Origin of the sequence: Faecalibacterium sp. I3-3-89 (assembly GCF_023347275.1) — a bacterium.
Lineage (GTDB): Bacteria > Bacillota > Clostridia > Oscillospirales > Ruminococcaceae > Faecalibacterium > Faecalibacterium butyricigenerans.
In genome coordinates this window covers 1316957-1372466 of the sequence record NZ_CP094468.1, presented here as the reverse complement: position 1 = coordinate 1372466, position 55510 = coordinate 1316957, and the positions used below count along the sequence as shown (strand labels likewise).

Genomic DNA, 55510 nt, shown 5'->3' with positions numbered 1-55510 from the left:
TCGGGACACAGCCGTTGGATACGCCGCAGTCATAGGTCGGATGTTCTGAGCAGCCCGAATTACCGTGCCTATTCAAAAGGGGAATCATTTCCAGAAAAGTAAATCAGAGAAAAGGCTCAGAGGCCTCCGAAACCTGCGTCATCAGAAGAAGGCAGGAGAAGGAGGCCTCTGTTTTTGAAATTTATATAATTTCGTATAATGCAGGTTATACGAAACATAGGGGAGCGAAAAAGCCCTCTTTTCCGGATTTCGGGCCTTTCCAGCGGCTTCTGAGCCTTCTGGGCTGGCTGGAGCGTTTTTTCGCATTTGGCACAGTTATGTTATTTAACGCAACCGCAATGCAGTATTTTATATGTTTCTTGCAGTCTTTATAATCGTCCGGTCTCTCGCAGAATCTTTTCCAGCTCTAATGTCCAGCACTTCGCCGCTCGATTTGGATGCGGCATACTCACAACGAGCGTTTCTTTTTCCGAACGGACTGAACAGCTCGTATAATACCATAACGCTGTCTGTCCATTGGGCTTGACCCACTCGGCGTCATCCGCAAGTATCTCATCGTGCAGAATGTTCGATACCAGCCCCCAGCCGCCGGTCAGAATAATATCCGGTTCATACAGTTGTATCTGACGTTTCAGCCTGTTTGCATCCTGCCGGGCGGCCTGCCGTACCACCTTTGCGCTTGCATGGGCGCTGCCGGAACACTTTTTGAGGTTTATCACAGCGATATTCCTCACCATATCATCCAGAGCTGATTTTGGCACAAATTCCCAATATGAGCTATTCAAAATCATATTTGCCCAGCGTGCGACGTTATTCCACGTCCGGTAGTAAGTTTCGCTTCCACCATGAGAAAGGAACTCCACAAGGCTTCCTCTCAAAGCATTCGTTTCCTTCAATAGCACGACGATATGCTTTCCGTCCGGGAGTGCCGCCCAGCGCTCATAGTCTACGATGCCGTCGGTGTTAAAGCAGCACGGCTGCACAAAGGACGCCGACCATTCTGCCATCATCATAGCCTCGTCGCGCCGAAGCTGCTGTATCTGCTCAGATGTCATCATTTGTCGGTACTCTCCGTATTCGCAAGGCTCGACACATCTACCCGGAAGCCCTCCTGCGCGGCACCCTCAAAGGCCTCCATCGGGCCGCCCGGTTCATCATTTTCAGACTCATCCGATGAAGGATCGGCAAATTCCCCTCTGCTCTCCCCTGTCTCCTTTGATGTTGTATCCAAGTGCGCCTTTTTGACCTCGCCCAGCGGGTTCTGCTCAATGGCCGCACGCACCTGAAATTCTTGCAGGTGCGTATAGATCTGGGTCGTACCGACACTGCTGTGGCCCAGAAGCTGCTTGAGGGTCAGAATGTCCACATTGCCGGTCTGATACATCAAGGTCGCAGCCGTGTGACGGAGCTTATGCGTCGAAAAACCGCGCAGACCCGCCGCTTTCATTGCTCCTGTCACCAGCTGCTCTACCCTGCGGTTGGAAATGCGCTCTTTGCGCCGCCGGGTGATAAAGACCGCTCTTTCCTTGGGGTTCAGGCCTTCCATCGTGTTGCGTTTGTTCAGATAGATCTGCAAGGCCTCAATGCAGGCATCGTTCAGATAGACCATCCGCTCCTTGTGGCCCTTACCGAACAGACGAATCTGCCGCTGTTCCATGTCGATGTCACTGAGATCCATCCCCACAAGTTCCGAAAGACGCATTCCACAGTTCAAAAAGAGCACCACCATACAGTAATCCCTCTCGGGAAAATCGCTCTGGGTCTGGGTGCTTTCCAGTAAGTCCATCGACTGTTCTGCGGTCAGATATTTGGGCAGGACTTTATCCTGCTTGGGCGGCTTGATGGAGGCTGTGGGATTCTCTTTGAGCAGATCGACCTGATTGACCAGATAATCATAAAAGCCATGGAGACTGGCCAGCCGCCGGGCCGTCGAAGATTTTTTGTTGCCGCATTCCCGGTTCAGAAAATACAGGTATTCGTAGACGTCTTCCTTGGTCACGCTGCCCCAGAATGCCGTATCAAGGCCCTTGGGGTCAATGTCCTTGATCTCGGCGTTCTCTGCTGCAAGGCCGCGCCGACGCTTCATAAAGCGGCTGAAATTGCGCAGGTCGCAATAGTAGCTGAAGGCTGTATTCGGGCTTTTTCCTGCGATGACTTCCAGATAGCGTACATACGCGACGATGTCCGGCGAGGCATCATCAAAGGGTTTGTGTTTTTCGGGGTTTTTCTCATCCAGATAGATCGACATAGCTTCCTCTTCTTATCATTACAGACGATCGGATTTCAGGGCACGGATGGCGTCCGAGATATAGGCGGCTCCCACCAGCTTCATGCCGGGATAGTCGGCGGCATTGAGGTGCGACAGGCTGTGTTTGGGTACAACGGCGCGCTCAAAGCCGATGCGCTCAGCCTCCCGCAGACGCTGCTCCAGATTCGGCACACTGCGTACCTCACCGCCAAGGCCAACTTCGCCGATGGCGATGAGCTTATCACTCACCGGGCAGTCCAGAAGCGACGATACCATACTCAGGCAGACCGCAAGGTCGCAGGCAGTGTCCCGCAGCGTGATGCCGCTGACGATGTTGATATATACATCCAGATTGCCGAAGAAGTAGCCTGCACGTTTTTCCAGCACAGCGATGAGCAGGTTCATGCGGTTATAATCATAGCCGCTGCAGGCCCGCCGGGGAGCCGGGAAATTCGTTTTGGTCGCAAGGGCCTGTATCTCGCTGAGGATGGGGCGGCTGCCCTCCATCGTACAGGCCACACAGTTGCCGGAAACCCCCAGCGGACGGCCTTCCAGAAGCATCTGAGACGGATTCTCGATCTCCTCAAGGCCCTGCCCCGTCATATCGAACATTCCCAGCTCATTCGTCGAGCCATAGCGGTTCTTCGCGGCCCGCAGGATGCGGTATGGGAGCATCTTGTCTCCCTCAAAGTAAAGCACCGTATCCACAATGTGCTCCATGACCTTCGGGCCGGCAATGGCACCGTCCTTGTTGACATGGCCCACGATGAACATCGGGATCTCCTGCTTTTTGGCGACCGCTAGCAGACGGGCTGCACTCTCCTTTACCTGACTGACCGTGCCGGCAGAGGAGGAGATGTCCATGCACCGCATGGTCTGGATGGAGTCGATGACCACAAGCTCGGGCTTTTCCTTCTCGATAAGACCACAGATCTCGTCTACATCGTTTTCGGCGGCCAGATAGATATTGTCCTGCGGGACCTTCAACCGGGCCGCACGCAGCTTGACTTGGCGGACAGACTCTTCGCCCGTGATATACAGCACGGTGTGTTGGTTGGAGATGGCACCGCAGAGCTGCAGCAGCATGGTGGATTTGCCCACGCCCGGCTCACCACTCAGCAGCACGACGCCGCCCAGCACGATGCCGCCGCCCAGCACGCGGTCAAGCTCGGAGATGCCAGTCAGAATGCGGCTCTTCTCCTCGGTGGTGCTGATGTCAGCCAGTCGCTTTGCGGTCAGCGAAGTGACGCCCTCCTGACGGACAGGGGCAGCCGCCTTGCCGCTGGTAAGACCGGCTTTGGGTGCCTCAGCGACCACATCCTCGTTCATGGTATTCCAGCTGCCGCAGCTCGGACAGCGGCCCATCCAGCGGGGGCTTGTCTCTCCGCAATTGGAGCAGACATATACGGTTTTCAGTTTCGGTTCTTTCATTCTGGACTCTCCAATGTCGTGCTGTTTGCATTACTTTTATATACTTGTATTATCATACCACATCCGGCCCGGAGCCGCAAGAAAACCAGCCGCTTATCCGGCCTGCATCAAACGATTTGCGAGGCACACAAGCCCGGTGGCTGCGCCGCAGAGCGGGCAGAGGCAGACGGTCAGCAAGGCAAACTGTCCTACCAGAAGCTGTGCCCCTGCGGTATGGGGAATGCCGCCCCCCTTCCCGCCTCTCCCGAAGGAAAAGGCGTGGATGCGGCTGCTGACCTGTAGGGCGGATGCACCGAAGAGGCAGAGTGCCCCAGCCGCCAGAGCCGTCGGCAGGCTGGCAGTAAGCAGGAATAAAACGAGCTGCTTTCCGCCAAGGCCTGTCAGAAGCTGTGCCGAGAGCAGACCTGAGCCTGTCCCATATAGCATCGCAAATAAAAAGATGGGCAGAGGCCCTACGGCAGAAAGCCCCAGCAGAAGGAACACCGCCGCTGCGCCAAGGACGACAGCCAGTTCTGTCCCAAACAACCCCACGGCCTGCGGCGTGCTGGACGCCGCAAATGCACTGCGCCAGCAGCTCAGGTAATAGGCCAGCGTCTCCATCTCTTCGGCATCACACAGCGCCTGCAGGATGCCTGCCATCAGCGTGCCGAAGAGATAAGCCGCCGCCAGCAGGATGCAGTCCCGGCTGGCTCGAAAGCGCTTCCGCCGGGGTATCTCCTTTTGCGGCGGCTCCGGCGTATGGCTGGTCTGCTCTGCTTCTTTCATAGGGAGCGGCTCCCTCTCCGGCAATCGCGGCACAAGTGCATCCGCTTCCGTTTTCGTTTCCTGATAGACCCACATCGTGTCTTTACCCTCCTGATCTCGTCGTGTATGACCGCTGTAGCGTTTAGCCAGCATTCAGCGCCGCCTGTGCTCTGCACGCAGCATTCCGAAAATACCGCCCAGAACGCCCATCAACAGGACAAGCCCTGCCCGGACGAACTGCATCGTCCCCCACTCACTCTGGTACAGTGTGCCCAGAAGAAATAGCAGCCCCACAAAAAGTGCACCCTCTGCCGCTCCCCAGACAAGCCCTTTTCCTTTCTGCAAGAGCGCCATCAGCAGACCGCTGAGAAAACTGCCGAGGCAGACTGCCGCAGTGGCAAGCGGTGCCGCCGCGTCCTGCGTCAGACCTTGTTGGACCATCAGCCAGCCGGATCCCGCCAGACCTCCGGCTGCTGCCGCACTGCCCAGCCCGAAAACCGCCAGCAGCCCCACCGCCGGGAAATTCTTTGCATCAGACATAAAAACGCGCCTCCCTGCACCTACTGTATGCAGGAAAGCGCGTTTAAAGCACGGATCCGGGAAATTATTATTTCTTGGGGGCGTTGTCCATGTTCAGCTTCTCGACGGAGCTGATAGCGTTCTTCGTGAAGCGGATCTTCACGCGGTCAGCACCGGTCTCCAGCACGAAGGTGTCGTCCTTGATGGCGACCACACGGCCGATGATGCCGCCGATGGTGGTGACCTGATCGCCGATCTCCAGAGAAGAGCGCATTGCTGCATCCTTCTTCTCCTGCTTCTTCTGGGGACGATAGATCATGAAGTAGAGCATCACCAGCATCAGAGCCAGAGTAAAGAAGAGGCTGATGTAGCTTTCGGTCGTAGTCAGAAATTGCATGGGGCAAAATCTCCTCTCAAATTCATATGATCTTATTATACGCGCTTATCCGGCACGTTTCAAGGCCAAATCTCAAATTCGTGTGTCGAGCAGCTTGACATAGCGGTCGTGGAAGGCTGTAAAGGTGCCTGCATCCAGCTCATCGCGGATCCGCTCCATCAGATGATTGTAGAACCAGAGGTTGTGCATAACAGCCAGACGCATCCCCAGAAGCTCCTCTGCCTTGAACAGGTGGCGGATATAGGCACGGGAGTAGTTGCGGCAGGCCGGACATCCACAGGCGGGGTCGATGGGGCGCTCATCCCGCTCGTACTTGGCGTTCTTGATGTTGATGATGCCATCCCATGTGTTCAGGTGGCCGTGGCGGGCGTTGCGGCTGGGCATGACGCAGTCAAAGAGGTCCACGCCCCGGGAGACAGCCTCGATGATGTTGCCGGGGGTGCCCACGCCCATCAGATAACGGATCTTGTCCTTGGGCATATACGGCTCGACTTCGCTGATCATTTCGTACATCACATCGGTAGGCTCACCCACTGCGAGGCCGCCAATGGCGTAGCCATCGAGGTCAAGGTCAGCGATCTGCTTCATGTGCTCCACGCGCAGGTCGGCGAAGGTGCAGCCCTGATTGATGCCGAAGAGCAGCTGGTCGGGGTTGACCGAGATGCCCTCATGCTTCAGGCGGGCCATCTCGGCCTTGCAGCGCTTGAGCCAGCGGGTGGTGCGCTCACAGCTGGCCTTGGAGTAGTCGTGCTGGGCAGGGTTCTCCACACACTCATCAAAAGCCATTGCGATGGTAGAGCCGAGGTTTGCTTGAATCTGCATGCTCTCCTCTGGCCCCATGAAGATGCGGTGGCCATCAAGGTGGGATGCGAAGGTCACACCCTCCTCGGTGATCTTGCGCAGCTTGGCGAGGCTGAACACCTGAAATCCACCGCTGTCGGTGAGGATGGGTCCGTTCCAGCGGGTGAACTTGTGGAGGCCGCCCATCTCAGCCACCAGCTTGTCGCCGGGACGCAGATGCAGATGGTAGGTGTTGCAAAGCATGACCTGTGCACCGATGTCCTTCAGGTCGTGAGCGGACAGACCGCCCTTGATCGCGCCAGCAGTCGCAACATTCTGGAATGCGGGCGTCTGCACCGTGCCGTGCACAGTCTTGAACTCACCCCGCCGGGCGTTGTGCTCCTGCTTGAGCAGCTTGTAGGTCGTCAAAGAAGGCATAATGTTTTTCCTTTCTGCGCACGGAAAACAGCCGTGCATCCTGTGCCGCGTGGTCAGGCGGCAGTGTTCAGAAATTGTCAGAGTGTTTATATACAGCAAAAAAGCCCCATGTGGGGGCTTTTTATTCGGTGTAGCGCCGCGTATCTATTTTAACAGATGCTTACCGATAATGCAACTGCTTTTTGGCTGGAATCAGTGCCCGTGCGTAAAGATCACCCCGGCAAAGTCATCTGCGGTCAAGACGTAGGTTTTGTTGTCCTGCGCTCCATTGACAAGCAGCTTGGCCTCTTCCCAATTTTGGGTCCTTTTTGATTTGCATTTCAAAAAACTTCTCGGGAAATGGGGGTAATCAGCGCCCACATTCCCCTCGAAAGGCATTTTCGCAGACAAACAAAAATCCCCGAAAAGCTAGGCGCGAAGCCACTTTTCGGGGATTTTACTTTGGAGCTACTGATCCGATTCGAACGGACGACCTGCTCATTACGAGAGCGTCAATATTTCCGATTTTATAACATATCTACGCTAAAATAGAAACTACTTGCGCCACCTCTTGCGCCACCGCCCTTGCGCGGAAGGTGGCGCAGTTTCTGCATATTTACCGGTCGCTTGCCGCCCGTCCACCTCACTTCACGCTCTTCTTCAGCCGCTCAAACTCGGCGTCGGCCTGAATGGCCTCCTTGGTGAAGGAATTGTTGAACCACCAGGTGACCAGCGCAGACACGGTGGTGAAGCCGGTGGAGATGAGCTGCTCGAGCTGGGCGCTCTCGATGGGCAGCACGGGCTTGCCCAGAGCGCTCAGGATCTGGTTGATGAGGGCCAGAGCCAGCACAGCGGTGCGGGCGATGGTGGCAGCGGAGACGGTGCGGGGAGTGGTGATATGTGCGTTCATGGTGTCAAATCCTTTCTCTTTCGTGTTCGTTTGCTTCTAAATCCTTGATGCGGTGGTTTGCCACCTTCATCTGCTCTTCCAGCACAGGCACGCGCTGGGCAAAGTTGTTGTGTGCCCGCACTTCCCGGGTCAGCTCTTCGAGCTTTGTATCCGTGACTGCCTGACTGCGGCTGTTGGCGATAAGCACACCGATCAGAGTCACAGCCCCGGTGATAAGGGCGGCCAGAACGGTCTCCATCGGAATCACCCCCTCACATACTCCACCGGCTCTTATTCGCCCGGGTGTCGATGTGCACCCAGCCGGTCTTGCGGGTGGAGTGCTTTGCGTCCTTCGGGTAGCGCCCGATGCCGCCCCGCCCGGGCAGCAGGGTCTCGGCGTAGGCGGCCACAGTGGCCACGTCCACACCTTCGACGTAGAAGTCTGCTGCCCGACCCAGCAGGTGCTGGCTGGACTTGCTGCCGCCGACGGCGGCATTGTGGGCAGCGGTACGGTAGCCACTGGTGATATGTACCGGCTTGCCGAAGTGCTCCCGGATGCACTGGAGCAGCACCACAAGCTCCTCGTCGAGGAGCACGACGTCGCTGCCCTTGCAGCCGAACTCCCGCACCTTGAAGCTGGGCGAGAGCCGCCGGGTGGAGTCCCGGGACATGGAATATTCTTTGATAGCGATAGAGAACACGACCTTTCTTTTGAGCAGCCCCGGGGTGGGGCTGCTTTTCGTTTTGTCAGTAGTAGTGGTAGCCCTCGACGATGTAAGAGGCTCCATAAGGTTTATAGACGGAGTTGTAGCCCACAAATCTCAAAAGACCCTCGCTGCTGAAGCTTATCTCCGCGCTGCCAGGTCGGATGCTGGAGCCTCTTGCAAGCTTGGTTCCATTTGGCACTGCGTAACCAGGGGTGTTCGAGTCGCATGATTGGCAGGTCAATTTTACATAATCGACTTCATCTGGGAGCGTCAGTAAGCCGTCGCTTTTATAGGTGAAGGATGTCGCGCCGGTGTACACCAGCTTCCCATCCGGGTACGACTTCTGGTTTATCAGGCGCACGAGCTCTGCCCGGGTGAAGGGAGGGATACTTACAGAACCGAGTGCCATGGTCACACCTCCCATGCTGCCGGACAGGCAGCGCTGAAGGGGTGCGGCTTGTCAGGCCGACTCAAACAAATCGGGGGGGTAAGAATCAGAAAAACAGACGAATCAAAGTTGTATTTGCTCATTTTGTGCCTCCGCTCAGATATACTGATAGCCCTCGACGGTGAAGCTGCTGAAAGCATAGTAGCTAGGATAGCTATAGCTGATCTTTCCGTTCGAGGCAAAAGTCACCGTTGCGTAGGCATCCACAGCGCCAGAACCGTTAGAGGAGTCAGCTTGTCTGATAGTCGTGGTGCCCGTGCAGCCTCGTGCGATCCGGACGTCCTTGTAGGCCGTCTCCCTCTGCTTGACGATGATATAGTCCACCCCATCCGGCGCAGTAACGCTCGAACTTCCGGACTCGCCCATCGCCGCGCTCCAAATCAGCTTGCCATCCATTCTTCCGGTAAAAATATTGTCTCGCAGCTCGACGCCGCTCTGAAATCCTTTACCGGCACAATCAAGAAGGAACTGATTGTTGATGCATCTGCCCAGATGATAGGCGATGCGGTTGTTTTCGCCGCCCTTCAGTGTGATGCGGGAGTTCTGGATGCAGCATTTTTCGAAGGGGTCTGCGGAGGCCGTCCACTGGAGCAGAGGATGACCATGGGACGCCTTGCTGCTGTCGTTGTAGATGTCGCAGTTGTCCACAACCACACCCCCTTCGCCTTTCAGGCGGAATGTCGAACCGGCGCGACAGGTGCGGATAGAGCAGTTTTCAAATCGGATATTGTCGCCTTCGCTGGCATTCAGGCCGATAAGCCATGCGGGGTCTTTGCCACGCTCTGCATACTTTTTGTCATCCACCTCAATAAAGTTGCAGTTCGAGATGGTGACATCCCTCAGATGACCGGCCCAACCCCAGACAGCCAAAACTTCGTCGCCGCCTGCTTTATAGATGTCACAGTTTTCGATCCGGATATTCTGTCCGATGAATCCGGCCTTACCCTCGCGGATCCAGATGCCGCCTGCACGGGTGCCGGTCAGCTGCTTTAAAGTGCAGCCCCGGATGAGTACATCCCGGTTGCCGCGATATACGTCGAGGATGTTGTGCTCGGAATCGATGTTGTCGTGCAAGTCCCATTCCAGCGTGCAGTCCAGAAGCTTGAATCCGGTACACTCGAAGATTTTGATAAGCTCCATCGCGGCACTGGACGGGCTGGCGATAAAATGCAGCCCCTCGACCGTGGTGTTTGTCATCTGACGGAAGAGGAGCACGCGGTCTTTTGCAAATACTTTTGCGCCGTTGCCCTCGATATACAGACCGTTCAGCGCTGCAAAATCAGCCCCATTGCTCCACAGGTAGGTCTTACCAGCGGAGAAGCTCAGGTGCTTTCCCTGCTCGCAGGCAGCTTGTGCCGCCGCAAGGATAGCCTCCGTATCATTCGCCACGCCATCGCCCACCGCGCCGAACTGCTCGGGGGTGAGGGCCGAGGCGGCAGTGCCGCTGTCTCCCTTCTCGCCCCGTGGCAGGGTCAGGTTCAGCTTCCCGTCCTCGATGGATGCCGCCGCACGGTCGCCGGTGGTCACGGTGCCGATGGTCAGGTCCGTCCCCGCCTTCCCCGCCAGCTCCTCCGCCGCTGCAATGCCCTCTTCCATGTGGTTGAGCTGCGCGGCGGTCAGGACGGTGTTGTCCGTAAAATCCTGTTTTTCGTAACTCATAGTCTTAGCCTCCTGTGCCAAGTATCATCCTGCCAAGAACGCCACGTCCCAGCAGTGCAGTGTTGGATGCCTGCTGTTCGGTCGTGGGGCCCACCAGCATGACCTGCATCTGTATTTCTCCCTCGGGCACGTCCTCGACCCAGAAGGTGATCGTGCCGTCCTTCGTCTCGCATACGGTGGCCATGCCTGCCGCGATTGCCGTGCTGAGGCTGTCGAGGGCGGGCACGGCAGACGGTACAGTCACCTCCCGGGCAGCACGCAGTGCAGCAGTGTATTTGTGGGGGTAGTGCGGCAGGTCGGTGCAGTCCTTCCAGCCCTCCGGGGCCAGAGTGATCGTCCACAGTCCCAGATAGCCGCCGGCATAGCCTTCTAGCAGGATCATGCGGTCGCCCACAGCCTTGCTGTCTGCTGCTGCGCCGGAGACGGCCAGAGTCTTGTCCACCCGCACGCCGCTTCCCGCCACCGGACCGGCCACCACAGCGCCGCCCGCGTTGCCCAGCAGCGTTACCTGTACCCGGATGTCATCGGGCGGCTTTACTCTGGCGTAAAAGCGGACAAAGCTGTCCCGCGCTTCGCAGTAGGGCGGGCATCCCGCTTCCTGCGCCGCAGTGCCGTAACCGTCCGGGTAGGAGCCCAGCGCTACATAGCCGGTCTTTGCGTCCGGCAGCGGTACGTCCTGCATCAGGGGCCAGCGGCTCGTGCTACTCGCTTTCTCCCATCTCTCCGGCCACAGCGTCAGTAGCCAGCTGCCCCGGTATCCGCTGGCCCCGCCGCTCTCGCCGGGGTACAGCACCGCGCCGCTGCTGTTATAGATAGGCTCACTCATCTGCCGTCACCTCCGCTCGGGCCGTTATCACCACATTGCCGGTCACCTTCTCAATGCGCACCACGCCCGTTCCGGCGTCCCACGCAGTCCCGGTAATGTCCTCTCCGTCCATTTTTATCACGACCTCGGCCAGAGTGTATCCGCTTTCCGTGTGCAGGGTGGCTTTGTAGGCCCGGCCCTTCGCTACCACGACGGCGGTCTGGTCGGTGGTCACGTGGCTCAGTCGGTTCACGATGCTGCACCAGACGAGTGCCCGGCTCACCGTCACGATGCAGACAGCCGTTACGCCTCCGGCTGTCGCCGTGATCTCGGCGCGTCCCTCGGCCATGCCCCGCACGATGCCGCCCTCCACGGTGGCGGTCTCTTCGCTGCTGCTCTGCCATACCACGGTGCGTTCGTCGGCGTTCTCGGGCCGGACGGTGGCCGTCAGGCGGGCCGTGCTGTCCACGCTCAGCTCGAGCGTGCTGCGGTCGAGCGTCACGCTGCTCACCGGTACTCTTGCAGCGCTCACCGTCACGGTACAGCTGGCCGTCTTGCCGCCCACGCTGGCCCGGATGATGGCCACGCCTGCCGCCCGGGTCGTCACCACACCGCTGTCCACCACGGCAGCTTCTTCGTTGGAGCTGGTCCATACGATGCTGCTCTGGGGGATGCTGGTGGGCAGCACCGTGGCCGTCAGGGTGGCGGTTCTGCCCTCCGTCAGCTCCAGCGTCCCGGCGCTCAGCAGGATGCTGGCCGCTTTCAGGCCATCCTCCGACACTTCTACGTTGCAGGCCGCTTTCACACCGCCCGCAATGGCTGCTATTTCCGTCGTTCCGGTGCAGATGGCCGTCACCTCGCCGCCGGTCACACAGGCCGTCTCCGGCGCGGCGCTGTACCACACCACAGTCTGGTCGGCGTTCTCCGGGCTGACCGTAGCCGTCAGGGCCGCTTTTTCCCCGGGTCTCAGTTTTAAGGTGGTCCGGCTCAGGGTCACAGCCTCTACCTGTACCTCAGCGTCCTGCACCCGTACCATGCAAAATGCATATTTCCCGCCGCTGGCTGCGAGGATGGCCGCAGCGCCCGGCCCTCGGGCTGTCACGACGCCGTCTTTTACCTCAGCTACGTTCTCGTCGCTGCTGGCCCATTCCACCGGCCCTTCCGGGTCGGCGGCCGCGTCCAGAGCGGCGGTGCCGCCCACGGTCAGGGTCACGACGTCGTCACTCAGGCTCACGCTCTTCACGGCGGGCCGCACCAGTACGGCGCAGTCTGCGCTGCATCCGTCTGCCCGGGCTGTGATCCGCGTCCCGCCGGGTACCCTTGCCGTGATCACGCCGTCCGCCACTGTGGCCACTTCTTCGTTGCTGCTCTCCCACAGCACGGTCTGCTCCGTTGCATTCTCGGGGCTGATCCGGACTCCCAGCGCCGTCCGTTCTCCCGCATACAGGGTCAGGCTGTCCCGGGTCAGCGTCACCGCTCTCACTGGCACCTTCGACCATACCCTGCTCAGGGTGTCCAGCAGGGTGTCGGCGGTCTTGGTCTGATAGGCGGCTTCCCGCAGCAGACGCATCAGCAGGCGGCGCTCCTCCTTTTTGGGGGCAAGGTTCGCCGCCCGGTTCGCTGCCTGAGTGGCAGCGGTGCAGGCGTCCAGTGTCTCATTTGCCGCGCCCCGGGCGCTGGCAGCGCTCGCTGCCGCAGCCGTGATGTCCGCCTGCGTCCTTGCCGCCGCAAGGGCAGCGGCGTTTTCGGCGTCCTCGGCATCCATCCGCTCTTTCTGTGTGGCAGCTGCACCCTTCTGGGCGGCATCTGCCGCAGCCTTGGCCGTCTTGGCCGCTGCCTTGGCGTCCGCGCCTTCGTTCATGGCCGTGTTCACGGCCTGCTGTACCAGCGCCACGAACTGGGCGTATACGCTGGGGTCTACGTCCTCCACCGTGCCCGAAAGCTCAATGGTCTCGTAGCAGTCGTATTTCGCCGGGCAGCTCATGGCGGTGTAACCGTCTGCGCTCTGGGCCAGCAGCATCCATAACCCCTGCCGGGCAGCAGTGAACCGTCGGTCGATGGTCACTTCCCGGCTCTCGTTCAGCAGCACCGGCTGGGGCAGTGTGCCGCCCTCCTGCTCGATGTGCAGGGTCACAGCCATCCCGTCCCACTCCTCCGGCAGCGCGAAGCTCAGGCTCTCCACGCCCGCCGTTCCTACGCCGCCTAAGTGCAGCACGCCCGGCTCGGCCCGCCAGCCCATCCCGCCGAATCGGTCCTTGATGATCCTTACTTTCACTCTGAGGCTCCTTCCTTTGAGAAAGGCTCCCCTCGCTAGGGGAGCTGCTTTGCAGCGCCGCCGTCAGGCGGACTGCAAAGCTGAGAGGTTCCCTTCCGGTCTACTGCCGCTCTCAGTAGGGCAGGCACTCTACCAAAAGCCTATCACGTCTCTCACTTCAAAACTACTGCGGACTTATTCAAGCCCGCAGTAGTTTTGTAAGGTCTCGCCGCAGGCGAGCACGGGTTGCGGACATACAAAAAGAACGAGCACCCCGGCTCACAGCCAGAGTGCTCGTTCTTTTCTTAAAACTGATTCAGAATATCGTGGTGTCCGATGTCCAGCAGCAGTATGATGGTGTCTCCGTCGTATTGCCATATGACCCGAACATCCATATTGACACTGAACTCAAACAAATCTGTTGTTCCCTGTATCCGTTTTGTTCGCAGTGACGGGTATAGCGGATCTTGCATCAGCAGTTCCAGCTTCTTTTTCAGCTGTGTCCGTTCTGCTGCCGACAGCCGTTTCACGTTCTTGACGAACCGCTTGGTAAATGTGATCTTGTACGCCATCAGCTCACTCCATCCAACATCTCAAACAGCTCGTCAACGGTATCAAAGACCGGCTGTTCACCGGCTGCGATCTTCGCCTTTGTTTCATTGATCTCGCTGCGCAGCTCGTCCAGATACTTCTTGGGGTACACGGCCACCGGCATGATCTGGATGGTTCCGTCTTTTTCCACGATTTCCAGCTTGTCGCCCTCGTGCAGGCCCAGCCGTGCCACGATGTCCTTCGGGATAGTGATCTGAGACTTGGTCCTCAGCTCTGTCAGCATATCTGTCAGCTCCTTTGCATCGTTGGATTTTCCAACTTTCTTACCATCAGTATACGCCAACCGCGCCGGAATATCAAGTCATTTTTACTTCACCCCCTCCCACCAGTTCTTCTCGTCCTTCGCCTTCTCCGCCTTCTTGTCCGCATCCTTCACCCACTGCGCAAAGTTCTTTTCCTCGTACAGCGGGTTCCCGTCTGCGTCCTCGAGGGCCAGTAGCTTCTTTTCCAGCCTCTCCCGGTCGCTGTCGTTTCCGGCCAGATACTCCTCCTTTACGGCCTCGGTGATCTTGCTCTTGATGCTGCCCTTGTCCTTGCCTGCGGTCATCAGCCGGTTGATCTCGGCCTGCACGTCCTTCACCCGGCCATTTTCCACTTCGTCCAGCAGGTCAGCGTACACGCTGGCGTCCTTGTCCCGGCCCTTTTCGGCCAGCAGCAGCTCGTTGGCCTTCTCGTTCACAGCGCCGGTCACTACGTTGACCAGCTCCGTCCGCCGGGCAGAGTCTTTGTTCCTCACGTCCAGTCCGTCCAGCAGCTTCTTGAAGGCCGCTTGCCGCGCCGTCTCCGCCGCTTTCTCCTTGCCCGCGTTCTGGGCCTTGGCCGCCGCCAGCACGTCGGCGTCGTACTGCTTCAGCCGCCTTGCCAGCTCGCTGTCCACCTTGTCCGTCTTGTTCATCTGTTCCAGCTTCTTCATCGCCGCAGCAGCCTCCTCGCTGTCCCCGCTCTGGATGGCGTTGTACAGCCGGTTGTACTGCCCGGTGGCCGAAGAGGGCGTCGAGCTAAAGCTAAATCCTTCGCCTCGGCCGATGGCCTGTGCGTCCTCCCAGTATCCCTCGAAAGCCTGCATCACCTTCCGGATGTTGGCCGCCGGTACGCCGTAGAGTTCAAGGCCGCACTGAATGTCCTTCAGCACCGCCTTGTTCAGCTTCTGGTGGTGCGCTGCAAGCTCTTCCTCGCTCATCTCGCCAGTGTCCGTCCGCAGCAGCTTGACGGTCTTGGTAAAGGCAGCAAACAGGTCGTTCACCGCACTGATGTTGGTGGCGCTCACCACGTCATAGTCCTTGCCGTCCCGGGCGTTGGTCAGGGCGCTATAGATCTCCGAGCCGTACAAAAAGTTTCCGGCTGCACTCTCGGTGTACAGGTCGAAAAACCGCTTGCCCACGCTGGCCGCCGTGATGTCGCCGTTCTCGTCCTGCTCCTTGTCCCACCGGTGGAGCAAAAAGTCCGCGCCGATCTTCATCAGGGCAAATACCGCCGTCTGCACCACCTGGCTTGCCGCCGCCCGGCGCAGGCTCTGCCCGGCCCGCTGTACCTCGGCCTTGTTCTCGGCGCTCTGGTCGGCAGCGTACCGCGCCTTCTGGGCCTTGTAGTCGCCTACTGCGTCGGCCAGGATGCCGTAGTTCTGGAAGCGCTGGGTGGTAAACATGGTCAGCGTCTTCACAAACTCGTTGTCGCTGCGCTGGATGCCCGCCCGCTGCATGGTGGTGTAGTTGGGCTGGGTCTCCTCGATGACCCGCTGGTACATCTTGTTCACGGCTTCCCAGTAGGCTTCGCTGCCCTTCTCCGCGGCACCCTCGCTGAATTCTGCTGTATGGTGCTCCACATACCGCTTCGCGCCCTCCCACAGCGCGGCCACCGTGATCTCGTCCATGCCGGTGATCCAGCCGGTCACAGCAGGCATGGCTTCCGACGCTTTGGCCACAAGGTTTTTGTGCGCGCCGATGGAGCTCATCTCTCCCCGCTTGGTGCCGCGCAGGCGGTATTGCAGCAGGGCGTCGCCGTGCTGGCGTATCTCTGCTTCCAGCGCGGCCCGCTGTTTGCCCGAGAAATTCTTTGCGAAGGGCAGCACCGCCGCCATGGTGTCTGCTCCCAGCACAGCGCCCGCCGTGGGCAGACTGGCCGCCTGCGCGATGGCCACGCCCGGGTTCACGGTCAGGATGGCCCCGGCGTAGTTGCCCCGCATCCGGTCCAGCGCCCGGCTCATGGTGCTGCTGCGGTGCCGCTGCCTGGTCTGCAGGTCGGTCAGCAGGTCATTGATCCGTAATTGATTTCTCTTTACTTGATCTATCTTTATTTAATTGCGTTGGTTTTTCCTGCGTAGGCTTTTCCTGCGTTGGATTATCCAATGTTGGATTTTCCAATGTAGGTGAATCCGGCACAGGCTGGGGCTGTTCATAAATGATGTAATCCGCCCCGCGCAGGCGGCCTTGGCTGTCACGCTCACGGGAACGCACGATATAGCCCGCCTGTTCCAGCTCCCGGACAGCCGCCCGGATCGCGTCGATCTGCTCCCGGTTGATAAGGGATAAGCCTTTCAGCGTAAAGTCCCAGCTCTCCGGCAAGGACAGCATTTGCGACAGCAGCCCCTTGGCTTTCAGGGACAAGTCCTTGTTCCGCAGGTGGTGGTTGGACATCACCGTATAGCCCCGGTTTTTCTCCACTCGAAAAACTGCCATCTCGTCGTCCACTCCTTTCACTTGAAATTTCACCGCGCCGTCAAGGGCGGTGAGCTTGCCCGGCTGGTAGGGACATTCCTCATACACACAAAACTGGTACTTCCAGTGCGGGCGGTAGAAACGGCAGGTGCCGCAGTCCTCCGGCGCTCCGGCCTCGCCGTTGTCAAAATGATCTGCGCCCGGCCTCGTCTGCATGAGCTGTTCAAAGGCCCGGTCGCTGCCGGAAGTAAAGTACATAGGCGGTCGCCTCCTTTCTGTTTTTGGGCGCAAAAAAGCGGCGTCCTGATCTCCCCAAAGGGGAAAAGAGAACGCCGCTGTCTGCGGTGTCGTATTCAATTTTCGATGTGTCACTATTTGGGCGCTGGGCTTCACGGGAAGCAGAAGCGTGTCAAAGCTCAATCCGAAAGTAGTAAATCGGTAGTAAATTCAGTTCTTATATCCCGTGAAATGCCCGTATTTCCGGGCTTTTTGGAGATAATCAGAGTTGTTATGGCCAAAAATAAAAAAGGTTCTGACGGCCGCTACCGCTACCGTATCTATCTGGGCAAAGCGGACGATGGCAGCAAAAAGTTCAAGTCCTTCTATGGCTCCACGGAGCGCGAGGCCCGCGCTGCTGCCGAAGCTTACCGCACTGCCATCGGCAAGGGCATGGATCCTCAGCAGGCCGAAGCCACCTTAGGCACCCTGTACGATAATCTCATCGCGTCCAAAAAGGCCAAAGGCATCAGCCAGAAAAGCCTCGACCGGCTGGCCACCAATAAGGCCCACTGGGGCGAGCTGGTGGACGTTCCCGCCTCTGAGCTGCGCGCGTCCGACTTCCAGCAGGTGCTCAATACGCTGGCCGACTGGCACGACGGCAAGCCGCCCCTCTCCCACTTTACCCTCACCAACCTTCGCGGCAGCGCCAAGGCGGCGTATAACCTCGCCATCCCGGAGATCGTGATGTACAACCCTCTGATCAAGACCATCGCCCCCGCTGGGGCTGCGTCGGAGCCGCGCGACCCCATCACCGAGGCGCAGCAGCGCTGGATCCGTGAGACGCCCCACACTGCCCAGCGGGCCGCGATGCTCCTGCTCTACTCCGGCCTCCGCCGCAGCGAGGCCACCGCCCTCACCTGGGCCGACATCGACCTCGACGACGCCACCATCACGGTCAGCAAGGGCTACGACTTCCGCGCCAAAAAGGTCAAGATCCCCAAGACGCCTGCCGGCGTCCGCGTCGTCAGTATCCCCAAGGTCCTTGTCGATTATCTCCGCACCCAGCAGGACGGCTGCCTCTACGTGCTCCACAATCCCAAAGGCCGGCAGATGACTGAGCAGGGCTGGAAGCGCCTGTGGGAGAGCTACATGCGCGACCTTAACGTCAAGTACGGCTACGACGGCCAGCAAAACAAAAACCGCCCGGGCGGCCTGCCCATGCTCATCGACACCTTCACCCCGCACCAGCTCCGCCATACCTTCTGCACCCTGATGTACTTCGCCGGTGTGGACGTCATGACCGCCCGCGATCAGATGGGCCACAAGGACATCTCGGTCACGCTGGGCATCTACACCGCCCTCGATAAAAAATTCAAAAAGAAAAAGATCAATCGTCTGGATACCTACCTCAAAAAATCCTGTGCCAACTCGGGCTGACCGCCTTGTTTCTCCTCCTTTTTGACTTGCATTTTGACTTGCATTTCAAAAAAACTTTCCCGGAAATTAGGGTAATTAGCGCCCACATCCCCCTCGAAAGGCATTTTCGCAGACAAACAAAAATCCCCGAAAAGCTAGGCGTGAAGCCACTTTTCGGGGATTTTACTTTGGAGCTACTGATCCGATTCGAACGGACGACCTGCTCATTACGAGTGAGCTGCTCTACCGGCTGAGCCACAGTAGCACATTGCACTCATTGCAACGTGTAGTATTTTACCACAAAAGCCGGGAGCTGTCAATATTGATTCGCAACTTTATCGGACGATTTTTTCATATCTTCTCTGTCGCCTCCAACGGTACGGCTCAGCTCACAGACTGCAAAGCAGCATCCGGCAAAGATCAGCAGCGCACAGTCTGGCGGGAGGCGGCGCATCGTTATGACCTGCCCGCACAGGGTGCTGAAGGTCTCCTGCGCCCGTTGAGGAAGCAGAAGGTAAAACAGCAGCAGAGAAAGCGGCAGATGGAGCAGCCGGGCACGGTACAGTGGGCGGAGCGTCATTTCCGACGGGCAGATGGTACGCACCTGCATCAGAACAGAAAGTCCCTGTACGCTCAATGCCGCACAGCACAGCATACTTGCAAACCGACCGCTTTGGGCCGCCAGATCACAGCCGGAGCAGACTTCCAGCAGCATCGCACAGAAGACTCCCGCGCCGGAGGGCAGCACTTCCCCTGCTCCTGCGGCCAGCATCCGGAAGAACAGGACAAAGGCGCAGAGCTTTACATAAGTCTGTGCGGCCTGTGCAATGATGCTGTCCAGCCGGAGAACACGAGCCTCGGAAAGCTTGACCTCCGACCGCTTTGATGCGAGTGGAGGCTCCAGCCGTGCCAGAAGAGCGGCACACAGATAACCCGCCATCACCTGCGCAAGGAACAGCAGAACGCCCAGCTCTGCGCTGCCCAGCATCGATCGTCCTACCGTCAGTATCACAAAGGAAGGGCCGGAGCAGACACAGGCCGGAAGGATGGCGTCTGCCTCTTGGGCTGTGAGCTGCCCAGAATGGACGGCCTCAGCCGCTGCGCTGGCCGCCGGGGCAAAGCCTCCCAGAAACCCAACGAGGAGCACCCTCCCTGCTGCCGGAGCACGCACCCCGATAAGCCGTTCCACAGGATAAAACGGCAAGCCCAGTACACCCGCTGCCGGGCACTGGATCAGCAGCGTGGATACGATGAGGAACGGAAACAGCGAGAGCAGCAGAGAACCGCCGCAGAGCGTCAGCCCCTCCCGTAAAGCCTGCGCACAACGCTCTGGTGCGGCAAAGGGCAGAAGCCCCGCTGTCAATGCCGCCAGAAAATATCCTGCGTTCCGGATTTTCTCTTTCTGAATCATATGCGCACCCTCCATTTCCATATATATGTGGTAATTGGCAGCATTTTGCACGGCGGGAGGGAGCAGCGTGGGAAGAAAACGAAAGCAAAAATGCTCCCCGCGCGGCTGGTTCCGGCGGTTGTTCCGTCAGCCGCCCCAGAACTTCTACGGACGGGCCTCGTTTTACCTGTGCGGAGGACGGATGGAGATCGAACAGTTCCGGCGCATCCTCTCCTATGAGGAAGGAAAGCTCTGCCTCGAGCTGGGCAGGGGCATCCTGACCGTTTACGGCGACGATTTGAAGATCGAAACGCTCTCTGCCCGGCGGCTCACCCTTTGTGGGCAGATCCTTCGGACGGACTTCTCGAAAGAATAGGAGCTTTTATCATGGAACTGATCCAGCACTGGGCAGGCATCTCCTTTTCCGCACAGAATGGTGATCCCGAAGGGCTGCTGACGGCCGCCGCAGCCGGAAGTCTTCCCCTTTCAGATGTCGTCCCCCGGCCCGGCGGATTTTCGGCCCGGTGCGCTGCATGGCATTACCGAAAGCTGGCTGCTCTGGCCCGCAAGCGGCGGGTGCGGCTGCGCATCCAGAAGCGCTGCGGTCTTTTTTTCCGTCTCCGCCCTCTGTTCCAGCGCCGAGGGCTTTGGGCAGGATGTCTTGTCTTTCTCCCGCTCCTGCTTTGGCTCCAAGGGTTTGTCTGGTTCATCGAGCCGGTGGGGCTGACGCCCGGCCAGCAGGCGCGCGCCGCCGTCGTCCTATGGGAGACCGGGCTTTTCCCGGGAAATGTCGTCACGCAGGACAAACTCGCAGCCGGAGAATACGCTCTGCTCCAGAGCGGCGAGTTTTCTTGGGCAAGCCTCAACTTTACAAAAGGAAAGCTGGTGGCAGAAGCAGCGGTCGCAAAGCCTGTGCCCGACATTGCTGCCGGAACACTCCACGGTCTCCGTGCCAAAGTGTCTGGCACTGTGGTAAGCACGAACCTTGTCAGCGGCACGATGCTGGTCGTCCCCGGGCAGGCAGTAGAAGCCGGTCAGGGACTCATCGGGACTGCCCGCGCCGAACGGGACGGAACGCTCATTTTTCAGCCTGCCGCAGGCATCGTCCGGGCGCAGTTCGAGTGGGAAGACGAGCAGGAAGCGGCTCTTACACTGCCCACCGAGCAACTCACCGGCAGGCAGACCGTGCGCCGGACGCTGTTCTGGAATGGGCAGTCGATCGCTCTGTCCTCCCTTCATCCTGTTCCCACCACATCTGTGGCCAAGGCCGTCATCCGGCACGACCAGCCGGAAGCTTTTGGCATCCCTTTTCCATGTTTTATCGAAGAGACGAGCTATTATTATAAAGAAGTTGTCGATCTGGAGCGGACAGAGGAGCAGGCTCTGGCCATCGCAAGACTGCAAAGCAAACAAGCTTTACAGGCAAATTGGCCCGATTTTGAGCTTCTGGCCCGCAAAGAAGACGTTTCTGTCGAAGAAAGCACGCTCCACTACCGAGTCGTTTATACCATCGTGGCAAACATCTGCAAATAAAAATACCGCACTGCCCAGAGCACTTCCGCTCCGACAATGCGGTATGCCGTTCGCAGATCCTGCTTGTACATCAGAAATGCAAACTGCTCTATAATATGGATTTTTGAAGCATCTATTTCTCGTCCGGCGTCGTCTCTGCCAGAAGCTCGTTCAGGTCGAACTCATACTTGGTGTGGCAGAAATGACAGACCACCTCGCAGCAGGGGTCTTCGTCCCGGAGCTTTTCCAGCTCTTTGCGGCCAAGGCTGAGAAGCATATTCTTCGTGCGCTCCTCGCTGCAATCGCACTGATACTGCACCTCGCGGGTGTCAAGGACCTGCGGGTCGAAGCCTGCCATTGCAAGCTCCATCATATCCTGCGGGGTCTTCCCTGCGTGGAGCATCTCGGTGACAGAGGGCATGGCGGCGATATTCTGTTCCAGACGGGTGATCTCGGCATCGGTCGCACCCGGCAGGAGCTGCAGCAGATAGCCACCCGCGCAGACGATGGACAGATCCTTGTCCACCAGAACGCCCAGCGCACAGACCGTGGGGATCTGCTCGCTGTAAGCATAATAGCTGGTGATGTCCTCGGCGATCTCGCCGGACACCAGCGGTACCTGACCGACGGTTGGCTCCTTCTGGAGCTTGTTGTCCCGGATGACCGTCAATACACCGTCTTTTCCGACGGCGCCGCCGACATCCAGATGGCCGTTCTCCTTTGCGGGAAGCTCGACCAGCGGATGGTCGATGCAGCCCTTTACATTGCCGTGTGCGTCGGTGCAGGCGATGACGACACCCGCCGGGCCGCCGCCCGACACGCGCAGGGTGATGGAATCGCCGTCATCCTTGAGCATTGCGCCCATCAGAGACACTCCGGTGAGCAGACGCCCCAGAGCCGCGCTGCAGGTAGCGCTGGTGGTATGCAGCTTTTCCGCCTTGCGGACGATCTCGGTAGAGTCCACGCCACAGAACACGACACCGCCGTTCTCAGAAATGCCGCGGATCAGATTCGACATATTATTTATCCTCCAGTTGGGTATACTGTTTGACTGCACAGAAGAAGTAGCGCTCGCTCTCATCGGTCAGCGGGCCGAAGCTCTCGCCGTCGCAGACGCTCTCCAGCGCAAAGCCGTGCTTTTCCAGCGCAGTGCGAATGGTCTCGAGGTCGTAGGTGTACTCGTAGAACTGCTCGTGGAAGTGTTCCCCCGTCTCGCGGTAGTCGATGTCCACGCTGATCTCCACGCGGCGGTCGGCGGCGCTGTAGTGGTTGCGCCAGACGCAGGAAGCGTCCTCCTCCTCAAAGGTGAAGACGTTCTCCCCCAGCACGTTCTGATGCTTATAGGGCGTATTCATATCGAACAGGAGAACACCGCCCTTTTCCATAAAGAAACCGGCGTTGGCGATGGCCTTGTCCAGATCAGGGATATGATTGAAGGTGTCAAAGGTAGACACTGCCCCCCGGATGGTGCCGTAGAGGTCAAGCTTGAGCAGATCCTGCCGCAGCAGAAGCAGCCCGCCGGAAAGACCGAGCTGCTCGGCCTTGTCCCGGACGACGCAGAGCATTTCCTCTGACTGGTCGATGCCGATCATATCATAGCCCGCCTGTGTGAGCATCAGGGTCAGCTCCCCTGTCCCACAGCCGAGGTCGGCGAGGATGCCGTCACGGATCCCGTGAGCATCCAACTCCTTGTGGATATGGGCATAGAGCGCATCATAATCCGCTTCACCGTTGAACTCATCGTAGAAATAAGCAAATTCGTTGTAGGCCATTGGGTCACTCCGCGTCCTCTGCGTTTTCTTTGTACTCGGCTGCGATGGCGGCATCCAGCACTGCCTGCAGCTCCGGGATTCCATAGCCATTCTCGCCGCTGGTCAGCACGACCTTCTGGCAGCCATACGGCAGGCAGAGCGTTTCGAACTCCTCCTGCGTCTTGGCCAGCTGGCTCTTCTTGAGCTTGTCGGCCTTGGTCAGCGCCACGACGAAGGGGATGTTATGGTAGTGCAGGTAACGCAGCATCTGAAAATCGTCGGCGCTGGGGGCGTGGCGGCAGTCGATGAGCTGGACGAGCAGGGTATGATGGCGCTGCGCCTCGAAGTAGCTGTTGATGAGGTCATCCCAGCGCTCACGATCCGCATTGCTCACCTTGGCATAGCCGTAGCCGGGCAGATCGACGAAATAGCAGTCGTCCACGGCGTAGAAGTTGATGGTCGCTGTCTTGCCCGGCGTGCTGGACACGCGGGCGAGGTTCTTACGGCTGCAAAGCTTGTTGATAAGGCTGGACTTGCCCACGTTGGAGCGGCCGGAGAAACTCAGCTCCGGGCGATCGCTCTCGGGCAGCTGGCTGGAGATGCCGTAGCTTGCAATGAAATCCGCTTTATTATAGTTCATAGCTGCGTTCCTTTCGTCTCAGCAGACCGCGCCCGTCTGCGGCTTTTCGGTCGGCTGCGGCAGGGCCGCAGCCTCAGCGGGCTTTCCCTTCTTGGCACGGGGATGGCCCGCCGATACCGTCTTTGGCTTGAGGAGTGCGGCGGCGAGCACCTGCGACAGATTGGACATGGGCAGGAACTCGATGTTCTTCTTGACCTCGTCGTCCACCTCGTACAGGTCGGACAGATTATCCTTCGGGATGAGGACGGTCTTCATCCCCTCGCGGTACGCCGCCATGCTCTTCTCCCGCAGACCGCCAATGGGCAGCACATTGCCGTGAAGGGTGATCTCGCCGGTCATGGCCACATCACCCCGCACCGGGATGCCGGACAGGCAGGAGATGAGAGCAGTGGTCAGAGTGACACCGGCCGAGGGGCCGTCCTTAGGCACTGCGCCCTCGGGGGCATGGATGTGCAGGTCGCACTTCTTGAGGCGCTCCGGGTCGATGCCGTACTCAGCGGCATGGACCCGGGCGTAGGTGATGGCCAGCTGTGCGCTCTCCTTCATCACATCGCCCAGAGAGCCGGTAACGGTGATCTTACCGCTGCCGTTGTCGATGACCTGCACCTCGATGGGCAGAGTCTCGCCGCCGATGCTGGTCCATGCCAGACCATTGGCGATGCCGATGGCATTGGTACGGTTCAGGAACTCGGGCTTGACCATCCGGGGACCGAGCAGCTTTTCGAGGCTGGTGCCGGTGACGGAGACATTCTCCGCCTCGCCGGATGCGATCTTCCGGGCGCACTTGCGCAGGACGCTGGTGATGGTGCGCTCCAGATTGCGGACGCCGGCCTCGCGGGTATAGCCGTCGATGATGCCGTAGAGGGCGCTCTGGGAGAAGGCGACCTTGCCGGTCAGACCGCAGGCATCCAGCTGCTTGGGCACCAGATGCTTGCGGGCGATGTTGTACTTTTCTACCCGGGTGTAGCTGGGCAGCTCGATGACGTCCATGCGGTCGCGCAGCGGGCCGGGGATGGCGCTGAGGTCGTTGGCCGTGGTGATAAAGAGCACATGGCTCAAATCGAACGGCATATCAATGAAGTGGTCGTTGAAGGTGCTGTTCTGCTCGGGGTCGAGGGCTTCCAGCAGAGCGGCGGCCGGGTCGCCCCGGAAGTCACCGGCAAGCTTGTCGATCTCATCCAGCAGCATCAGCGGATTCGAGCTTTTTGCGGTGATCATCGCACTGATGATCTTGCCGGGCATCGCGCCGATGTAGGTGCGGCGGTGGCCGCGGATCTCAGCCTCATCCCGCACGCCGCCGAGGCTCAGGCGGACATACTTGCGGTTCAGGCTTTCGGCGATGGAGCGGGCGATGCTGGTCTTGCCGACGCCCGGAGGGCCGACGAGGCAGATGATCTGGCCTTTGACGTCCGGGGCCAGCTTACGGACAGCCAGCACCTCGAGAATGCGGTCCTTGACCTTCTTCAGGCCGTAGTGGTCACGATCCAGCACCCGCTGGGCCTTGGCGATGTCCAGATCATCCTCCGTGAAGGTGTTCCATGGCAGGTCGAGGCAGGTATCCAGATAGGTGCGGATGACCGTGCCCTCCTGATTGCTGCTCTGCATCTTGGAGAGGCGGTCCACCTCTTTGAGGAGCTTCTTCTCCCGTTCCTCGTCCAGATGGAGAGCGGTGATCTTCCGGCGGTACTCCTCGGCTTCGGCGGTGGTGTCGTCGTCCTCGCCCAGCTCCTCGCTGATCATGTGGAGCTGCTCGTGGAGGTAGTAGTCGCGCTGGTTTTTGTCCATCGCTTCGTCCACCTTCTGGGCGATCTCTTTGTCGATCTCAAGCATCCGGCGCTCCCGGTGCATCTTCTCGATGAGCAGGCGCAGACGGCCCATCAGGGTGCCTTCGTCCAGAATGGCCTGCTTGTCCTCGAAGCGGAACAAGAGGTTGGCCGGGATGTACTCCGACAGGAAGGCAGGGTCGGTGCTGGTGGTGATAGCAAATACCACATCCTTGCCGATATGGGGATTCAACGCCAGAAGCTCGTCGAAGCTCTTTTTGACGTTCCGGACGAGGACATCTGCCTCCGGCATTTCCTCGGGCTTTGCCATCTTTACCGGAGCCGGACGGACCGTGGCCAGCAGGAAGCTGCCGTCGTCCTCCATCTCGGAGAGCTTGGCCCGGTACTTGCCTTCGACCAGAATGCGGACGAGGTCGTCCGACACCCGCATCACCTGCTTGACCTCGGCCACGACGCCATAAGTATAGAGGTCGGCGGACTTAGGCTCTTCGACCTTCATCTCCTTCTGCGCCACAAGGAAGACGTCCGAGTTGTTGCTGACGGCCCACTCCACGGCGGCGATGCTCTTCTCGCGGCCCACCTCGAAGTGGAGCAGATTGTTGGGAAAGACCACCAGCCCGCGCAGGGCGATGGCCGGAAGATGGAGAACGCTCCGCTCCACCTTGACCGTAACTTTTTCAGACATAGTGCAAAACCTCCCAGCCGTCCCTCGGATGCGAGTCACCCATAAGGGCGGCTTTTTTGTAGGGTCAAATCAAATCTATCATTTTATTATAGCGAAAAACTTCTTTCGATGCAACTGTTCAGCGCTTTTCCCGGGTGTTGTAGCCCAGCCGCCCCAGTGCGGGGAGGATGGCTTTGAGGGTCAGGGATGTGAGCGCGCCCATGATAAGGCCCAGCACCAGCATCACCGGCGCATAATAGAGCGACATCGTCGAGGACAGGATGAGTCCTGCGCCGAGCAGCTGGCCGATGTTGTGGGCCAGTGCGCCGCAGACCGACAGGATGAACCATGTGGGCTGGAACGGGAGCTTATAGTAAAGCACCCACATCACCAGCAGGGACAGCAGCCCGCCGCAGAGGGAGAGAAAGCCTGCCGTTCCCCCGGAGACGAGGAAGACGAACAGCGCCTTGAGCAAGTCGAGATACAACGCCTGCCGCACTCCCATGAAAAACAGTGCATACATCACCACGATGTTCGCAAGGCCCAGCTTCATGCCTGGCGCAAGGCCCGGGATGACCAGCGTGCCCTCGAGAAAGGAAAGGGCCATCGCCAGCGCAAACAGCAGGCCAGAAAGTGCGATCTCGTGTGTTTTCTTCGGATCATGATCTCGGTTTGCCATTGGCTCTCCCCCTTTGTGCCGCAGCTTATTCTTCGCCTGCGGACTGCTCGTATTGCTCCTGCTCCTCGACAGCGGCTTCCCACGCGGCAAAAAGCTCGTCCTGATGGAAGCGCAGGTCGCTCAGCTCGTCGCTTTTTTCCCGCAGGAGCTGCGGGTCGTTGTAGACCTCCGGTGAGTTGATCTCGTTTTCCAGCTCCACTTCCCGGGCGCCGCAGGCCTCCATCTCGTCCTCGCAGGCTTTGATCTTGGCGCGCAGCTCTGCCCGGCGGCGGCGCTGTTCCTTGCCGTAGCCTGCCTTAGCAGGCTCGCCGCTCTTCTCTGCCGCGGGGGCAGGAGCGGCGCGGCCCATCAGGGCATCGTAGCTGGGATAAATAACCGCTTTGCCGTCCTCAAGATAGAGGATGGGGCAGGCCAGACTGTTCATCAGATGACGGTCATGGGTGACGAGGAGCAGCGTGCCGGTGTAGGCCATCAGCGCCTCGGTCAGATTTTCGCGGGTGTAGATGTCCAAGTGGTTGGTCGGCTCGTCGAGGAAAAGCAGATTCGGCCGTTCCAGCACGATCTCCGCGAAGCGCAGACGGGCCAGCTCGCCGCCGGACAGGGCTTCGCAGGGCTTGAAGACCGTCTCCCCCCGGAAGCCCAGCTTCGCCAGATGGCTGCGGACTTCCAATTCGGTCATTCGGGGGTATTTGTTCCAGATGACGTCGATGACGCGGCCTGCGCCGATGCGGTTCTGCTGCTGGGCAAAGATGCTGGGCCGTGCGCCCGTCCCCAGACGCACCATACCGCCGGAGGGACGGCGCTTGCCGTCCAGCACTTGCATCAGGGTGGACTTGCCCGCGCCATTGGGTCCGGCAATGATGAGCCGCTGGCCGCGGCAGACCGTATAGGTAAAGGGTTCCAGCAGAGTCCGGTCGCCGATCTTGATGGTCAGGTTCTTGAGCAGCACCAGCTCATTCCACGGTTCTACGTCGTATTCGAAGCGGAATTTGAGCTGATTCGTCTCGTCCTGCGGAGCCTCTGTGATCTCCAGCTTCTCCAGCTGTTTGCGGCGGCTCTGGGCCATCTTGGTGGTGGAGGCGCGGACGAGGTTGCGGTCGATGTAGTCCTGCAGTTTTTCAGCCAGCGCCACATCGGCGTCGTGCTGCTTCTGGCGCAGGGCGTCAGCGGCTTCCTTTTGGGGCAGATAGGCCGAAAAGTTGCCCTTATAGGTGGTCATGGTCTGGAAGGAGACCTCCCAGATCTTGGTACAGACATTGTCGAGGAAATAGCGGTCGTGGCTGACCACAAGGACCGCACCAGAGTAGCCCTTGAGATAGCTTTCCAGCCATTCCATCGTGGCAAAATCCAAGTGGTTGGTCGGCTCGTCCAGAATAAGGACATCCGGCTTTTCCAGCAGGAGCTTTGCCAGACGCAGACGGGTCAGCTCACCGCCGGACAGAACGCCCACGTTCTTGCCCCATGTATCCTGCGCAAAGCCCATGCCGGACAGCACCTTTTTGATGTTGACGTCCATGTTGTAGCCGTCGGCCGCGTCGATGACGTTTTGCAGCGCATCGTGCTTTTCCAGCAGCGAAGGGTCATTTGGAGCGGCCGCCATCTTCTTTTCCAAGATCTGCATCTGGGCCATCGCGTCCAGCACAGGGGCAAAGGAAGAGCGCATCTCCCCGTAAATATCAAGTGTCGTGTCAAGCTTTGCGTTCTGTTCCAGATAGCCCAGCGTCACGCCATGGGTCACACTGAATTCCCCGTCATAGTCGGTGTAAACGCCGGTCAGGATCTTGAGGAGCGTCGTCTTGCCCGCGCCGTTCTGACCCACGATGCCGATGCGGTCTTCCTTTTCTACACTGGCGCTCACGTCGTGCAGGACGACCTTTTCGCCAAAGCTCTTTCCGAGTTTTTCCAAATGAATCAGCATAATAATCTTCCGTGTTCTTTTCCAGTAGGGGTGGATACGGACGTCCCGCCGCCGTTACGGCTGATGGCGGCGGTGCTTGAGGCCGAGGTTCGCCAGCTCTTCCGGCTCCATCACCAGAGGATACAGCTCTTCCAGTGAGGCGATCTCGTAGGTGGGTGTCACCTTGCCCGGGTTCTCCGCATGGCCGGGATTGAACCAGCAGGTGTCAAGACCTGCATTCACGCCGCCCTGAATGTCGCTGGTGAGGCTGTCGCCCACCACCAGAACGTGCTCCCGGTTTTCCACGCCCAGTGCGCGAAGAGCGGCGTCAAAGATGCGGCGACTGGGCTTTTCGCTGTCCAGCTTCTCAGAGACAAAGACGTCCTCAAGGTAGTTCCGGATGCCCGACTCTGCCACCCGGCGGCTCTGTACCTTCTCGAAGCCGTTGGTCACGACCGCCAGCGTCGCCACCTCCGAAAGCTCGCCGAGGACATCCAGCACATTGGAGGTCATCAGGTCGGGGTGGGTGGACAGGCGCTCGAGGTAGCAGCGGTTCATCTCCACGCCATCGCCTGCTGCATTGATGGCCTTGAGGAAGCGGGTAAAACGCTCCCCCATCAGCTTATCGCGGCGGATCTGGCCTTTTTCCAGCTGACGCCACAGCTCTTCGTTGATGGTGCGGTAGGTCTGCACCGTCTCGGCGTCCGGCTCGATGCCATATTCCACCAGCGTTTCAGCCAGAGCCTTGCTTTCGGCAGCGTCGAAATTCAGAAGCGTATTGTCCGCATCGAAGAGGATGCAATAGTATTTTGCCATTTGTCTTTCCCTTCTCTATTATTTTTTCGTGCAGCCCGCCGCTCAAAAGCGGGCGCGGCAACGGCTGCGGTTTGAGAACAGCGAGAAGCCAGCCCCGCCCGGCAGAGCTGGCTTCTCGTAATTTTTATCCTTCCAGCGTCATTTCATAAGCTTCCTCGTCAGACTGCTCCGGTAGATTGCCGCCGCAGTCCGGCTCCGGCTTACAGGAGCACTCTTTTGCGATGCACTTCGCCATCTGCTCCTCCGTCACGCCGTTCTCGATATTCTCCCAGTCCATGTCGTAGTAATCCACGTTGCCGTCCGTCACATCTTCTGCACCGGGCAGCCCGGGAACTCGCATTTCTTCACAGACCATCGGCTCGCCTCCTCTCGGCCCAGCCTATGCAGCCGGACGCAGAAGGGTGAAACTTATTCTGCCTTGCTCTCGGTTTCCTTGCTGGCAGAGGCCTCGGACTTGGATTCCACCTTGGACTCCGAGCTGGACTCGGCTTTGGACTCCGGCTTCGATTCCGACTCTGCCTTGGAACTGCCCGACGTGCTGGACGATGCAGACGAGGAGCTGCTGGTGCTGTGAGAGGAGCTGCTGCCGGAACTGCCAGAAGAACTGCCGGAAGACGAGCTGCTGGAACTGCCCGAGCTTGCAGAGGAAGACGAAGCGGATGTACTGCCGGAAGAACCGGCATTGGACGAGGACGAGCTGCTGGCAGGAGCAGACTCGCTGGACACACCGCTGCCGATGGTGATGGTCAGGGTGTTGCTGCTCACCTTGCAGTCGTTATAGGTGACGACTGCGTGGATCTTGTAGGAGGCGTTGACCATCGAGCTGTCCACCACAACGGTGATGGTGGATTTGCCCGCCGCCTGCGTGACCTCCTGCCCATTGGCGTACCAGCGCAGATGTTCGGCCTTGGCATACTTGCCGCTGAGGTTGGCCTTGAAGGTATAGGAGCTGCCCACAGCCCCCTTGCCCTCGCTGGTGATGTGGACGGACGCAGCGCCAAACACCGCCGTGACATCCAGATTCTGCTTGAAATCGGTATCGGTGCGGGTCTTGCTGGTGAGACCGTCGCTCCACTTGACGAAGACATAGCCGTCCGCCGGGACAGCCGTCACCGTGATAGACTTGCTGGGGTCGGTGACGGTATAGGTCACAGAGTTGTTGCCGGTATCGCCGCCCACGCTCAGGGTGCCGCCGCCGTTCTTGTCCACATGGTAGTGGGCCTCGAACTTCTTGCCCTCGCTGGAGCTGGTGCTCTCACTGCTGCTCGAGCTTTCGGAGCCGCTGGCGCTTTCGCTCAGGCTCCCGCTGGAGCTTGCAGCCTCCGAACTGGGCGCGGCCACTGCGGAGCTGGGGTTGGAGACATATTCCATCGTGCGGGTGGGGATGTTGTTGGTGTCCGGGCGGCGGTCATCGGTCTGACAGGCGTGGGTGCGGATATAATTCAGCACAGCTTTGAGGCCGACGCTCTTGAGATGGATGTCGCCGCTGGTATAATAGTCCGCGATGCCGTAGCCGTCGCTGCCTTTGAGAGCCTCGGCAGAGTTGAGAAAACGGACTCCCAGCTGCTCGCACATATTCAGAAGAGCCATATTGAAGTCGTCGATCTTGGACTGGTCCATGTGGGGATAGTTGGAGTGATCGACCGGGACAGGCGGCACGGTGTTCACGATGATGTCGGTATAGGGGTAGCTCTGCTGGACGGCTTGAACCAGCGCCGTATAGTGGGCGATGAAGTCCGAGACTTCCATCCCGGTGTCGTTGGTGCCGAAGGTCATGACCACCCGGCGGGGTTTCATCATGGCCACAGCCTGCGGGATGGTGTAGTGGTTCGAATCTTTCTTAAAGGTAACGATGCCCTCGTTGAGCGCCGCCTGCGTACCAATGCCCTCCTTCGCGCAGAACTGCTGCAGCGAGATGAGGCCGTTATTGTAGAGGCGGACGGTATTGGAGTCGCCCAAGAAGAGGGTGTCGTTCAGGTAATCCGCACCGGCGTCGGCGGTCTCCGTCAGCAGGGCGGCAGAGGCGTTGTCGATCTGGTAATGGCCCGACAGGTCTTCGCCCGGAGCGGGGTCTGCCGCCGACTCAGAGACCGAGGGCGCGGGGGCGTCGCCGCCTTTTTTCAAGAGCGCGGTCGTGATGCCGAAGGTCAGCAGCACGGCCAGAACACAGAGAATGCAGACCAGAACGGCCCGCTTCTGCATGAGAGTCATATTTTCTTTTTCCGATTGCATTTTTCGACTCATAAACACGATTCCTCTCGTTCAGGAATGGGAAAGCTCGTCCACAGGGCGAAGGATCCATTCCGTCAACTCCTTGCAGTCTGTGGCCATAAAGACCGGTGCAAAGGGCGTGACCTCCTCCCTGCTGCCGTAACCGTACAGCACCGCGGCGGCGTCCAGCCCGCAGTTCCTTGCGCCCTGCATATCGTCGCAGCGGTCGCCGACCATCAGAACCCGCTTGCCCTGCATGACCGGCTGGTCGAGGACATGACGGATGACGTCCGTCTTGTTGTCACGGCTCTCGTCCATTGACGCGCCGCCCACGAACGAAAAGTAGGAGGAAAGCCCCTGCTCTTCCAGAATGGGCGTCACGACATGGGTAGGCTTGCAGGTGGCCGTGCAGAGGGTCAGCCCTGCGGTCTTGAGGCGGCCCAGCATCTCCACCACGCCGGGGTAAACATCCCCCTCATGGCTGCCCTTGACGGCATAACTCGTGCGGTAGCGCTCGGTGGCCTCCTCGATCTTGGCGGGGTCCGAAAAATGCTCGCCAAAGCTCTTGCGGAGGGGCGGGCCGATGTAGCGGTTCAGGTCGCTCCGGGCAACATCCACGCCCATCGCCTTAAAAACTTCTTCCAGTGTATTGAGAATGCCGGGGGCGGAATCGATGAGCGTACCGTCCACGTCAAACAGGATCGCATCGTAGTGCAGCAAGGTCAGGTTCCCCTTTCTCTTAGATAAACACTATATAGTATAGCACAGATTTCGATATTCAGCAATTCCAACAAAACACTTTTCAGACTTTTATACATATTTTTATGCAGGTCCCCGCTGCACGAGCGCTCTCGACGCCGGGCATTCGCTCTGTATTTCCCGGGAACAGCAAGGCCCCTCCGCGCAGTCCGTCCTGCACAGAAGGGCCTTTTGTCCGTTTTTACTTTCTTATCTCACCTGACATCAGCTCTCGGTGGTGGTGCAGGTGTTGTTCTCCGTCGAGGGATAGTAGAGGTTGTTGGCGATAAATTCCAGCTTCTCTTTCAGCACCAGCTCAAGATTCGCCACGGCGTGGACCATGTTGGTGGCAGAGTCGTTGACCTCCAGGAGCTTGCACAGGTCAAGCTCCTCCATGCTGAGGGCCGTCTTCATCTTCTGGGTCTCGGCACAGAGGATATGGCTCAGCGCCGACTCCTGCAGAGCGATGCTCTCCATCAGGTCGATGACTGCCTGATCGAAGGTAACGCGCGGTAAGGCGGGACAATCGCAGGCAACACAGTGGGTGCAGTTGGTGGTATCAGCCATAAGAAGGACCTTCCTTTCTCTCATAGGGATAGGGCACAGTCCATCCTATGTGCAGCCCCGCCCGGATGTCACTCCGGCTTTGCGGCTTTCTGCACCTTCTCAATGGTATCGCGGTAGCCGCCGGAGCCATACTGGATGCAGCGGTTGATGCGGCTGATGGTGGCGGTGCTGATCTCCACGGCCTTCACGATCTGGTCGTAGGTACTGCCGTTGAGCAGAAGCTTCGCCGCTTCCAGCCGCTGGGCCATATCGGAGATCTCCTTGACCGTGCAGAGATCCTCAAAGAAGTTATAGCACTCCTCCCGCGTCTCCAAGCTGAGGATCGCATCGAACAATGCATCGGTGGTGGGGTTTTTTCTGGGGTTTTTATCCGCCATAGCTGCCTCCTTTGCGGCACTTCATGGATAGCAATTCAACTTTTTCATGCGATGGCAGCAGCATGGAATCACCTATTTATGCTGTTTTCCTGCTGCACGATTTTTTGCCTTGCTCTTGTGATAGAGTAGAGGATCTTTCATGCTCTTGTTACGTTAGTACTTTAGCACTTGAAAGCGCAAAAGTCAAGCATTTTGATTTTCTTTGGCAAAGATTATCAGATTTCATCTGTCGTCGTGTTCAGTTTTATTCATCTCACGTTTGAACAAAAATCGTCTAAAATTTCTTATCTTCGCCACCGCAAAAATGGGAGAGTCTCCTAACTTGCCCAAAATATATTGACAAATTATGAAATCGGGACTAAAGTATACACAATCATTCGGCAAATGCAATGAACAGGACATGACTTTTCGCATTCCCTGCGCTCAGAGAGCCGCCATTCCGGTGCAAGGTGGCAGCACAGTGCGATCAGCCCTCACCTGCGAGCAGCCTGCGTGAACCCCATTTTGGGCAGTAGCGCGTGGCCGTTCAGCCCACGTTACAGGGCAGCGTATCGGTGGCCAAACGCCTGTACGCGCAAGCGGCTGCTCCTGAAAGCAGCAAACGAAGTGGTACCGCGGAGAACGACCGGTGTGCATACGCCGTTTGGCCTTCGTCTTCGAGGAAGATAGGATACATCCTTGTGTTCTATCCTTCCAGTGAGGACGGAGGCTTTTTTCACCCTCCGGGCCGTTTCGCCTGCTCTGCTTTTGGGCACAGCCGCCCTGCCTGACACGTTGCCGGTTGCCGGTGTGAAAGAAAGGAAAGAGGTATAGAGAAATGAATACGCTGGTCATCGTTTTGATCGCAGCCGTGTGTCTGTTCGGCGCTTATACGCTGTACGGCCGCTGGCTGGCCAACAAATGGGGCATCGACCCCAAAGCCAAGACTCCCGCAGTCGTCCACGAGGACGGCCGTGACTATGTCCCCACCAACGGCTGGACCGTCTTTGCACATCAGTTCAGCTCCATCGCCGGTGCTGGCCCTGTCACCGGTGCCATTCAGGCCGCAGCCTTTGGCTGGCTGCCCGTCCTGCTGTGGGTGCTCATCGGCGGCATCTTCTTCGGTGCTGTCACCGACTTCGGCGCTCTGTACGCTTCCGTCAAGAACGACGGTAAGAGCATGGGTATGCTGATCGAAAAGTACATCGGTAAGACCGGCCGTAAGCTGTTCCTGCTGTTCTGCTGGCTGTTCTGCGGCATCGTCATCGCTGCCTTCGCAGACATGGTCGCCGGCACTTTCAACGCCTTCGGCGCAGACGGTGCTCTGGTCGAGGCTGCTCAGACCAACGGTGCTGCCGGTATGGTCTCTATCATGTTCATGGTCTTTGCAGTCGTCTTTGGTCTCATCCAGAAGAAGTTCAACTTCTCCGGCTGGAAGGAGAGCGTCATCAGCATTGTCTTCATCGTGCTTTCCTTCGTCATCGGTGCAAACCTGCCGATCATTCTGGGCAAGGCTGCATGGAGCTATATCACCTTCGTCTACATCTTCTTTGCCGCTGTTCTGCCTATGTGGCTGCTGAAGCAGCCCCGTGACCACATGACCACCTTTATGTTCGTGGCCATGATCGCCGGTGCCGTTGTGGGCCTGCTGGTGGCTCATCCCACCATGAACCTGCCCGTCTTCACTGGTTTCACCAACGAGAAGCTGGGTACCATGTTCCCCATCCTGTTCGTCACCGTGGCCTGCGGTGCTGTCTCCGGCTTCCACAGCCTCGTCTCTTCCGGCACTTCCTCCAAGACCGTCGAAAACGAAAAGGATATGCTGAAGGTCGGCTACGGCGCAATGATCCTGGAGAGCCTGCTGGCTGTTCTGGCTCTGTGCGTCGCCGGTGCTGCAGCTGCTGCTGACGGCACTCCCGCTGCCGGTACTCCGTTCCAGATCTTCAGCCGTGGCGTTGCCGGTTTCTTTGAGATGTTCGGCGTCCCCGCTTATGCTGCTACCGTCTTTATGACCATGTGCGTTTCCGCACTGGCCCTGACCAGCCTTGACGCCGTGGCCCGCATCGGCCGCATGAGCTTTCAGGAGCTGTTCAGCGTCGATGATATGGAGCACGCTGAGGGCTGGCGCAAGCTGCTGTGCAACGTCTACTTCTCTACCTTCATCACTCTGGTGTTCGGCTTCATCCTGACCAAGATCGGCTACGCCAACATCTGGCCCCTGTTTGGTTCTGCAAACCAGCTGCTGAGCGCTCTGGTCCTCGCCACCCTGTGCGTCTTCCTGAAGGTCACTGGCCGCAGCAACAAGATGCTCTTCCCCCCGCTGGTCATTATGCTCTGCGTCACCTTCACCGCTCTGGTGCAGCGCCTCATCGCTATGGTCAAGGCCATCAGCAATGCTGCTTCTGTCACCATCCCTGCCGGTGAGACCACTTGGGGCGCTGTGTTCATCGCCAACGGCCTGCAGCTCATCCTTGCTGTTCTGCTGATCGTTCTGGGCCTGAACATCGTGTTCCACTCCGCCTCCGCCTACAAGAAGGCGGAGCACAACAGCGAGGTCAACGTCTGATTTTACTGACCGCTGTTGACTGAATAAGCGCAAACCGCCGCTGACGGCTTCAGAACCGTCAGCGGCGTTTCATTATGTTCTTTTCCGGTTACAGCATCTTCACCATGATGATCTCATCCCGGTAGGTGCCATCCTTCAGCTTAAAGGCCCGGGGCTGGATGCCATAGCGCTCAAATTCTTTCAGATATGTGCTCGCTCCCATTCCAGCAGAACAGCCAATTGCAGCTCGGTATGGAACCAGTGCTCTCCCTCTTCCATCACGGTCAGTGTTGCGCTGCTCTTATCGCAAAACGCTTCGATGATTGGGCGGCTGGTCAAATTGTCCTTACCGCCATAAAGCACCTGTGTCGGCACCTTCCAGCAGATGGGACGCTCCTTCACCCAGCAAAGATAGGGCCATGAAAGCGTCTCGCCGAAGGTGGTCGGAATCTCTCCTTTCGCTTCCAGCTGTGCCCCTGTGACATCCGCCCACTGCATCATATGGGTGATGAGGTCTTCCATGTCCACCACAGGTGAGACAAGCAGAGCTTTTTCCAGCGGCATTCTCTGCAATGCCTGCATAGACAGCCATGCACCGATGCTGGTAGCGCGAAGCGAGACCTCCGGCCAGCGTGCGGCGGCATATCGGTAAACGGCCTGAAGCTCTGGCGCGGCGACCCATGGCAGGAGCTTTTCCGTTCTCCCCTTCCGCTGGCCGTGCTCGGGCAGGTCGATAGCCAGCACCTGATACCCTGCCGGGCAGGCACGCTCTGCAAAATCCAGCGCTTCCTCTTTACAGCCCATCTTTCCATGGACATACAGATAAAGCCTTTCGGACGGCTCACCGACGAGAAGTGCCGGGATGCCCGCAATTTCAAATTCGAGTTTCTTCATAGGAGTGCTCCTTTGTCAGGCCGCGCTCTCCTTCTGGAAAGACGCGGATTCATTCAAATTCATTTCGGTCGTCCTCCTTTCTTTCATAGTTTTTTTATCCATCCGAATGCAAACAAAAAGAGCCGCAACGCCCTGTTACAGGCACTGCGGCTCTCGTTTACTTCAGCAGTAGAAGCTGGCTTACTTCACCATGCTTGCGACTTCAGCAGCGAAGTCGTCAGAACGCTTCTCCAGGCCCTCGCCCTTGACGAAGTGGGTGAATTTGATGACCTTGATGTCGCCGCCCAGATCCTTCGCGACCTTGGCAGTGTACTGACCAACGGTCATGTCGCCGTCCTTGACGAACTCCTGATCGACCAGGCAGTTCTCCTTGAAGTACTTCTTGATCTTGCCCTCGATCATCTTCTGCTTGACAGCGTCGGGCTTGTTGGCGTTCTTGGGGTCGTTAGCCATCTGAGCGAGGAGGATCTCCTTCTCCTTGGCGACGACCTCAGCGGGGACAGCAGCCTCATCGACGTAGCTGGGGTTGGCAGCTGCGACCTGCATGGCAACATCCTTGCCGTATGCAGCGAACTCGTCCTTAGCCTCGATGCCGTTGGTGGTCTCGAAGTTGACCAGGATGCCGTGGGTGCCGCCGCCGTGGACGTATGCAGAGCAGACGCCCTCGTAACGGACGAAACGGCGGACCTTGATGTTCTCCTTGATGACGAGGATCAGGTTCTTCAGAGCCTCATCGACGGTCTCGCCGCTCTCGGTCTTGCATGCCATCAGAGCCTCGACATCAGCGGGGTTCTGCTTCATGATGACCTTGGTGGCCTCCTTGACGAAGGCAACGAACTTGTCGTTCTTGGCGACGAAGTCGGTCTCGGCGTTGACCTCGATGACGACGCCGACCTTGCACTCGGGGCAGTAATCAGCGTAGACCATGCCCTCGGCAGCCACGCGGCTTGCCTTCTTGGCGGCGGTAGCCAGACCACGCTCACGCAGGATCTCGACAGCCTTCTCGAAGTTGCCGTCAGCCTCGGTCAGAGCCTTCTTGCACTCCATCATGCCGCAGTCGGTCTGCTTGCGCAGTTCCATAACGTCCTTTGCAGTAATAGCCATTTTAGTATTCTCCCTTACACATTATTGATCGGTTTGTGAGAATCGGGAAAATCAGGCGTTTGCTGCGTCCTCAGCGGGAGCGGCCTCCTGATTGCCCTGCTTGCCTTCCAGCACAGCGTCAGCCATAGCGCCAGCGATCAGCTTGACAGCGCGGATAGCGTCGTCGTTGCCGGGGATGACGTAATCGATCTCGTCGGGGTTGCAGTTGGTATCAACGATAGCAACGATGGGGATGTTCAGCTTGCGGGCCTCAGCAACAGCGATGCGCTCCTTGTGAGGATCGACGATGAACATAGCCTTGGGCAGGGTCTTCATGTTCTTGACGCCGCCGAGGTACTTGTCCAGCTTCTCCATCTCCAGCTCCAGCTTAGCCACTTCCTTCTTGGGCAGCAGCTCGAAGGTGCCGTTGTCCTTCATGTTCTGCAGCTGAGCCATGCGGTCGATGCGCTTACGGATGGTGCGGAAGTTGGTCAGCATACCGCCCAGCCAGCGAGCGTTGACATAGTGCATGCCGCAGCGCAGAGCCTCGTCACGGATGGACTCCTGAGCCTGCTTCTTGGTGCCGACGAACAGGATGTCGCCGCCCTCAGCTGCAACTTCCTTCACGTAGTTGTAAGCCTCGTCCAGCTTCTTGACGGTCTTCTGCAGGTCGATGATATAGATGCCGTTGCGCTCGGTGAAGATATACTTCGCCATCTTGGGGTTCCAGCGGCGGGTCTGGTGACCAAAGTGAACGCCTGCCTCGAGAAGCTGCTTCATAGAAACGACTGCCATAGTAAAATTACCTCCAAAATTTGTTTTGCCTCCGCACACCGTGATCTGCCGCCGTATCGGACGGCGGCGGACTGCCCTCCACTCCTAAGAGCACAAAAGGGCATAGTGATGCGTGTGTAATGCTAAGTAATAATAGCACAAACGAAGCGCTGTTGCAAGGGGTTTTCGTGCTTTTTTCTAAAATGGAACGCACTTTTTCGTCACTCTGCGTCCTCGGCCAGCTCCTCAAGGCCCATCCGGCCGAGTGCATACCCCTTGCCGAACATGAGGTCATACTGAAGGAGCCAGTGCTCGTCGCTCCATTTCTGCTGCAAGGGCGTCAGCTCGTTCGAGGTCGTGCCGTCCTTTTCCATGATGGTGCCCCGGGTGTTGGCCCGGTAGGCGGCGCGGAGCTGGCGGCCAAGGAACTGGAAGTAGAGAGGCTGATGCAGGCCGAACAGCTCCATCATCACCGGCGAGATGTCGTAGGCTGCGATGGTGCCGAGATCGACCGCGCGGTCGGAGTAGTTCGACCACATCAGCAGCGTCGTCTGGTAGAGACGGGGATCGGCGCTGGAATCGCTGGCATAGCCGCTGCGAGTGTAGATATCGTAGTTAGAGTCGATGGGGTTGTAGTGGTCGCCCCAGAACACCAGAATGACTGGCTCGTCCACCTGCGAGAAGTACTCCGTCAGCTTTCCCAGCATGGCGTCGGCGTCCTGGATGCCGGTGGCAAAGTCTTCCAGCGCACCCACGGTGCTGGCCTTGAGGCCCGCCGGGGCTTCCGTGACCTTCACCCGCTGGTCGTCGGGATAGTTGTCCTTATTATAATTGGTATGGTTCTGCATGGTGACGGCGTGGAGGAAGACCGGCGCGTCAGACTTCGCCTTCATCGTCTCGTACTGGCCGATGATCTGGTCGGCCATCGAGTCGTCGGTGACGAGGCCCGTCGTCCAGTAGTGGCGGCGCACCTTCTCGACGCCGTGCATCTTCTCAAGGCTGATGAAATCGTCCAGCCCGAGGTTGGGATAGGCCGTATCACGGCTCCAATATCTGGCCCAGAAGCAGTGCACTGCCGCCGTCTGGTAGCCCTGCGTCTTAAGATAGCTGGGCAGGGCGAACATGGGCTTTGTCACATGCTGCTGGTAGGGCTTGCTGCCGTTTGGCAGATAGGACACCGAGTAGCCGGTCAGAGCCTCGAACTCCACGTCACAGGTGCCGCCGCCGAAGCTGGGACTGTAGACCCGGCCATAGGCACTGCTCTGCTGGAGCGCATGGAGGTTGGCCGAGACGTCGGTGTCGAACTGGAAACCGTACTGTTCCAGCTCCGAAACGTCCCAGTAGGATTCATCCATCACATAGAGGATGGTGGGCTGCTCCGCCCGCTCCTCTGCCGGGGTCTGGGCAGCGTAGGAGTCGGGGTAGGCCGGGCTGGTGGCATACTTCTCTCCTGCCTCCACGTCGTCGAGGATGGCGTCGATGGCTTCTTCTGAGTAGCTTTCGGGCTTGTCAATCTCCAGATTCGTCAGGTTGGTGAGGAAGCTGGTGACAACGCCATAGTAGCGATAGTAGCGGTCCTGCATCCATGCGTCGGGTAGGATGCCCAGAGCCTGCGTAACAGCAGGCTGCAAAAACACACCGAAGACGAGGGCGCAGGCCGCCGCCGTGCTGGCCGCAAAGCCCGCCAGCCGCCGCACCCACGGCAGCTTCTGCCGTCCCCAGTAGAGGAAGAAGGAGCCGACCGTCAGCGCCAGCACCAGAACAGCGGAGAAGATCATGCTGGTCTGGACATGGATGCCTGCAGCGGAGGCCACGCCTGCCGCCTCGGACACCTGCGCCAAGTCCCACGGAAGGAACGGCTCACCCCGCAGCTGAAGGGTGTAGAAATCCACCGTAGCGGGCAGACAGCCCAGCAGGGCCGACAGCAGCGTTGCCAGCGGAGCAAAGCGGGTAAGCCAGTCCAGCGCCAGCCAGACAAGGAAGAGCAGCCCCCACGCCAGAAGATAGGCCTCCGCATGGGGGAAGATGTACTGCAAAAAGGTGTCTGCATTCAGAGTGCCCCGGGCGATCCACTCGGTCAGCACCAGAAACAGGAGGGTGGCTGCGGGCGGAAAGAGAAGCCGCGCCCCGTGCAGCCAGACGGGCGCCGCCTTGGAATGGTGTTTCATAAAGAAGTTCCTTTCACTTCTGCGGTTTTTCTTGTCATTTATGGGCAGCAAGTTCTGTCCGGTTTTCTATTATAATCCTCCTTCCTTCAAAATCCAGTCCCGGCAGACAAAAAGCAGTTGAAAAACTTTCATCCGTTCAGCCATTGACGTAATTTGTCCAGCAGTCCTCCGCGGGAGGGTGGTGCCGCCGGGATGTCGGTCCGCACAAGGATGGCGTCCAGCCCGATGCGCTCGATGTCCGCCCATGGGATGGTCAGCGTCTCATCCCGTCCCAGAAGCCCGAACAGCCGGGGGCGTCCAAGCAAAAGCAGGCTCTCGATGCGGGCCGAAGCCTCGTCCAGTTCCAGATCGTCCACCCGGCCAAGGCAGGCCCCATCCTTCAGCTGGACGACCTCCTTGGTGCAAAGTTCCCGAAAGGTCATAGTTCCCCCGCCCCCTTTTCCCTTCATCCTATGCCGGAGCGGAGATCAGAATGCAAAAGGGCTGGAAAAAACTGCCCCGGATGTGCTATACTGGGCACAGTGAATTTCAACTTTTTAAGAGGGATAACGGATGTATAAAAATATCGTATTCGATTTCGGCGGCGTCATGGTGGATTTCGACCCTTACGAGTATCTGGTCGATCTGTTCGGGAACCACGAGGTGGAGGACGAAGTCTTTGCCCTGACCTTCGGCAGTGAGGAATGGCAGCTGCTGGATGCCGGCAGGATCACCCGCGGCGAAGCGAACCTCCGGATGCTCGACCGGGCCAAAAAGGCAGGCCGCGCCTTTGAGGTACGGGGCGTTCTGGACGACTGGATGCATATCCTCCGCCCCCGCCGCCGGATGCAGACCCTTGTCGAGCAGCTCAAGCAGCATGGCTACTGCGTCTACTACCTGAGCAATATCCCCGAGGATGTGCTTGCCCTGCTGATGGAGCGGGACTTCAAGGGTCTCTTCGACGGCGGCGTAGCCTCCTGTGAGGTGAAGATCAACAAGCCCGACCCCCGCATCTATCAGGCGCTGCTGGACAAATACCAGCTGAAAGCCGACGAGTGTATCTTCATCGATGACCGTGCCGATAACATCAAGGCTGCCAGCCTTCTGGGCCTCGGCACCTACCAGATGCACAGTGTAGGCAGCCTGCTGCGCAGCCTTCCCACCTTCGGCGTTACCATCCACTGACAGCAAAAGACCTCTGCCCGGCAAAGCCGTCGGGCAGAGGTCTTTTTATGCGCAGAGGTTACTTTTTCTCGTAGCTCTGGCAATAGTGCGGGATGTCCACCTGCTGCGAAGAGCAGGTGCAGCGCTCCGTCACCGTGATCTGCGGCAGATCACATTTGCAGCTTTCCACGTTGTGACGGCACTCGCAGACATCACAGCGAACACCTGTGTTTTCCATTTGTTCATCACCTCTTTGTCCCTAGGTTGCCCCAAGGACAAAGCGTTATGCAGGATGTATCGGTGTTATTTTTTACCAGTTGGCCAGATCAGCGCCCAGCTTGCGGCATGCAGCCTGCGTGTCGTCGTCAGGAGTCTCATTGCAGATGAGGCCCTCTTCGCTGAACAGCTGTGCGCCGTCCTCCTTGACGCGCTCACACCAATCGCGCATCCACTGGCCGTCGCCCCAGCCGTAGGAGCCGAACAGAGCCACCTTCTTGCCGTTCAGAGAGCCCTCGAGGCCTGCGAACATCGGCTCGAACTCGCTCTCCTCCAGCTGCTCCGCGCCCATTGCCGGGCAGCCGAATGCCACCACGTCATACTCGTTCAGCTTTGCTGCGTCCATCTCGGCACAGGGCACGATGGCAGCGGCAGCGCCTGCACCCTCAGCGATGCAGTTTGCCATAGTCTCGGTATTGCCCGTTGCGCTCCAGAATACGATTGCTACTTTGCTCATAATGTTCAGCCTCACTTTTGCTTTATTAGGTTAGCTATTTCTAACTTTCTGTCCTGTAAAAATGCGTCAGATACAGGCTCAGACGCATTTCACGGGTTAGGTTTATCTAACCATCCATAGAGTACCACAGCAGCCCCGCTTTGTCAAGCGGTCGAGCGTGCTAACTTTTTTGGTTTTTTACGCTGCCCTCATTAGCCGGAATGCCACCGTCAGCACGCCGAGGATGACCGGCTGGTGGAGCAGGTAAAGCACCAGCGAGTGACGCCCCATCCAGCCCAGCGGCGGGCAGACTGACCGGCGCAGAGGCTCCATCCCCGCACGGCCCGCCAGCTGATGGAGAAAGTACCCCACCCAGAACAAAAACAGCCACGGCAGCAGCGGGAAATAGTCGGTGGAGAAAAAGTCCTTCGGCATGAAGCCGAGATAGGCCGTCAGACCATTGGCATAGAGGGCCTGCGGCAGAGCCAGCCGCCCGCCGGGCAGGTTCCAGAAGCCTCTCATCGTGGGATATGTCACCCAGAAGAGCGCTGCGCTGACCACCACACCCGCAGCAGGCGGGATGCGGCGCAGCAGGCCGTCCAGCACTGCCGTGAGGAGCATCGCCGAACCCAGCAGCGTCAGCACACCGAACCACACCACATCCTCCGGCAGGAAGAGCAGCGTGACCGCCGTGACCATCGCACCAGCCCCGAATACGACAGCTCCCCGCTTAAAGGGGTGACGCCCCATCGGCAGGCAGAAGCCCGACAGCAGGAGGAACACCCAGCAGATGCTCTGCTGCCACAGAAAGCCCGGACGCCCGATGTACCACTTCTGCGTGATGCCAAAGAGAAAGACCACATCCCACATCCCGTGATAGAGCATCATGCTGATGAGGTCAAGCCCCCGCAGCTCGTCCAGCAGATGATAGCGGAGCGATTGTTGCTGTTCCATGTTTTTATCCTTTCCTCTTCCCCAAGTCGAGATAGAGAGAGTATAACACAGCCGGAAAATAAATGCAAAAAGCCGCCCCGGCGGCAGCTGCAAACTGCACGCCGGGGCGGCGTATCACAATGACTGGAGTACCCTTGCTCAGACTTCGGTGTTGAAGTAGCGCTTCAGCAGGCCCTCGAAGCCGCGGCCATGACGGGCCTCATCCTTTGCCATCTCGTGGACGGTGTCGTGGATGGCGTCGAGGTTCAGAGCCTTAGCCTTCTTGGCGAGGTCCATCTTGCCGGAGCAGGCACCGCACTCGGCCTCTGCACGCATCATCAGGTTCTTCTTGGTGCTGTCGGTGACGACCTCACCCAGCAGCTCAGCGAAACGGGAAGCGTGATCGGCCTCCTCGTAGGCGTAGCGCTTGTATGCCTCAGCGATCTCGGGATAGCCCTCACGCTCAGCCACACGGGCCATTGCCAGATACATGCCGACCTCGCTGCACTCGCCCTCGAAGTTGGCGCGCAGACCATCGACGATCTCCTGAGGAACGCCCTCAGCCTTGCCGATGCCCACGACGTGCTCGGTGACGTAGGTGTTGCCGGTCTTCTCGACGAAAGCGGAAGCGGGAGCCTTGCAGACAGGGCACTGCTCGGGGATGCTGCCCTCAGCGATGTAACCACAAACGGTGCAAACGTACTTCTTCATAAGATTTATCCTCCATTTTTGTTTGTTGTTATTGGGTGGCCTGCTCTGGTACAGCAGGCCTTGTTTCTGAGTCTATTATAGCGAATAATTCCTAGTTAGTCAAGGCTGATTCTAAGAATTATTCTTAGTTAATAAAAGTCTCACACTTTGTCCAAAAAACGAACACAAAAGATGTCACTTCTGCCGAAAAAGGGCTTTTTCTGCCTGCCTCAGACCTGCAGGTTGCCGCTGGAAGGAGCGTCGGCACCGTCGGCAGAATCGAACTCGTAGTCGTTGCCGGGGAGGATGGCGTTGAGCAGGATGCCCACGATGGCGGCGATAGCCAGACCGGACAGATTGATCGACACACCGGCGACCGCGAAGGTCAGGCCGCCCACCGAGTTGAAGCCCAGCGCAGACACCAGAATAACGGCGGCGATGATGAGGTTTCGGCTGTTGGTGAAGTCCACCCGGTTCTCGACCACGTTGCGGACACCGATGGCGGAGATCATGCCGTAGAGCACGAAGCTGATGCCGCCGATGATGCCGGTGGGGATGGTGTTGATGACGGCCTCAAACTTGGGGCTGAAGCTCAGGATGATGGCCAGCACAGCGGCGATGCGGATGACGAGGGGGTCGTAGATCTTGCTCAGAGCCAGAACGCCGGTGTTCTCACCGTAGGTGGTGTTGGCCGGGCCGCCCAGCAGGCCAGCCAGCGCGGTGGCGAGGCCGTCGCCCATCAGGGTACGGTTCAGGCCGGGGTCATTGATGTAGTTGTGGCCGACGGTAGCACTGATGGCTGCAATGTCGCCGACGTGCTCCATCATGGTCGCAAGGGCGATGGGGATGATGGTGAAGAGGGCGCTGATGAACTCGGGGCTGCCGTCGATGGCGAAGAGGCCCATTGCCTCCTTGTGGAGGGGGATGCCGAACCATGCAGCGGAGACGATGCGCTCAAAATCCACTGCACCGGTCACGAGGGCCACCGCGTAAGAGACCAGCACGCCGATGAGGATGGGCAGGATCTTGACCATGCCCTTGCCCCAGATGTTGCAGACGATGACCGTGCCCAGTGCCACGAAGGCCAGCAGCCAGTTTGCCTGACAGTTGTTGATGGCCGAGGGGGCCAGGATCAGGCCGATGGCGATGATGATGGGGCCAGTGACCACCGGCGGGAAGAAGCGCATGATGCGCCGGATGCCGAAGGTGGAGATGAGCAGGCTGACGACCAGATAGACCAGACCCGAGAACGCCACGCCTGCGCAGGCGTAGGGCAGCATCTGGGTGTTGGCAACGGTCAGGTTGCCGTCGGCGTCGGCCAGCATGGGGGCCACGATGGAGAAGCCGCCCAGATACGCGAAGGACGAGCCAAGGAAGGCCGGGACCTTGCGCTTGGTGATGAAGTGGAACAGCAGGGTGCCCAGACCTGCGCAGAGCAGGGTGGTGGAGACGCTCAGACCGGTGAGCAGGGGCACCAGAACGGTGGCGCCGAACATGGCGAACATATGCTGGATGCCAAGGACGAGCATCCGGCCCCCGCCCAGCTGGCGGGCATCATAAATGCCCTTGGAATAATCGATATTCTGACTCATGATTTCCTCCTTCTACTTGCAGGCCCAAAAAAAGAGGCACTACCGCAGGAAAGCGGCAATGCCTCAGATCTCGGGACGAAATCGGAAACGGAAGATACAGCCGACGCATTCAAAAGACAGACTCTTTTTCCGCATCCTACTCTCCCCCTTCCTCTCATTCTTCGGCATAGTATAGCATAAATGCCGGACACTGACAACCTTTTTCCTGTATTTTGCGGTGATTTTCTGTCAGCTGCGGGCTGACGGCCTTGAAATATGCCGCATTCCACACTATAATATAACCTATTGCCGCAGTTGGTCGCAGGGCCGGCGGCGGCAGCCGAAACAACAACAGCCATACTATTATAAAAGGACGCTTATGATATATCTCGACTACTCCGCCAACACCCCCGCCTCCCCCGGGGTGCTGGAGCGCTTTTGTGAGGTGGAGCGCAGCTGCCCCGGCAACGCGAATTCCCGCCATCAGGCCGGGCGGGAGGCCAAGCGGGTCATCGACCACGCCACCCAGAACATCGCGGGGCTTTTGGGCGCACAGCCCGCAGAGGTCATCTACACCTCCGGGGCCAGCGAGGCCAACAACTTCGCCCTCAAGGGTCTGGCGAAGCTCTCCCGCCATGCGGGCAGGCACATCATCTCTACCCCGCTGGAGCACTCGTCCGTCAGCGGCACCCTGACCGCATTGCAGGAGCAGGGCTATGAGATCGATCTGGTGGACATCCGGCGGGACGGGACCATCGACCTCGGGCATCTGAAAGAGCTTCTCCGTCCCGACACCATCGCGGTGGCGATGACACTGGTGGACAGTGAGCTGGGCGTCGTGCAGCCCGTAAAAGAAATTTCAGAACTCTTGCAGGTATGGCCCAACTGTCACTTACACGTAGATGCCACGCAGGCTGTGGGCAAGATTCCCGTCTCCTTTGAGGGAGTGGACACCATGAGCCTGACGGCCCATAAGTTCTACGGTCTGAACGGCATCGGCCTACTGCTCAAGCGGCGAAAGCTTGCCCTCGAGCCGCTCATCCACGGCGGCGAGAGCACTACTATCTACCGCAGCGGCACGCCTACCGTGGCCTTGGCGGCCTCGCTGGAAACGGCGCTGGAAGCCGCCGTTGGGGAGCTGCCCGCGCGTACCGCCCGGGTAAAGGAAGCGAATGCCTTCCTCCGCGACGCCCTCAGCAAGTACCCGAAGGTGCACATCAACAGCCCGGAGAACACGATCCCCCACATCCTGAATCTGAGCGTCGAGAACGTCAAGGGCACCGTGTTCCAGCGGGAGCTGGACGCCGAAGGCGTCTGCGTGTCGGTCAAATCGGCCTGCTCGTCGGACGGTCTGCCCTCCCGGGCTGTGTTCGCCGTCAGCCGCGACCGGCGGAACGCCCTCTCCTCGTGGCGCATCAGCCTGAGCCACTTGACCACGCAGGAGGAACTGGACGGCTTCCTCCGCGCCTTCGACGCCTGCTATACCCGGCTGACCCGGCCGCAATAACGGAAAGGACAGAGAACCATGAAACGCGAAATGGAACCCTACCAGCTCATCGAGCGAAGCATCATCAAAAAATACCGCAAGGAGCTGTGGACCCCCTTCATCGTGGCGGTCAAGCGCTACGAGCTCATCAAAGCCGGGGACAAGATCGCCGTCTGCATCTCAGGCGGCAAGGACTCGATGCTGATGGCAAAGCTCATGCAGGAGCTGCAGCGCCACAGCGATGTGCCCTTCGAGCTGGTCTTTCTCGTGATGGACCCCGGCTACAACGAGATCAACCGCCAGAAGATCGAATCCAACGCCGAGCTTCTCCACATCCCCGTGACCATCTTTGAGAGCAACATCTTCTCGGTGGCCAACAACACCGACAAGAACCCCTGCTATCTCTGCGCCCGGATGCGCCGCGGCCACCTCTACAGCAAGGCCAAGGAGCTGGGCTGCAACAAGATCGCACTGGGCCACCACTTCAACGATGTCATCGAGACCACCGTCATGAGTATGTTCTACGGCTCCCAGCTGCAGGCCATGCCCCCCATGCTCCACAGCACCAGTTTTCCCGGCATGACCCTCATCCGCCCGATGTATTGCATCCGGGAAGAGGATATTCTGGCATGGAAGCGATACAACGAGCTGGAATTCATCCAGTGCGCCTGCCGCTTCACTGAGAACTGCACCATGTGCGACAATGGCGGCGGCGGTTCCAAGCGGCAGGAGACGAAGATCCTGCTCCGCCGACTGAAACGCGACAACCCTAACATCGAGAACAGCATCTTCCGCAGCATCCACGCCGTGGCGCTGGACACCATGCCCGGCTATAAATCCGAGGGCGTGGAGCACAGCTTCCTTGAGCGGTTCCACGCGCAGGAGGAAGAGCTTAACAGGGAGTAATATAATACCCCCTCCAATAGGGCAAATACCCAAGTCCGGTATCTTTTCTCGAGACGCAAAAAGCCCCCGGAAGCGCAGCGTTACGCTTCCGGGGGCTTTTCCATGCCGCCGACGGGGGTCGAACCCGTACTCTGTCTCCAGAAAGGGATTTTAAGTCCCTCGTGTCTGCCAATTTCACCACAGCGGCTTCTGAATGAGCTGCCGCCCACATTCCTGCAAGCGGCAGCTCATATGATACAATAGAAATGCTGTTTTGTCAAGTTAAACCTTGCCGCCGTGCAGCTCTGCGTACATACGGGAGCGGCAGTCCGCCACAGCCGGGGTCATGTTGACGTAGTGCTTATGGGGCATCTCGATGCGCAGCTCACTCTCCCAAGTCTCCTCGGTGAGCTGCTTTGCGATATAGGCCTTCTTCTCCGCGATGGAGGGCAGCTCAATGGCCAGCTCACCGTGCAGGATGTGGGGCACCAGCAGCTGCTTGACCCGGGTGGGGACGAAGGTGACAGTGCGCTCGATGGCGTCGGAGTCGAGGTTGACCATCGTGACCGGCTTACCCGCCTCGATGACCTCGCCGTCCATTGCGATGAGGTCGCACTGGGCCTGACCATTTTCGTCATAGAGACGCCACGGCATCTTCTTGCCGGGGATGATGGCCTTGCTGGCAGAGTCAGAGCACTTCATCTTGGGCTGATAGGTGCCGTCCGGCCGCTTCACCGCCACCAGCTTGTACACGCCGCCAAAGACGGGGTCCGAGGCGGAGGTGATGAGGTTCTCGCCCACGCCGTAGGAGTCGAAGTGTGCGTGCTCGTACAGCTCCATGTTGGCGATCTTCTTCTCGTCCAGACCGTTGGAGGCCACCAGCTTGATGTAGGACTTCCCTGCTGCATCCAACGCCTTGCGCAGACGCTTGGAGCCGCGGGCGAGGTCGCCGGAGTCGATGCGGGCGCTCTTGACACGGCGGTTGGGGTCATTGGGATACTTCTCGATGAGGTAGTCGTCCAGCTTGATGAGGTTGGGCAGGCCGCTCTCCATGATGTTGTAGGTGTCCAGCAGCAGGCTCACCGAGTCCGGGTAGGTATCGGCAAAGGCCTTGAAGGCGTCGAACTCGGTCGGGAAGAACTCGATGAAGCTGTGGGCCACCGTGCCCACGGCCTTGACCTCAGAGCCGAACTTCATCTCAGCCAGACAGTTGGCCGTGCCGATGCAGCCGCCCAGAACGGCCGCATATGCGCCGTCGTTGCCTGCGCTCTCGCCCTGTGCGCGGCGGGTGCCGAACTCCATGACGCTGCGGGGGGTGTGGGTGTTCAGGCCGGTGATGCGGGTGGCCTTGGTAGCGATGAGGCTGTGGAAGTTCATGGTCTGGAGCAGGTAGGTCTCGATGAGGATCGCGCCCACGAGGTCGCACTCGATGCGCACCATCTGGACATGAGGATAGCAGACCGTGCCCTCCGGCAGGGCGTACATATCGCCCTTCCAGCGGTAGGTGCGCAGATACTCGCAGAACTCCTCGCTCATGCCCTTGGTACGCAGCCAGTGGACGTCCTGCTCGTTGAAGTGGTAGTTCAGCAGGAAACGGGTCAGCTTGCGCTGGCCTGCACTGATGGAATAGCCCTGATTGTCCGGGTTCTTGCGGAAGAACATATCAAAGACAAGGGTGGTGTTCTTAAAGCCGTTTAAAAACAGGCAGTTGGCCATCGTGAACTCATAAAAATCAACGACCATTGCCGGATTGTCGTAGTCCTCATCCGGGATGTACGGCACAACTTTGATCTCACTCATGAAAAGTTTCCTCTCTTTTTCTGCACACCCTCACAGCGGGTGCTGCCAAACCAGCTCTGCGCCACCGCGCATTTTCGGGCACAGCGCACGTTTCGTCCTGTCATGACAGGGCGTTTGTACCACTATAGCATCTTTGACGGGCCGACGCAAGAGGTTTTGGCAGAAAATGACGGCAGAAAAGAAAAATGTTTTTTGCAGGTTCTTTACCGGCATTTTATTCCGCCGTTTCGGGGAGGCCCTCCCCTGCTTCTGTGGATGCAAAAAGCACCCGCAGCGCCTCATCAGCGCCGCAGGTGCTCATTTTTTCAAACTCAGCCGTTCATGATGCTGGGGGTAGCGTTCTTCAGCACGACGTCATGGCTGCCGCCCTCGACGATGGAGGTGGAGGACACGACGGTCAGCTTGGCCTTCTGCTGCAGCTCGGGGATGGAGAGTGCACCGCAGTTGCACATGGTGCTCTTGACCTTGTACAGAGTGGTCTGGACGCCGTCCGCCAGCGGGCCGGCATACGGGACGTAGCTGTCCACGCCCTCCTCGAAGCTCAGCTTGGTGGAGCCGCCGAGGTCGTAGCGCTGCCAGTTGCGGGCACGGTTGGAGCCTTCGCCCCAGTACTCCTTCATATACTGGCCGTTGATGCGCACCTTGTTGGTGGGGCTTTCATCGAAGCGGGCAAAGTAGCGGCCCAGCATGACGAAGTCTGCGCCCATGGCCAGAGCGAGGGTGATGTGGTAATCGTGGACGATGCCGCCGTCAGAGCAGATGGGGACATAGATGCCGGTCTCCTTGAAGTACTCATCGCGGGCCTTGGCCACCTCGATGACAGCGGTAGCCTGACCGCGGCCGATGCCCTTGGTCTCACGGGTGATGCAGATGGAGCCGCCGCCGATGCCGATCTTCACGAAGTCTGCGCCAGCCTTGGCGAGGAAGCGGAAGCCCTCGGCGTCCACGACGTTGCCTGCGCCCACCTTGACGGTGTCACCGTAGTGCTCACGGATCCAGCCGATGGTGCGGCTCTGCCACTCAGAGTAGCCCTCGGAGGAGTCGATGCAGAGGACATCCACACCAGCCTCCACCAGTGCGGGCACGCGCTGGGCGTAGTCGCGGGTGTTGATGCCGGCGCCGACCACATAGCTCTTGTTCTTATCCAGCAGCTCGTTGGCATTCTGCTTGTGCGAATCGTAATCCTTACGGAAGACGATATACTTCAGGTTGCCCTCGGCGTCCACCAGAGGCAGGGTGTTGATCTTGTTGTCCCAGATGATGTTGTTGCAGTCGTGCAGAGAGGTGTTCTCCGGAGCAGTGACCAGCTTCTCGATGGGGGTCATGAAGGTGGTGACAGAGGCGTCGTCGGGGGTGTGGTTGACGCGGTAATCGCGGGAAGCCACGATGCCCAGCAGCTTGCCGTTGGGGGTGCCGTCGGCGGTGATGGCGATGGTGGAGTGGCCGGTGCGGGCCTTCAGTTCCAGCACATCATGCAGGGTGGCGGTGGGGGCCAGATTGGAGTCGGAGACGACATAGCCTGCCTTGAAGCTCTTGACGCGGCGGACCATAGCGGCCTCGTTCTCGATGCTCTGGGAGCCGTAGATGAAGGAGACGCCGCCCTGACGGGCCAGCGCGATGGCCAGCTTATCGCCGGAGACAGACTGCATGATGGCGCTGATCATGGGGATGTTCATTTCCAGCGGGCAGGCCTCCTCGCCCTTGCGGTACTTGACCAGCGGGGTCTTGAGGCTGACCGCCGTGGGGACGTTCTCGGCAGAAGAGTAGCCCGGCACCAGCAGGTACTCGCCAAAGGTACGGGAGGGTTCTTCGTAAAAATAAGCCATGTTCAAACTCCTTTTTCTTAACGCATCAACAACGGATCACATCAAAACAATTTCATGTTTTCGACTTAGGAATTGATTGTATATACTTTATCACAAATCCTTGCAGAATACAAACCCCTGCCCCGCCAAACTTTATAAATGTCCTTTGCAGAAAAACAGGCAAATTGACCACCAAATTGGTGCAAGGTCATACTTTCCCCCAGCATGAGCCGGGCTTCTCCGGTTTTGGGGATGCAAAAAAGCCCGTCCAGTCTCGGACGGGCCTTTTTGCACACGAAGCGGAATATCGCCTGTGCGGTGTCCGCCGACAGCTGTGAAGGAGAACAGCCGGAGGAGGATGGCAGACACCCGATATTCCAAAAACAAGAAGAAAAAGATTTCATGATCCAGAAGGGCGTCGCCCTTCCTGTAACCATATTGTAACTCTTTTGAAGGATTTTTGCAATAGTTTTTTGTAATTTCTTTGTAATTATTTTTGTAAAGATTCTGTGACAGGCTCCCCGAACTCCAGATAGCACTCAAAGGCCGCGTGTTCCTCCCTCCGGCCCAGCACATACCAGCCCTCCTTCGAGGGGGCGTAGAACACCTGCACGCTCTGGCCCATCGGCACCTCGCGGTGGTACTTGATGGAGGCGAAGGAGAGCGGCGCAGCCTCCACCACCTCCTGCGGCAGAGCGTCGCAGGCGATGTCCAGATAGAGGGAGTTGTTGATGTGGCCGTTGAGGTCGCACATGGAGTAGCTGGCCCGGCGCTCCCCTGCCGCCGTCAGTGGCTGGCTCTTGTGGACGATCTGGGGCAGCTCTTCGGGCAGGTCGTCGTTCTGGAAGTCCGGCGTGTTCCAGCCGGGGGTGCGCAGGATACGCCCTGCCTCTGTATCCACGGCCATCCAGCGGCAGTCCACGAGGGCCAGCTTTTCTCCCGTCTCGCTGGTGATGGTGGTCAGGCGCTTCATGGTGCCCTTCTTGAAGGTCTCGCAGGCCGTCGTGAGCGCTATCTTCTCGGCCCGGCCCGGCATCCGCCAGACCCGGAGGGCCTGTTTGCCCACGAGGAACGCGCTGTGGCGCTCCTTAAAAAAGGCGTGGTCCATGCCGTAGGCCCGGGCGTGGTCTGCCGACACCTGTTCCACATAGCGGAAGAGGGCGCTGGGCTTCAGGCAGCAGCGGAAATCGCTGTCGCCGTCCAGCACGGTCATATGCTCAGTATAACTTCTGTATTCACTCATCGTTTTCTCCCTTTCCTCGACAAAAAGGGGCTGTACGCCTCCGCACAGCCCCCGCAGGATCAATACATATTGCGCGTTTTCCTGCGCACCTTGCGCCAGATGTTGAAGCAGGCCAGAGCCAGCATCGCCAGCAGCAGCATCAGGAACAGATACCCGCTGCCGCCCTCGTCGTAGCTCTTCATCTCGCTCCACTTCACGTCCAGCTCGCTGTTGACCTCATCGCTCAGCGCGGTAAAGACCTTCTCCTTGGCCGCGATCTCCTCGGAGGGATAGGCGATCTCGCTGTACTTGAGATCTTCGTCCAGAATATCCCATACCGCCTGCATGGGGGTGGTGTAGCCGATATACTCCGCATTGGCCTTGCCGATGTCTGGCTCACACATGAAGTTGATGAACATCTCAGCGGCTTCCTGATGCTCGCTGGCGGCGGGGATGGCCATGCTATCCACCGACAGCACCGTCCCCTCCTCCGGGAACACCCAGGCCAGATCGGGGTTGTCGTCGATCATGGTGATGGCGTCGCCGGAGTAGTAGACGCCGACCGCCGCCTCGCCGCCGATCATCTTATCGAAGATCTCATCCATGACGTAGGCCTGTACCAGCGGCTTCTGAGCCTTCAGCTCCTCCACCACAGCGTCCACCTCTTCGGTGGTCTGGGGGTTGATGCTGTTTCCGCTCTTGAACGCACCGATGGCGTAGGCATCGCGGCTGTTGTTGAACATCAGGATATTGCCCGCGTACTGCTCATCCCACAGGTCGGCCCAGCTGGCCGGGGCCTCGTCCACCATCGTCGTGTTGTAGATGATGCCGGTGGTGCAGAGCATATAGGGCACCGTATAGGCGTTTTCGGGGTCGTAATCCGCGTTGCGGTAGGCCTCGTCGATGTTCGCAAAGTTCGGGATGTTGCTGTAGTCCAGCGGTTTCAGCATCCCTTCTGCGATCATCTTGGCGACCATGTAGTCCGACGGGATGATGACATCGTAGTTGGCCGCGCCGGATTTCAGCTTCGCGTAGAGGGACTCATTGGAGTCAAAGGTGGTGTAGTTGACCTTGATGCCGGTGAGCTTTTCGAAGGCGGCCACCACGTCCACGCTGTCGTCTGAGCCGTTGGAGATATACTCGCCCCAGTTGTAGACGTTCAGGGTGACGTTCTGGCCCTTGAAGCGGGTCCAGTCGTAGTCATCCGAGACCGACACATCCTCCGTGACCTCGATCTGGCCCGCAGCCAGAGCCGACAGCGGCATGGTCAACGCCAGCACAGCCGTCAGCAGAAGAATGACAAAGCGCTTCATTTCGCATCTCCTCCTCTCAGTGCACGCTGGTCGCGGCGGTAGCCGCGGCTCTCCATGGCGTTGGAGACGAGGATGATGGTCAGGATGACCACGAACATGATGGTGGACAGCGCGTAGATCTCCGGGCTGACCTTCTTGCGGGTCATGGAGTAGATGGCGATGGGCAGCGTCTCCACCGTGCCGCAGTTGAAATAGGAGATCATGAAATCGTCGATGGAATAGGTCAGGCAGATGAGGAAGGCCGACAAGATGGCCGGGCTGATCTCGGGCAGGATGACCTTGAAGAACGCCTGCTTGGGGTCGCAGCCGAGATCCAGTGCCGCCTCATACAGCTTGATGTCCAGCTGCTTGAGCTTGGGCGTGACGTTGAAGATGACATACGGCACATTGAACGCGATGTGGGCGATGAGCAGCGTGGGCAGGCCCATGATGTTATCCGGTAAGAAGTCCAGCCCGCCCGCGAAGCGCTGGTACGCCACAAAGAGCAGCATCAGCGAGATGCCGGTGATGATCTCGGGGTTGACCACCGGAATATAGGTGATGTTCGTCACCAGCAGACGGCTCTTGCGGCCCATGGACGCGATACCCAGAGAGGCCGCCGTGCCCAGCACCGTGGCGATGATGGCCGAGATGAGGGCCACTTCCAGCGACACCCACAGCGCGTGCAGGATCGACGCATTGTGGAAAAGGCTGGTGTACCACTTGAGGGTGAAGCCAGTGAAGAGCGAGTAGCCCTTGCTCTGGTTGAAGCTGAACACGATCATATACGCGATGGGCAGGTACATGAAGCAGAAGAACAGGATGACATAGGCGCGCTGCATCAGACGCAGATGTTTCGTTTTCATCAGGACACACCCTCCATCTCATCCTCGTCGAAGCTGGACGTGAAGCTCATGCAGAGCAGCACGATGATCATCAGCACGAGGCTCATGGCAGAGCCGACGTTGAGGTTGTAGCTGTTGCCGAGGAACTGCATCTCGATCAGGTCGCCGATGAGCAGGTTGGAGCCGCCGCCCAGCATACGGCTGATGACGAAGGTAGACACCGCCGGGACGAACACCATCGTGATGCCGGTGCTGATGCCGGGCACGCTCATGGGGATGAGCACCCGCAGCAGGGTCTTGGTGGTGGAAGCCCCCAGATCCTGCGCCGCCTCCACGATGCTCTGGTCGATCTTGGTCATGCTGGTGTAGAGGGGCAGGATCATATAGGGCACATAGTTGTACACCATGCCCAGCACCACAGCGCCGGAGGTGTTCAGCATGGTGTAGGGTCCGAGGCC

General features: G+C 58.8%; 54 protein-coding genes, 2 tRNA genes and 1 pseudogene (2 of these 57 cut by a window edge). 8 read left to right on the top strand and 49 right to left on the bottom strand.

Annotated elements, in window-relative coordinates:
- Window positions 1-35: the 3' end of an N-acetylmuramoyl-L-alanine amidase family protein gene (locus MTP38_RS06395; protein WP_249234625.1), read on the top strand. 802 nt of this gene lie to the left of the window's left edge; the window shows 35 of its 837 coding nt (coding positions 803-837); the start codon falls outside the window, past its left edge; it ends in the stop codon at window positions 33-35.
- A 333-nt stretch (window positions 36-368) separates the two neighbouring features.
- Here MTP38_RS06395 and MTP38_RS06390 read toward each other — a convergent pair whose 3' ends face one another.
- From MTP38_RS06390 to MTP38_RS06305, 18 genes and pseudogenes are all read right to left on the bottom strand, one after another.
- Complete coding sequence (locus MTP38_RS06390; protein WP_249234624.1) at window positions 369-1058, bottom strand: hypothetical protein; 690 nt, start codon at window positions 1056-1058, stop codon at window positions 369-371.
- Window positions 1055-2248, bottom strand: coding sequence for a tyrosine-type recombinase/integrase (locus MTP38_RS06385; protein ID WP_249234623.1), 1194 nt, complete (start codon window positions 2246-2248; stop codon window positions 1055-1057). Before MTP38_RS06385 ends, MTP38_RS06390 begins: the two co-directional genes overlap by 4 nt.
- 18 nt (window positions 2249-2266) lie before the next feature.
- Window positions 2267-3679 carry a DNA repair protein RadA gene (gene radA, locus MTP38_RS06380; RefSeq protein ID WP_256466387.1) on the bottom strand — a complete coding sequence of 471 codons (1413 nt, stop codon included), beginning with the start codon at window positions 3677-3679 and terminating at the stop codon, window positions 2267-2269.
- Between the two features lie 93 nt (window positions 3680-3772).
- Entirely contained in the window at window positions 3773-4444 is a 672-nt protein-coding gene (locus MTP38_RS06375; protein ID WP_249234622.1) for a hypothetical protein, read from the bottom strand.
- Between the two features lie 132 nt (window positions 4445-4576).
- Window positions 4577-4963 carry a TIGR04086 family membrane protein gene (locus MTP38_RS06370; protein WP_249234621.1) on the bottom strand — a complete coding sequence of 129 codons (387 nt, stop codon included), beginning with the start codon at window positions 4961-4963 and terminating at the stop codon, window positions 4577-4579.
- A gap of 67 nt (window positions 4964-5030) precedes the next feature.
- Entirely contained in the window at window positions 5031-5339 is a 309-nt protein-coding gene (gene yajC / locus MTP38_RS06365; protein WP_227620856.1) for a preprotein translocase subunit YajC, read from the bottom strand.
- 72 nt (window positions 5340-5411) lie between these two features.
- On the bottom strand, window positions 5412-6557 hold the full coding sequence (gene tgt / locus MTP38_RS06360; RefSeq protein ID WP_249234620.1) for a tRNA guanosine(34) transglycosylase Tgt: 1146 nt from the start codon (window positions 6555-6557) through the stop codon (window positions 5412-5414).
- Between the two features lie 622 nt (window positions 6558-7179).
- A complete protein-coding gene (locus tag MTP38_RS06355; protein WP_249234619.1) occupies window positions 7180-7446 on the bottom strand; it encodes a phage holin in 267 nt (88 codons plus the stop codon).
- Window positions 7447-7450: 4 nt separating this feature from the next.
- Window positions 7451-7684, bottom strand: a complete 234-nt coding sequence (locus MTP38_RS06350; RefSeq protein ID WP_249234618.1) for a hypothetical protein — start codon at window positions 7682-7684, stop codon at window positions 7451-7453.
- 13 nt (window positions 7685-7697) lie between these two features.
- The gene (locus MTP38_RS06345) at window positions 7698-8117 is read right to left on the bottom strand and encodes a YcbK family protein (RefSeq protein ID WP_249234668.1); all 420 of its coding nucleotides are present in this window, start codon (window positions 8115-8117) and stop codon (window positions 7698-7700) included.
- 55 nt (window positions 8118-8172) lie between these two features.
- A complete protein-coding gene (locus tag MTP38_RS06340) occupies window positions 8173-8541 on the bottom strand; it encodes a hypothetical protein (protein ID WP_249234617.1) in 369 nt (122 codons plus the stop codon).
- Between the two features lie 135 nt (window positions 8542-8676).
- On the bottom strand, window positions 8677-10239 hold the full coding sequence (locus MTP38_RS06335; protein WP_249234616.1) for a right-handed parallel beta-helix repeat-containing protein: 1563 nt from the start codon (window positions 10237-10239) through the stop codon (window positions 8677-8679).
- Between the two features lie 4 nt (window positions 10240-10243).
- A complete protein-coding gene (locus tag MTP38_RS06330) occupies window positions 10244-11065 on the bottom strand; it encodes a hypothetical protein (protein WP_249234615.1) in 822 nt (273 codons plus the stop codon).
- The gene (locus MTP38_RS06325; RefSeq protein ID WP_249234614.1) at window positions 11058-13319 is read right to left on the bottom strand and encodes an Ig-like domain-containing protein; all 2262 of its coding nucleotides are present in this window, start codon (window positions 13317-13319) and stop codon (window positions 11058-11060) included. Before MTP38_RS06325 ends, MTP38_RS06330 begins: the two co-directional genes overlap by 8 nt.
- Before the next feature lie 284 nt (window positions 13320-13603).
- Window positions 13604-13870, bottom strand: a complete 267-nt coding sequence (locus tag MTP38_RS06320) for a type II toxin-antitoxin system RelE/ParE family toxin (protein WP_249234613.1) — start codon at window positions 13868-13870, stop codon at window positions 13604-13606.
- The gene (locus MTP38_RS06315; RefSeq protein WP_249234612.1) at window positions 13870-14133 is read right to left on the bottom strand and encodes an AbrB/MazE/SpoVT family DNA-binding domain-containing protein; all 264 of its coding nucleotides are present in this window, start codon (window positions 14131-14133) and stop codon (window positions 13870-13872) included. Before MTP38_RS06315 ends, MTP38_RS06320 begins: the two co-directional genes overlap by 1 nt.
- A gap of 84 nt (window positions 14134-14217) precedes the next feature.
- Window positions 14218-16113 (bottom strand): hypothetical protein, encoded by a 1896-nt coding sequence (locus MTP38_RS06310; protein WP_249234611.1) that lies wholly within the window; start codon window positions 16111-16113, stop codon window positions 14218-14220.
- A 52-nt stretch (window positions 16114-16165) separates the two neighbouring features.
- Window positions 16166-16822 (bottom strand): annotated as a pseudogene (locus tag MTP38_RS06305) (DUF6017 domain-containing protein); the annotation flags it as partial.
- Window positions 16823-17074: 252 nt separating this feature from the next.
- Here MTP38_RS06305 and MTP38_RS06300 point away from each other — a divergent pair.
- Window positions 17075-18220, top strand: coding sequence for a tyrosine-type recombinase/integrase (locus MTP38_RS06300; RefSeq protein WP_249234610.1), 1146 nt, complete (start codon window positions 17075-17077; stop codon window positions 18218-18220).
- A gap of 168 nt (window positions 18221-18388) precedes the next feature.
- Here the strand turns inward: MTP38_RS06300 and MTP38_RS06295 are convergent.
- Both MTP38_RS06295 and MTP38_RS06290 read right to left on the bottom strand, forming a co-directional pair.
- Window positions 18389-18464, bottom strand: a tRNA-Thr gene (locus tag MTP38_RS06295).
- A gap of 51 nt (window positions 18465-18515) precedes the next feature.
- Window positions 18516-19610 (bottom strand): hypothetical protein, encoded by a 1095-nt coding sequence (locus tag MTP38_RS06290; RefSeq protein ID WP_249234609.1) that lies wholly within the window; start codon window positions 19608-19610, stop codon window positions 18516-18518.
- Window positions 19611-19677: 67 nt separating this feature from the next.
- Here MTP38_RS06290 and MTP38_RS06285 point away from each other — a divergent pair, with 67 nt between their 5' ends.
- Complete coding sequence (locus MTP38_RS06285) at window positions 19678-19965, top strand: YabP/YqfC family sporulation protein (protein WP_227620859.1); 288 nt, start codon at window positions 19678-19680, stop codon at window positions 19963-19965.
- 11 nt (window positions 19966-19976) lie between these two features.
- Entirely contained in the window at window positions 19977-21122 is a 1146-nt protein-coding gene (locus MTP38_RS06280; protein WP_249234608.1) for a sporulation protein YqfD, read from the top strand.
- A gap of 112 nt (window positions 21123-21234) precedes the next feature.
- On the opposite strand, the gene hslO is transcribed toward MTP38_RS06280, so the two are convergent.
- The 12 genes from hslO to MTP38_RS06220 all read right to left on the bottom strand — a co-directional run bounded on the left by hslO (window position 21235) and on the right by MTP38_RS06220 (window position 33225).
- On the bottom strand, window positions 21235-22119 hold the full coding sequence (hslO, locus tag MTP38_RS06275; protein WP_249234607.1) for an Hsp33 family molecular chaperone HslO: 885 nt from the start codon (window positions 22117-22119) through the stop codon (window positions 21235-21237).
- Between the two features lies 1 nt (window position 22120).
- Complete coding sequence (locus MTP38_RS06270) at window positions 22121-22873, bottom strand: class I SAM-dependent DNA methyltransferase (RefSeq protein WP_227620862.1); 753 nt, start codon at window positions 22871-22873, stop codon at window positions 22121-22123.
- A gap of 4 nt (window positions 22874-22877) precedes the next feature.
- Window positions 22878-23492, bottom strand: a complete 615-nt coding sequence (gene yihA / locus MTP38_RS06265) for a ribosome biogenesis GTP-binding protein YihA/YsxC (protein WP_249234606.1) — start codon at window positions 23490-23492, stop codon at window positions 22878-22880.
- An 18-nt stretch (window positions 23493-23510) separates the two neighbouring features.
- Window positions 23511-25961, bottom strand: a complete 2451-nt coding sequence (gene lon, locus MTP38_RS06260) for an endopeptidase La (protein ID WP_227620864.1) — start codon at window positions 25959-25961, stop codon at window positions 23511-23513.
- 118 nt (window positions 25962-26079) lie between these two features.
- Window positions 26080-26619 (bottom strand): Gx transporter family protein, encoded by a 540-nt coding sequence (locus MTP38_RS06255; RefSeq protein WP_249234605.1) that lies wholly within the window; start codon window positions 26617-26619, stop codon window positions 26080-26082.
- 25 nt (window positions 26620-26644) lie between these two features.
- Window positions 26645-28537 carry an ABC-F family ATP-binding cassette domain-containing protein gene (locus MTP38_RS06250; protein WP_249234604.1) on the bottom strand — a complete coding sequence of 631 codons (1893 nt, stop codon included), beginning with the start codon at window positions 28535-28537 and terminating at the stop codon, window positions 26645-26647.
- A 54-nt stretch (window positions 28538-28591) separates the two neighbouring features.
- The gene (locus MTP38_RS06245; protein WP_227620867.1) at window positions 28592-29332 is read right to left on the bottom strand and encodes a YjjG family noncanonical pyrimidine nucleotidase; all 741 of its coding nucleotides are present in this window, start codon (window positions 29330-29332) and stop codon (window positions 28592-28594) included.
- A 124-nt stretch (window positions 29333-29456) separates the two neighbouring features.
- The gene (locus MTP38_RS06240) at window positions 29457-29687 is read right to left on the bottom strand and encodes a hypothetical protein (RefSeq protein WP_227620868.1); all 231 of its coding nucleotides are present in this window, start codon (window positions 29685-29687) and stop codon (window positions 29457-29459) included.
- Between the two features lie 53 nt (window positions 29688-29740).
- Window positions 29741-31543, bottom strand: coding sequence for an SGNH/GDSL hydrolase family protein (locus tag MTP38_RS06235; RefSeq protein ID WP_249234603.1), 1803 nt, complete (start codon window positions 31541-31543; stop codon window positions 29741-29743).
- Window positions 31544-31594: 51 nt separating this feature from the next.
- Window positions 31595-32263 carry an HAD hydrolase-like protein gene (locus MTP38_RS06230; protein WP_249234602.1) on the bottom strand — a complete coding sequence of 223 codons (669 nt, stop codon included), beginning with the start codon at window positions 32261-32263 and terminating at the stop codon, window positions 31595-31597.
- A gap of 243 nt (window positions 32264-32506) precedes the next feature.
- Window positions 32507-32848 carry a hypothetical protein gene (locus MTP38_RS06225; RefSeq protein ID WP_249234601.1) on the bottom strand — a complete coding sequence of 114 codons (342 nt, stop codon included), beginning with the start codon at window positions 32846-32848 and terminating at the stop codon, window positions 32507-32509.
- Between the two features lie 68 nt (window positions 32849-32916).
- Window positions 32917-33225, bottom strand: a complete 309-nt coding sequence (locus tag MTP38_RS06220) for a YerC/YecD family TrpR-related protein (protein WP_249234600.1) — start codon at window positions 33223-33225, stop codon at window positions 32917-32919.
- A gap of 817 nt (window positions 33226-34042) precedes the next feature.
- Between MTP38_RS06220 and MTP38_RS06215 the strand changes: the two genes are divergently transcribed.
- Window positions 34043-35770, top strand: coding sequence for a carbon starvation CstA family protein (locus MTP38_RS06215; RefSeq protein WP_249234599.1), 1728 nt, complete (start codon window positions 34043-34045; stop codon window positions 35768-35770).
- A gap of 180 nt (window positions 35771-35950) precedes the next feature.
- Here the strand turns inward: MTP38_RS06215 and MTP38_RS06210 are convergent, their stop codons facing one another.
- From MTP38_RS06210 to MTP38_RS06190, 5 genes are all read right to left on the bottom strand, one after another.
- Window positions 35951-36643 carry an alpha/beta hydrolase gene (locus MTP38_RS06210; protein WP_249234598.1) on the bottom strand — a complete coding sequence of 231 codons (693 nt, stop codon included), beginning with the start codon at window positions 36641-36643 and terminating at the stop codon, window positions 35951-35953.
- A 180-nt stretch (window positions 36644-36823) separates the two neighbouring features.
- A complete protein-coding gene (gene tsf / locus MTP38_RS06205; protein ID WP_158386867.1) occupies window positions 36824-37747 on the bottom strand; it encodes a translation elongation factor Ts in 924 nt (307 codons plus the stop codon).
- Window positions 37748-37798: 51 nt separating this feature from the next.
- Entirely contained in the window at window positions 37799-38521 is a 723-nt protein-coding gene (gene rpsB / locus MTP38_RS06200) for a 30S ribosomal protein S2 (RefSeq protein WP_015563994.1), read from the bottom strand.
- A 200-nt stretch (window positions 38522-38721) separates the two neighbouring features.
- Window positions 38722-40668: an LTA synthase family protein gene (locus MTP38_RS06195; protein ID WP_249234597.1), complete on the bottom strand. Its 1947-nt coding sequence runs from the start codon at window positions 40666-40668 to the stop codon at window positions 38722-38724.
- Between the two features lie 128 nt (window positions 40669-40796).
- A complete protein-coding gene (locus MTP38_RS06190; protein ID WP_227619959.1) occupies window positions 40797-41090 on the bottom strand; it encodes a PRC-barrel domain-containing protein in 294 nt (97 codons plus the stop codon).
- A 130-nt stretch (window positions 41091-41220) separates the two neighbouring features.
- On the opposite strand from MTP38_RS06190, the gene MTP38_RS06185 reads away from it, so the two are divergent.
- Window positions 41221-41832 (top strand): HAD family hydrolase, encoded by a 612-nt coding sequence (locus MTP38_RS06185; RefSeq protein ID WP_249234596.1) that lies wholly within the window; start codon window positions 41221-41223, stop codon window positions 41830-41832.
- A gap of 58 nt (window positions 41833-41890) precedes the next feature.
- Here MTP38_RS06185 and MTP38_RS06180 read toward each other — a convergent pair whose 3' ends face one another.
- The 5 genes from MTP38_RS06180 to MTP38_RS06160 all read right to left on the bottom strand — a co-directional run bounded on the left by MTP38_RS06180 (window position 41891) and on the right by MTP38_RS06160 (window position 45738).
- Complete coding sequence (locus tag MTP38_RS06180) at window positions 41891-42049, bottom strand: DUF1540 domain-containing protein (protein WP_227619961.1); 159 nt, start codon at window positions 42047-42049, stop codon at window positions 41891-41893.
- Window positions 42050-42121: 72 nt separating this feature from the next.
- Complete coding sequence (locus MTP38_RS06175) at window positions 42122-42544, bottom strand: flavodoxin (protein ID WP_227619962.1); 423 nt, start codon at window positions 42542-42544, stop codon at window positions 42122-42124.
- A 177-nt stretch (window positions 42545-42721) separates the two neighbouring features.
- Window positions 42722-43477, bottom strand: a complete 756-nt coding sequence (locus tag MTP38_RS06170; RefSeq protein WP_249234595.1) for a heparan-alpha-glucosaminide N-acetyltransferase — start codon at window positions 43475-43477, stop codon at window positions 42722-42724.
- 138 nt (window positions 43478-43615) lie between these two features.
- On the bottom strand, window positions 43616-44167 hold the full coding sequence (locus MTP38_RS06165) for a ferritin family protein (RefSeq protein ID WP_227619964.1): 552 nt from the start codon (window positions 44165-44167) through the stop codon (window positions 43616-43618).
- 209 nt (window positions 44168-44376) lie between these two features.
- Window positions 44377-45738: a uracil-xanthine permease family protein gene (locus MTP38_RS06160; RefSeq protein WP_249234594.1), complete on the bottom strand. Its 1362-nt coding sequence runs from the start codon at window positions 45736-45738 to the stop codon at window positions 44377-44379.
- 358 nt (window positions 45739-46096) lie between these two features.
- Here MTP38_RS06160 and MTP38_RS06155 point away from each other — a divergent pair, with 358 nt between their 5' ends.
- Window positions 46097-47224 (top strand): cysteine desulfurase family protein, encoded by a 1128-nt coding sequence (locus tag MTP38_RS06155; RefSeq protein WP_249234593.1) that lies wholly within the window; start codon window positions 46097-46099, stop codon window positions 47222-47224.
- Window positions 47225-47242: 18 nt separating this feature from the next.
- Window positions 47243-48109: a tRNA 2-thiocytidine biosynthesis TtcA family protein gene (locus tag MTP38_RS06150; RefSeq protein WP_227619967.1), complete on the top strand. Its 867-nt coding sequence runs from the start codon at window positions 47243-47245 to the stop codon at window positions 48107-48109.
- 103 nt (window positions 48110-48212) lie between these two features.
- Here MTP38_RS06150 and MTP38_RS06145 read toward each other — a convergent pair.
- The 7 genes from MTP38_RS06145 to MTP38_RS06115 all read right to left on the bottom strand — a co-directional run.
- A tRNA-Leu gene (locus MTP38_RS06145) sits at window positions 48213-48296 on the bottom strand.
- Window positions 48297-48370: 74 nt separating this feature from the next.
- Window positions 48371-49888 carry a nicotinate phosphoribosyltransferase gene (locus MTP38_RS06140; RefSeq protein ID WP_227619968.1) on the bottom strand — a complete coding sequence of 506 codons (1518 nt, stop codon included), beginning with the start codon at window positions 49886-49888 and terminating at the stop codon, window positions 48371-48373.
- A gap of 311 nt (window positions 49889-50199) precedes the next feature.
- Complete coding sequence (locus tag MTP38_RS06135) at window positions 50200-51714, bottom strand: IMP dehydrogenase (protein ID WP_249234592.1); 1515 nt, start codon at window positions 51712-51714, stop codon at window positions 50200-50202.
- Between the two features lie 469 nt (window positions 51715-52183).
- Entirely contained in the window at window positions 52184-52936 is a 753-nt protein-coding gene (locus tag MTP38_RS06130; RefSeq protein WP_249234591.1) for an acyl-[acyl-carrier-protein] thioesterase, read from the bottom strand.
- A 59-nt stretch (window positions 52937-52995) separates the two neighbouring features.
- Window positions 52996-54228, bottom strand: coding sequence for an ABC transporter substrate-binding protein (locus MTP38_RS06125; RefSeq protein ID WP_227619972.1), 1233 nt, complete (start codon window positions 54226-54228; stop codon window positions 52996-52998).
- Window positions 54225-55073 carry an ABC transporter permease gene (locus MTP38_RS06120; protein ID WP_227619973.1) on the bottom strand — a complete coding sequence of 283 codons (849 nt, stop codon included), beginning with the start codon at window positions 55071-55073 and terminating at the stop codon, window positions 54225-54227. Before MTP38_RS06120 ends, MTP38_RS06125 begins: the two co-directional genes overlap by 4 nt.
- A protein-coding gene (locus MTP38_RS06115; RefSeq protein ID WP_249234590.1) for an ABC transporter permease crosses the window boundary here: on the bottom strand, window positions 55073-55510 show its 3' portion. 378 nt of this gene lie beyond the right edge of the window; 438 of the gene's 816 nt are visible here — the last part of the coding sequence; its start codon lies beyond the right edge, outside the window — the gene reads right to left on this strand; the stop codon is at window positions 55073-55075. Before MTP38_RS06115 ends, MTP38_RS06120 begins: the two co-directional genes overlap by 1 nt.

What these genes read in the sequence shown, in the direction of transcription:
- lon (WP_227620864.1), bottom strand. Translation starts at nt 25,961, where the DNA reads ATGTCTGAAAAAGTTACGGTCAAGGTGGAGCGGAGCGTTCTCCATCTT.
- MTP38_RS06150 (WP_227619967.1), top strand. Translation starts at nt 47,243, where the DNA reads ATGAAACGCGAAATGGAACCCTACCAGCTCATCGAGCGAAGCATCATC.
- MTP38_RS06315 (WP_249234612.1), bottom strand. Translation starts at nt 14,133, where the DNA reads ATGCTGACAGAGCTGAGGACCAAGTCTCAGATCACTATCCCGAAGGAC.
- MTP38_RS06125 (WP_227619972.1), bottom strand. Translation starts at nt 54,228, where the DNA reads ATGAAGCGCTTTGTCATTCTTCTGCTGACGGCTGTGCTGGCGTTGACC.
- MTP38_RS06170 (WP_249234595.1), bottom strand. Translation starts at nt 43,477, where the DNA reads ATGGAACAGCAACAATCGCTCCGCTATCATCTGCTGGACGAGCTGCGG.
- MTP38_RS06300 (WP_249234610.1), top strand. Translation starts at nt 17,075, where the DNA reads ATGGCCAAAAATAAAAAAGGTTCTGACGGCCGCTACCGCTACCGTATC.
- MTP38_RS06220 (WP_249234600.1), bottom strand. Translation starts at nt 33,225, where the DNA reads ATGGCGGATAAAAACCCCAGAAAAAACCCCACCACCGATGCATTGTTC.
- tgt (WP_249234620.1), bottom strand. Translation starts at nt 6,557, where the DNA reads ATGCCTTCTTTGACGACCTACAAGCTGCTCAAGCAGGAGCACAACGCC.
- MTP38_RS06165 (WP_227619964.1), bottom strand. Translation starts at nt 44,167, where the DNA reads ATGAAGAAGTACGTTTGCACCGTTTGTGGTTACATCGCTGAGGGCAGC.
- MTP38_RS06255 (WP_249234605.1), bottom strand. Translation starts at nt 26,619, where the DNA reads ATGGCAAACCGAGATCATGATCCGAAGAAAACACACGAGATCGCACTT.
- MTP38_RS06175 (WP_227619962.1), bottom strand. Translation starts at nt 42,544, where the DNA reads ATGAGCAAAGTAGCAATCGTATTCTGGAGCGCAACGGGCAATACCGAG.
- MTP38_RS06160 (WP_249234594.1), bottom strand. Translation starts at nt 45,738, where the DNA reads ATGAGTCAGAATATCGATTATTCCAAGGGCATTTATGATGCCCGCCAG.
- yihA (WP_249234606.1), bottom strand. Translation starts at nt 23,492, where the DNA reads ATGAACTATAATAAAGCGGATTTCATTGCAAGCTACGGCATCTCCAGC.
- MTP38_RS06335 (WP_249234616.1), bottom strand. Translation starts at nt 10,239, where the DNA reads ATGAGTTACGAAAAACAGGATTTTACGGACAACACCGTCCTGACCGCC.
- MTP38_RS06310 (WP_249234611.1), bottom strand. Translation starts at nt 16,113, where the DNA reads ATGAGCCGGGCGCTGGACCGGATGCGGGGCAACTACGCCGGGGCCATC.
- MTP38_RS06330 (WP_249234615.1), bottom strand. Translation starts at nt 11,065, where the DNA reads ATGAGTGAGCCTATCTATAACAGCAGCGGCGCGGTGCTGTACCCCGGC.
- MTP38_RS06235 (WP_249234603.1), bottom strand. Translation starts at nt 31,543, where the DNA reads ATGACTCTCATGCAGAAGCGGGCCGTTCTGGTCTGCATTCTCTGTGTT.
- MTP38_RS06185 (WP_249234596.1), top strand. Translation starts at nt 41,221, where the DNA reads ATGTATAAAAATATCGTATTCGATTTCGGCGGCGTCATGGTGGATTTC.
- MTP38_RS06245 (WP_227620867.1), bottom strand. Translation starts at nt 29,332, where the DNA reads ATGGCAAAATACTATTGCATCCTCTTCGATGCGGACAATACGCTTCTG.
- MTP38_RS06195 (WP_249234597.1), bottom strand. Translation starts at nt 40,668, where the DNA reads ATGAAACACCATTCCAAGGCGGCGCCCGTCTGGCTGCACGGGGCGCGG.
- MTP38_RS06290 (WP_249234609.1), bottom strand. Translation starts at nt 19,610, where the DNA reads ATGATTCAGAAAGAGAAAATCCGGAACGCAGGATATTTTCTGGCGGCA.
- MTP38_RS06270 (WP_227620862.1), bottom strand. Translation starts at nt 22,873, where the DNA reads ATGGCCTACAACGAATTTGCTTATTTCTACGATGAGTTCAACGGTGAA.
- MTP38_RS06370 (WP_249234621.1), bottom strand. Translation starts at nt 4,963, where the DNA reads ATGTCTGATGCAAAGAATTTCCCGGCGGTGGGGCTGCTGGCGGTTTTC.
- MTP38_RS06280 (WP_249234608.1), top strand. Translation starts at nt 19,977, where the DNA reads ATGGAACTGATCCAGCACTGGGCAGGCATCTCCTTTTCCGCACAGAAT.
- MTP38_RS06340 (WP_249234617.1), bottom strand. Translation starts at nt 8,541, where the DNA reads ATGGCACTCGGTTCTGTAAGTATCCCTCCCTTCACCCGGGCAGAGCTC.
- radA (WP_256466387.1), bottom strand. Translation starts at nt 3,679, where the DNA reads ATGAAAGAACCGAAACTGAAAACCGTATATGTCTGCTCCAATTGCGGA.
- MTP38_RS06390 (WP_249234624.1), bottom strand. Translation starts at nt 1,058, where the DNA reads ATGATGACATCTGAGCAGATACAGCAGCTTCGGCGCGACGAGGCTATG.
- MTP38_RS06355 (WP_249234619.1), bottom strand. Translation starts at nt 7,446, where the DNA reads ATGAACGCACATATCACCACTCCCCGCACCGTCTCCGCTGCCACCATC.
- MTP38_RS06320 (WP_249234613.1), bottom strand. Translation starts at nt 13,870, where the DNA reads ATGGCGTACAAGATCACATTTACCAAGCGGTTCGTCAAGAACGTGAAA.
- tsf (WP_158386867.1), bottom strand. Translation starts at nt 37,747, where the DNA reads ATGGCTATTACTGCAAAGGACGTTATGGAACTGCGCAAGCAGACCGAC.
- MTP38_RS06375 (WP_249234622.1), bottom strand. Translation starts at nt 4,444, where the DNA reads ATGAAAGAAGCAGAGCAGACCAGCCATACGCCGGAGCCGCCGCAAAAG.
- MTP38_RS06155 (WP_249234593.1), top strand. Translation starts at nt 46,097, where the DNA reads ATGATATATCTCGACTACTCCGCCAACACCCCCGCCTCCCCCGGGGTG.
- MTP38_RS06385 (WP_249234623.1), bottom strand. Translation starts at nt 2,248, where the DNA reads ATGTCGATCTATCTGGATGAGAAAAACCCCGAAAAACACAAACCCTTT.
- MTP38_RS06190 (WP_227619959.1), bottom strand. Translation starts at nt 41,090, where the DNA reads ATGACCTTTCGGGAACTTTGCACCAAGGAGGTCGTCCAGCTGAAGGAT.
- MTP38_RS06350 (WP_249234618.1), bottom strand. Translation starts at nt 7,684, where the DNA reads ATGGAGACCGTTCTGGCCGCCCTTATCACCGGGGCTGTGACTCTGATC.
- MTP38_RS06180 (WP_227619961.1), bottom strand. Translation starts at nt 42,049, where the DNA reads ATGGAAAACACAGGTGTTCGCTGTGATGTCTGCGAGTGCCGTCACAAC.
- yajC (WP_227620856.1), bottom strand. Translation starts at nt 5,339, where the DNA reads ATGCAATTTCTGACTACGACCGAAAGCTACATCAGCCTCTTCTTTACT.
- MTP38_RS06215 (WP_249234599.1), top strand. Translation starts at nt 34,043, where the DNA reads ATGAATACGCTGGTCATCGTTTTGATCGCAGCCGTGTGTCTGTTCGGC.
- MTP38_RS06210 (WP_249234598.1), bottom strand. Translation starts at nt 36,643, where the DNA reads ATGAAGAAACTCGAATTTGAAATTGCGGGCATCCCGGCACTTCTCGTC.
- MTP38_RS06250 (WP_249234604.1), bottom strand. Translation starts at nt 28,537, where the DNA reads ATGCTGATTCATTTGGAAAAACTCGGAAAGAGCTTTGGCGAAAAGGTC.
- MTP38_RS06225 (WP_249234601.1), bottom strand. Translation starts at nt 32,848, where the DNA reads ATGGCTGATACCACCAACTGCACCCACTGTGTTGCCTGCGATTGTCCC.
- MTP38_RS06130 (WP_249234591.1), bottom strand. Translation starts at nt 52,936, where the DNA reads ATGAGTGAATACAGAAGTTATACTGAGCATATGACCGTGCTGGACGGC.
- MTP38_RS06140 (WP_227619968.1), bottom strand. Translation starts at nt 49,888, where the DNA reads ATGAGTGAGATCAAAGTTGTGCCGTACATCCCGGATGAGGACTACGAC.
- MTP38_RS06240 (WP_227620868.1), bottom strand. Translation starts at nt 29,687, where the DNA reads ATGGTCTGTGAAGAAATGCGAGTTCCCGGGCTGCCCGGTGCAGAAGAT.
- MTP38_RS06120 (WP_227619973.1), bottom strand. Translation starts at nt 55,073, where the DNA reads ATGAAAACGAAACATCTGCGTCTGATGCAGCGCGCCTATGTCATCCTG.
- rpsB (WP_015563994.1), bottom strand. Translation starts at nt 38,521, where the DNA reads ATGGCAGTCGTTTCTATGAAGCAGCTTCTCGAGGCAGGCGTTCACTTT.
- MTP38_RS06135 (WP_249234592.1), bottom strand. Translation starts at nt 51,714, where the DNA reads ATGGCTTATTTTTACGAAGAACCCTCCCGTACCTTTGGCGAGTACCTG.
- hslO (WP_249234607.1), bottom strand. Translation starts at nt 22,119, where the DNA reads ATGTCGAATCTGATCCGCGGCATTTCTGAGAACGGCGGTGTCGTGTTC.